Source organism: Collinsella sp. An2, from assembly GCF_002160065.1.
Taxonomy (GTDB): domain Bacteria; phylum Actinomycetota; class Coriobacteriia; order Coriobacteriales; family Coriobacteriaceae; genus Limicola.
Window position 1 is genome coordinate 1 of the sequence record NZ_NFJW01000001.1, and the last position, 55810, is coordinate 55810.

Here is a 55810-nt window from a genome sequence, read left to right on the forward strand (position 1 = left end):
AGGCCGGGGAGGGACCCGTCAAAGCATCCGGTATCCGGTTCTCAAGGTGCAACGGTCCAAACTGAAGATTCCTGAAAGTTCTCAGCGCCTTGGTCTTGACTTCATATAGCTGGTCTCCTCCTTGGTTCGATCTGGCGCGGCGTCGCGCCCGGTCCATTGGCCTTTTAGTGTACTACCTTACCTGCCGCAGGCGCGGTTTCCATCGGGTTCTCTATGCTGGGGTACGCGGCAGCGCGTCCCGCCGACGTGGCCCCGGCGCAAGAAAAACGGCGACCCCATTGGGGCCGCCGCCAAGGAAGGGGACGAATGTTGCTGCAGGGCGGGCATAGGAATCAGCCTCGCCGTGCGGGTTCCGCCGGCTGGTGATGCGGGGCATCGAGGACTAGAGCGCCTTCTCGAGCTCGGCCATGAGGCGGGCCTTCGGCATGGCTCCGACCGTGCGCATGGCCTCCTTGCCGCCTTTCAGCATCACGAGCGTGGGAATGGACATGACGCCATACTCCATGGCGATGTCCTGATTGTCGTCGACGTTGCACTTGGCGACCTTGATTTTGCCGGCCAGGTCGTCGGCAATCTCGTCGACGATCGGCGAGAGCGTGCGGCAGGGGCCGCACCAAGGTGCCCAGAAGTCAATGAGGACAGGAAGCTCTTCGGTCAGCAGGGCGTCGAACGTGCTGGCGTTGACTTCGGTGATGGTTGCCATGGTTCCTCCTATGGATATCGGCAGTACCGGGTATGTCACTTCGGTCAGGTTATACCCATCCGTTCCTGACGATTGCACATCAAATGGGGACGTTATTTTTACCGGCGCAACCGGCTGGAGCCGCCCCGGCGTACAATGGCCCCAGGAGAAAGGGGCCTCTATGGTGGTAACCTCGCACGACCGGACGCAGGCTATTGTGGACGCAACCAAGCAGGAGCTCGAGGGCCTTGCAAGGCGGGGCGTCGTGGCGATGGGCAATGCGTTCTCTTCAATCGTGATGGTCAAGGGCATCCTCAACGACGGCGAGCGCGGGGGAGGCACCCTGCTGGCGGGGGCCGACGGGGCGGCGCTTCGTGCGGCGCTGGAGCGTCTGGGGTATGCTCCCGAGGATTTCTGCGGGCTTGCGGCCGTGGCCGGCGCGGCAGAGGAGGGCTTTGCCGCGGCCGATGAGGGGGAGCTGTTGCCCGCTCCGGTCTTCCGAGAGGCGCTTGAGGCGCTCGACCCCGAGGCCGTGGTGCTGCTTGACGACGTCGCCACCCATGCAATGCGCGAGGCCTACGCAGACGCCCTGGCGGCTATCGAGGATTTCAACGCCGCGATGCTCGAGCCGGGGCTGGTGGTGCCCGTGCTGGGCAGGCGCGTGCTGGCGCTCGACGGCTTTGAGGCGGCGCTTGCCGACCCGCGCGCCAAACAGCGCGCATGGGCGTATCTCAAGCAGCTGCCCCCGCTTGGGGCGCCGTATTAGGAGGCGTCCCCGGCCTTGGTAGGCTGCCCCTGCCAAGATAGGCCCTTGGCTCCGTCGCATCCCGATTCTCAACGTATGGCCCCGCCGTTTGTCAATGCTCTGTACTGTCTTGTCATGTGTCTTGTCAGCTGTAAAGGCAGGTGCCATACTGTCACCCGTTGTCTTGCGGGCACGCCATGCCCGAATCGCAAGGACGGTGTCATATGGATAGACCGGAAGAACGCGGTGGCGCACAGGGCCATCCGTCTCAGCGGGGGAGCGCTGCGTCCCCGATGATTGATAGCGCGCCGGCGGGCGGCACTCAGGGCTTTACGCCGAAGGGTGGCCTACAGGCTTTCGCAACGCGCGGTACTTCGGAGCTGCTTCGCGAGCTCGATGAGCTCAAGCGCCAACACGACGCGGTGGTGCTCGCCCACTACTACGTGGGCGCCGAGGTGCAGCGGGCGGCCGATTTCGTGGGAGACTCCTTTGCTCTGGCGAGGTTGGCCACGACGGTGCCGCAGCGCACCCTCGTGATCGCCGGCGTCTCGTTTATGGCCGAGAGCATGAAGCTCCTGAATCCCGATAAGCGGGTGCTTGCCCCCGACCTTTCTGCAGATTGCCCCATGGCCCACATGGTGAACCCCGAGACGGTGCGCCGGGCGCGGGAGCGCTACGGCGACGACCTGGCCGTCGTGTGCTATGTGAACTCGACGGCCGAGATTAAAAGCTGGAGCGACGTGTGTGTGACCTCGTCGAACGCGGTGAAGATCGTGCGCAACCTTTCCCAGCATCATGTGCTGTTTATTCCGGATGAGCATCTGGGGCGCTATGTCGCGCGCCAGGTGCCCGAGAAGCATGTGATCCTCAATGATGGGTGCTGCCCCTTCCATGCACAGATTACTGCACAGGAGGTTCGGGCGCTCAAGCAGGCGCACCCAGATGCCCCCGTGCTTGCGCATCCCGAGTGCGCTTCCGAGGTGCTCGAGCTCGCCGATATCGTGGGTTCTACGGCCGAGATTATCGACGCGGCCGCCGCAAGCGATGCCCAAGAGTTCATCGTGGTCACCATGGCTGGAGTGCAGGCAGAGCTCGAGCGTCGCTGCGGGGCAGACAGGCGCTTCTATTTCACGGGCACGTCGCGCTGTCCGGAGATGGACAAGCTCACGCTGGAAAAGCTTGTGGCGTGCCTGCGCGACGGCACCGGCGAGGTGCCCATGCCGGCCTGCGCCGGCCAGGCGGCGGCAACGCTCGACCGCATGCTTGCATACGCGGCGCGCTGAGGGGGCAACAATGCAGACCGACAGGGACATCACGAGCCCGATTTGCAGCCAAGCAGGGTGCCTGCCACGCGACCTGACGTGCGATGTGGTGATCGTGGGATGCGGCGTCGCGGGGCTCTATACGGCGCTCTCGTTGCCGCAGGGCACCAAGACGATCATGCTGTCCAAAGGCGCGATCGACGAATGCGATTCCATGCTGGCCCAGGGCGGCATCTGCGTGCTGCCCGAGGCCGAGGACTACGACGCCTATACCGAGGACACCATGCGCGCCGGCCATTACGAGAACCGGCGCGAGAGCGTCGACATCCTGCTGCGGTCCAGCAGAAGCGCCATCAACGACCTTCTGGCGCTTGGGGTGGATCTGGAGCGCGCTGCGGACGGCTCGCTGGCATTTACCCGCGAGGGCGCGCACAGCCGGCCGCGCATCTGCTATCACGCGGACGTTACGGGGCAGGCGATCACCTCGAAGCTTCTGGAGCGCGTGCGTGAGCTGCCCTGGGTGACCATCGTGGAGCATATGGCCTGCATCGACCTGCTTGAGGATGCGGCAGCTGCCGAAGCGGGTGGCGCGGCGGACGCGGCGGCAGCCGCGGCAAACGATGTGGCGAGCCCCGCCTCCGGCGTGGCGCCGCGCTGTACGGGCGTGGTCGCGGTTCCGGTGACCGAAGGCGCCTCGACGCGCAAGGCTTCCGAGCTCGCCGGACGCGCGCCAGAGGACTCAGTGAACATCCACGCCCGCGCCGTCGTGCTCGCGACGGGCGGCATTGGCGGGCTCTATGAGCGTTCGACCAACTATCCCCAGCTTACGGGTGATGCCTGCGATATCGCTGCGGCTCATGGCGCCGTGCTGGAGCACATGGATTACGTGCAGATCCATCCCACAAGCCTCTACGAGGGGCCCCAGGCGACCGGCCGCGCGTTCTTGATTTCGGAGTCTTGTCGCGGCGAGGGCGCGGTGCTGCTCAACCGGGCAGGGGAACGCTTTTGTGACGAGTTGCAGCCGCGAGATGTGGTGACCGCAGCCATCCAGCGTCAGATGGAGCTCGACGACATGCCCTATGTGAGGCTTTCGTTTGAACGGGTGCCCGACGATGTGATTCGAGGCCATTTCGCCAACATCTACGAGCATTGCCTAGCTGCTGGATACGACCTGTGTCACGAGCCCATTCCTGTGGTGCCGGCGCAGCACTACTTCATGGGCGGCATCCACGTAGACCGCGACTCTGCGACGACGGTGCCCGGTCTCTATGCCGTGGGCGAGACCAGCTGCACGGGCGTGCACGGCAAGAACCGTCTGGCAAGCAACAGTCTGCTCGAGGCGCTCGTGTTCGCACGGCGTGCCGCGTTTCGCATTGCAAAGGGAGAGAGCCTGCCGGTGGAGTGCGTAGGCGAGCCACCGCTCGATGGGCGCCATCGTGCGACCGGGTCGTATCGTTCGGGGCTGGACGTGCTGACGCGCGACGAGGGGGCGTCTCCCGCTGGCACCGCGGCGAAGGCGGGCGCGCGTCCCGGTGCAAATGGGACATGCGGCCCGAGAAGCGACGCCCGTACGGCTGCTGCAGAATACGACGCCGCCGCGCTGCTTGTGACGGCCGGCAACACAAGGGAGGAAGTCCGATGAATCCGGTAACGATGAAGCTGGTGGGCGATGACGCGATTCTGCGCGCCCTTCGAGAGGACATCACGTACGAAGATGTGAGCACCATGGCGGTATGTCCCGAGGCGCGATCTGCCGAGGTCCAGCTTATTGCCAAGGCGGCGGGGGTCATTGCCGGGCTCGACGTGTTCGCCCGAACGTTTGCGCTGCTTGACGAGAGCTCGTGGGTCGATGTGCGCGTGCAGGACGGCGAGGAAGTCGAGCCGGGGCAGCTGCTCGCCGTAGTTGTCGGCGACGTGCGCGCCCTGCTCTCGGGCGAGCGTGTTGCCCTGAACTTTCTGCAGCGCATGAGCGGTATCGCCACCTATACGCGGCGCATGGTGCGTGCGCTCGAGGGGACGAAGACCGTGCTGGTGGACACGCGCAAGACCACGCCGGGCCTGCGCATCTTCGAGCGCGAGGCCGTGCGGCTGGGAGGGGGATGCAACCATCGCTTCAACCTTTCGACGGCGGTCATGCTCAAGGACAACCATATCGATGCGGCGGGCGGCGTCACGCAGGCCGTTCGCGCGGTCCGCGCGCGGGCACCGTTCACCTGCACCGTAGAGGTGGAATGCGAGAGCCTGGACATGGTTCGCGAGGCGGTCGATGCCGGCGCGGATATCATCATGCTCGACAACATGGGGCACGATGAGATGGCGTCCGCGATCGAGCTTATCGCCGGTCGGGCAAAGACCGAGGTGTCGGGCAATGTCGATGCTCAGAACATTCGCTCCCTGGCAGACCTGGGCGTCGACTACATATCATCGGGCGCGCTGACGCATTCGGCGCCGATTCTGGACGTGTCGCTGAAGCATCTTCGCATGCTGGACGCGTGACGCTGGACGAGGTGCGGCAGGGCGTATAGCATGCGGGTTGCGCGTGCGGGCAGGTGCCGGTGCTTCGGGTACGCGGTGCGGCGCCGCGCTAACCGGAGTGCGTGCCGCGGCGGGATGCTTTACCGTGGCGTCTGGGCGCCATGATGGCGCGGGCTGAGATTCTTGGTGTGGGAGGTTGAGCTGACATGACGGGATCCGAGCGCAGGGATGCCATCCTGGGGGCGTTGCGTGCCGCCAGCAAGCCGCTCCCAGGAAGCGCCCTGGCGCGTCTTGGCGGCGTAAGCCGCCAGGTGGTGGTGCAGGACATCGCGCTGCTTCGAGCCGACGGGCACGACATCGCCGCGACCAACCGCGGGTATGTGCTGCGCGATGCCGAGGATGCGACGCGTCCGGTGCGCCTGTTCAAGGTGCGTCATACCGCCGAGCAGCTGGAAGATGAGCTCACCTGCATCGTCGATCTGGGCGGCGAGGTGCTCGACGTGACCGTGAACCATCGCGTGTATGGCAAGATTTCCGCTCCGCTGGGCGTGAGGAGCAGGCGCGATGTTGAGCAGTATCTCGAAGGCATTCGAACGGGGAAGAGTTACCCGCTCATGACGGTGACGAGCGGATATCACTTCCATCGCGTCGCAGCGGATTCGCCTGAGGTGCTCGACGAGATCGAGGCTGCGCTGCGGGCGCGTGGGTACCTGGCGCCCATGCTGCCCTATGAGCAGGAGGCCGCGTCTTCGGGGTTATGAGACTTTGACAAAAAGCGCGCCTAATCTTGCGCTGCTCCCCGATTTCCGATGCTAGGAGAAACTCGTTTCGTTTTTATGCAGTTGTTTTCAGAAATTCCGAGTAGACCGCCTTCTCAGGCCCTTGAATCCTGGCCTTTTGTCGACGAAATCGGCCGTCTACTCGGGGATTCCCGAACTAACTGCATAAAAACGAAACGAGTTTCTGAAATGCTTCTCGTAACCCACTGTTACTGGCGTCGAGAGCCACTCTTGAGCCCGTTCGCGTATACAGGGCGAAGCGCCTTCGCAGAAACAGGGCTAATTAAAAAGGGCTCCCCGAAGGGAGCCCCGAGCTTGCGATAGCGATGGACTACTAGTCCTCGGCGATCTCGGTGATCGCGCCGGCCGGGCAAGACTCCTGGCAAACGCCGCAGGCGATGCAAGAATCCTCGTCGACTACGGTCGCGACGTCCTGGACCTCGAGAACGCCCTGGGGGCAGTCGTCAACGCAGACGCCACAGGCGATGCACTCATCGGCATCGATAACGGGATGTGCCATAGTTTCCTCCTCTGTTCGTGCCCGATGCCGTAGGCGATGTGACATCGAGTCGTGTGGCTTCAATATACCCCGAGACGACTTCAATGCAACCCCTTGCGCCCAGCTTTTCATACCGTTCGCCGAGTAAGCCACGGCTTACTGCCTGCGGGTTTGCTGTCGGTGCGGGAACGCTGGAACAAGGCGCGCCCGCCAAACGAGGGGGTTCAAATGCCAGGTGAGATTACTTGCTTGTCCATCAAACAAAAAATCTTATATGAATTGACTTAGATTTTGTATATAAGTCGGCTCAGGGGGATATGATAGAGAGCGAACGAACAGAGACGTGCCGGGCACGAGCGAAAGGATGCCCGGCAACGAAGGAAGGGATTATCCATGAGCAACAAGATTTTGGGTATCGACCTTGGTACCACTAACTCTGCCATGGCCGTGCTTGAGGGCGGTTCGCCCACCATTATCGTGAACGCCGAGGGCGACCGCACCACCCCGTCCGTCGTGGGCTTCCGCTCCGACGGCGATCGCGTTGTGGGCAAGGCCGCTAAGAACCAGGCTGTGACCAACCCGAAGAACACCGTCTTCTCCATCAAGCGTTTCATGGGCCGCAAGTACGGCGAGGTCGCAAGCGAGATCAAGACCGTGCCGTATAGCGTCAAGGAGGGCCAGGGCGGCCGTGCCGTCGCCGACATCGACGGCCAGGACTACACGCCCGAGCAGATCAGCGCCATGATTCTGCAGAAGATGAAGGCCGACGCCGAGAAGTACCTCGGCGAGACCGTCACCGACGCCGTCATCACCGTGCCTGCCTACTTCAACGACGCTCAGCGCCAGGCCACCAAGGACGCCGGCAAGATCGCTGGCCTCAACGTCAAGCGTATCGTGAACGAGCCGACCGCGGCCGCGCTTGCCTACGGCCTTGACAAGAAGGGCGCCGACCAGCGCATCCTCGTCTTCGACCTGGGCGGCGGCACCTTCGACGTGTCCATCCTTGACCTCGCCGACGGCGTCTTCGAGGTTCTTTCCACCAACGGCGACAACCACCTGGGCGGCGACGACTGGGACCAGCGCGTCATCGACTGGCTTGCCGATAAGTTCAAGCAGGACAACGGCATCGACCTGCGCCAGGACCCCATGGCTCTGCAGCGCCTGAAGGAGGCCGCCGAGAACGCCAAGAAGGAGCTCTCCGCCGCGCAGACCACCAACATCAACCTGCCGTTCATCACTGCCGATGCTTCCGGCCCGAAGCACCTCAACTACGATCTGACCCGTACCGAGTTCGAGAAGATCACCCACGACCTGCTCGAGCGCTGCAAGGCCCCGGTTACGAACGCGCTGCGTGACGCCAACCTGAAGCTCTCCGACCTGACCGAGGTCATCCTCGTCGGCGGCTCCACGCGTATGCCCGCCGTGCAGGACCTCGTCAAGAAGATGACCGGCAAGCAGCCGAACATGTCTGTGAACCCCGACGAGGTCGTCGCTGACGGCGCTGCCGTCCAGGGCGGCGTGCTCACCGGCGACGTCGAGGGCATCCTGCTGCTCGACGTGACCCCGCTGTCGCTGGGCGTCGAGACCATGGGCGGCATCATGACCAAGATGATCGACCGCAACACCACGATCCCGACCTCCAAGACCGAGATCTACTCCACCGCTGCCGACAACCAGACCAGCGTCGAGATCAACGTCCTGCAGGGTGAGCGCGAGCTGGCGCGCGACAACAAGTCGCTCGGCAAGTTCCAGCTCACCGGCATCCCGGCCGCCCGCCGCGGCGTGCCTCAGATCGAGGTCACCTTCGACATCGACGCCAACGGCATCGTGAAGGTCTCCGCTAAGGACAAGGGCACCGGCAAGGAGCAGCAGATCACCATCTCTGGCTCCACGGCGCTCTCCGACGAGGAAGTCGACCGTATGGTGAAGGACGCCGAGGCTCACGCCGAGGAGGACAAGCGCCAGAAGGAGGAGGTCGAGGTTCGCAACCAGACCGACAGCCTGTGCTACTCCACCGAGCAGACCCTCTCTGACCTGGGCGACAAGGTCCCGGGCGACGTGAAGAGCGACGCCGAGGCCGCTATCGCCGACGCCAAGAAGGCGCTCGACGGCTCCGATGTGGACGCCATCAAGGCTGCTGGCGACAAGCTGCAGGAGGTTGCTTACAAGCTGGCTCAGATCGTGTACAGCGACGCCCAGCAGGCTACCGAGACCCCGGCCGGCAACAACGGTGACGACGACGTGGTCGACGCCGACTACGAGGTCGTTGACGACGATCAGGATAAGTAATCATGCCCGCCCGGAATGCTCGCACGGAGGCGGCCGCCGCTGCCGCCTCCGCTGACTCTGAGGAGAAGGACGTGAAAATTCCCGTAGAGGCCGCCGACGAGGCAACGGACGCGGCCCAGACCAACGAAGACGTCAAGCCCGAGGCCGATGGTGCCCAGACGGTCGAGCAGGCCGAGAAGGAGCAGACCATGACCGAGGAGGAGATGGTCGAGGCGGCCATTCGCGCCGGCGAGGAAGCGGCCGACAACGACTTCAAGCTCAAGTGCGAGCAGGCGGAGCAGAAGCTCGCCGATGCCCAGCGTGAGCTAGCCGAGGCCAAGGAGGCCAAGGAGGCTGCCGAGAGCCGAGCGCACGATGCGGTCGACCGCATGGCGCGACTGCAGGCGGATTGGGAGAACTTCCGCCGCCGCACCGCCCAGGAGCGCCTGGCCGAGCAGAGCCGTGCGACCGAGAAGCTCGTGACCGCGCTGCTGCCTGTCCTCGACGACATGGAGCGCGCTATCGACCATGCCCGCTCGCAGGAGATGGACGAGGCGTTCTCGCAGTTCGTCGATGGCGTCGAGGCGGTCCACACCAAGATGCTCGACGTGTTCTCGCACGAGGGCGTCGAGGCAATCGATCCCAAGGGCGAGCCGTTCAACCCGCTCGAGCACCAGGCCGTTGGTCGCGTCGAGGACGCCGACCAATACGACGAGACAGTGAACGACGTGTACCAGAAGGGGTACCGCATGGCAGACCGCGTGTTGCGCTCGGCTATGGTCACCGTCACGTACGGCGGAGCAAAGCGACCGGCTGAAGACGCGGAGCCGAAGGATGCGGCGGAAGACGCCGACGCCTCGGCAGAGGACGCGCCCGAGGCGACGGAAGCGTAAGACGACGGGGCTCCGGGCCAATCTCCGGAGCCCTTTTTGCGTGTGTCCCTTTTGCCTGGTCGGACGTCATCCAAGGCAGGTGGGGCGCACGGCTGAACGCGACAGCGCGCAAAGCTTGGCGATGCGGGGCCACGAGGCCCGGCATGAGCGACGCGGCGGCCGGCCGTAAAGAGCGGCTGGCAGGCGCGCCCGCGCGTTGTCGAGAGTAGGACCTAAGAGCTGCCGCCTGTGAGGGCGGCGACAGCATGAAAGGAGGCAGGCGATGGCACAGACGAAGAACTTCTACGATGTCCTTGGCGTGAAGCGCGACGCCTCCGACAAAGAGATCAAGACCGCCTTCCGCAAGTTGGCGCAGAAGTATCACCCCGATGCGGGCGGCGATGAACAAAAGTTCAAGGAGATCAGCGAGGCGTATGAGACGCTCTCCGATCCCAAGAAGCGCAAGGAATACGACCAGCTGCTCATGTTTGGCGGTATGCCCGGAGCCGGCGGTCCCGGCGGGGCATACACCTATAGCGGCGGCGCTGGCGGCCCGGGCGGCTGGAGCGACATCTTCAGCAGCATCTTCAACGGAGACGGAGCGTTTGGCTCCGACTGGGCTAGCGGCTTTGGCGGTATGGGTGGCGCGGGCCGCGCGGCCAACCGTCCGCGCAAGGGCGGCGATCTGTCGCTGACCGTGGATGTGTCGGCCGAGGACGCGTTCCGCGGCGTCACGCATAAGGTGACCTACCGCATCCCCTCGACGGGGGAGCAGCAGACCATTACCGTCTCGGTTCCTGCGGGAGCCGTCGACGGCGGCAAGCTGCGCTACAAACGTCGCGGCGAGTACGGCCAGAACGGCGGCGAGCGCGGCGACTTGGTGGTGACCACGCACGTGGCCGAGCACCCGCTCTTCAAGCGTAAGGGTGCCGACGTGCAGATGACGCTGCCCATTTCGGTGTACGAGGCAGCGCTGGGATGCCAGGTCGATGTGCCCACGCCGGGCGGTGCGACGGTGCGCCTGAAGGTGCCGGCGGGTACGCAGAGCGGAAAGACCTTCCGCTTCAAGGATCTGGGCGCTCCCGACGTGAAGCGCCGCGGTCGCACCGGTGCACTGCTGGTGACGGTGGACGTGCGCGTTCCTACGCAGCTTTCGACGGCGGAACGCGATGCGTTCGAGCGGTTGCGTGCCGCCGATACGCGTGACTATCGGCGCGATGTCGACCGATATCGCGCAAGGGTATAGACGATGAACGGGCCCTGGGCGGTGCTGCCGTCCGGGGCTTGGGGTATGCCAGGAAGGTTGGTGAAGAAGAATGGGTCAGTCTGATCGGGACAAACCGCTGTATATGATCAGCGTCGCGGCCGAGCTCACGGGCATGCATCCGCAGACGTTGCGTGTGTACGAGTCGAAGGGGTTGGTGAACCCGAAGCGCTCGGGCGGCAACACGCGCCTGTATTCGCGTGCCGACATCGAACGCCTTGAGCTGATCAACCAGCTGACAGATGAGGGCATCAACCTGGCTGGCGTGGTGCGTATCCTGGACATGAAGGAGCGCGCCGAGAAGCGTGAGGCCGAGATGGAGCAGCTGCGCTCTCGCGTCCGCGAGCTCGAGGATGAGGTTCACGAGCTCAAGGTCCAGAAGAAAATCACCGCGCTTGTTCCGCGCGGCGGCTCGGCCGACCCCGAACAGGTGCTCAAAGGGCTTCTGGGAGGCGGCGGCCTCTAACGCGCCGATTCGCAGGGCCTGCCGGCGACGCTTTGCCGCTGGAAGCTGACTCGCGGGGCCTCGCAAAGGCAAATCGCGGGGGTCATATATATCGAAACATAGACCAGCTACTAGATTTGTCTAAGTTAAGCCGCAAAAGCGGCCGATTTCTTAGTCAATTCCAGTAGCTGGACTTATTTTTATTGCTGTTCGTGGCGCACTGCCTTGGGAGGTATCAGCCGCGCACTGCCTTAGGAGCTGACTGCCACGCGCGTCCTCGCCAAACGCATTTGGGAGATGCTTGCTACACGTTCCCTCGTCAAACGCGTGCGGAGCAGTCGTCGTTGGCAAGCAGGTTCTCTGTTGCTGGCGCTTACACCACGTTGACGTCGCGGAGCTCGGCGCGGTCGCCCACATTGCGCGAGATGGAATATTCGAACGCAGTGCCGTCGTCGAAAAATCCGATCTGCTCCATCTCGAGAAGCGGGCCGCCAACCTCGGTCTCCAGGCGCTCGGCTTCTTCCTCTGTGGCGCTAACGGCGCGGATGATGCGGTGGAAGCTCGAGATCTTGTAGCCCAGCGTGTCCTGGATATAGCTGTAGACGGACTTGTAGAGCTGGCTTTTCTTAAGACCCGGAATGAGGTCGAGCGGCATGTAGGTGTACTCGATAACGATGGGTGTCCCGTTAAGACAACGCACGCGGCAATGGTGATAGGCGAAATCCTCGGGCTGAATATTGAGGTGCCGCGCGACCTTTTCGGGTGGATTCACAATGGAGAAGTCATAGACCACCGACGTGATCTCGCCGTCGCCCTGATGCTCGATGGTAAAGCCGCGGGCGCGGTCGGAGCGGTTGAATGCGAAGGAGCCCGAGCCGCCTACAAGGTAGGTGCCGGAGCCGCGTGGGTCTGAGATGTCCTGTGTGCTTTTCACATAGGTGCCCGATCCGCGCCGGCTGGCGATAAGGCCTTGCTCGATGAGCAGGTCGAAGGCGCGCTTCACCGTGATCTTGCTCACGTCGTAAATCTGGCACAGCTCCACAACGGTAGGGAGCTTGTCGTTGGGCTTCAGGGAGCCGTCCTCGATGCTGTGCTGGATATCTGCTGCGATCGCCTGGTACTTTAACATGAGGACACCTCTCTCTGCTCGATGTTCGTCGCACGCGGCCGACTGGTATCAAGAAACGCCAAGGCGTCTCGTGTGCCAACTCGGAGCCTCCCGCAAGCGGTAGGTTTTCGCGGGTGAGCGGTTTCATGAAGTTCGTGATCTCTGGCCTCTGTAGCGCCCCAGCAGCCTAAAGCGAACGCGTTAAAACGCGCGTTGTCGCAGGTATAACGCCTGCATCCCCGTTGCGTAATCCATTATCCCCCAAAGTATGCCGATATATTTTCAAAAAGGCATACTCTAAAAGAAAATTAGAGCGCTATACTTTAGCTAAAAGCGCGGTACGCATATAAAATAATCGCGCTTATATATACGACGGAACGTGCGAAGAGCCGCACGAGCCGGATTATGGAACCAGGAGGCGCTATGGCAGAGTTGACCTTGCCCAAGGACTTCTTCTTCGGGGCGGCAATGTCTGGCCCGCAGACAGAGGGCGGCTGGAATGTTGGCGGCAAGCTCGAGAACCTGTGGGACACATGGTCCATCGAGGACATCGATGCGTTCTACAACCGCGTCGGCTCGTATGTGGGCAACAACTTCATGCGCCTCTATAAAGAAGACCTCGCCCTGCTCAAGAGCCTTGGCATGAACAACTACCGCACCTCCATTCAGTGGAGCCGCCTGCTCGACCAGGACGGCAACATCAACCCCGAGGGCGCGGCTTGGTACCACGAGCTTTTCCGCGCTTCCAAAGAAGCCGGCCTCGAGGTCTTCGTGAACCTTTACCACTTTGACATGCCCACCTACCTCTTCCGCCGCGGCGGCTGGGAGAATCGCGAGGTGTGCGAGGCGTATGCCAACTATGCCTACAAGGCGTTCTGCGAGTTCGGCAAAGAGGTTCGCTGCTGGTTCACCTTCAACGAGCCCATCGTCGAGCCCGAGAACCGCTACTGGCATCCCGTATGGTATCCGCAGCACCACAGCTTCCAGGAGGCCTGCACCACCCAGTACAACATCTCGATTGCGCACGCGCTGGCCGTTGCGAAGTATCGCCAGGCCGTCTCCGAAGGCCGCATGCTGCCCAACGCGCGCATCGGCATGATCTGCAACTTCTCGCCCTCCTATACCAAAGACGATCCCACGCCGGCAGACCTCGAGGCCCTGCGCATGAACGACGGCCTTACCAACCGTTGGTGGCTTGACCTGGTAACCAAGGGTCATCTGCCGCAGGACGTCATCGACACCCTTACCAACGACCTGGGCATCGTGCTCCCCGTCCGTCCGTACGACGACGCCGTGCTCGCCGAGGGCGTGGTCGACTGGATCGGCTGCAACTACTACCAGCCGAGCCGCGTCCAGGCGCCAAGCACGACCCACGACGAGTGGGGCAACCCGCTGTTTGCCGAGCCCTACATTTGGCCCGAGCGCGTCATGAACGAGTCCCGTGGCTGGGAGATCTACCCCAAGGGCATCTACGACTTCGGCATGAAGTGCAAGAAGGAGTACCCCGAGCTTGAGTGGTACGTCTCCGAGAACGGCATCGGCATCGAGCGCGAGTACCTCAACAAGGATCCCGAGACCCAGCAGGTCCAGGACGACTACCGCGTCGACTTCGTGCGTCAGCACCTCGAGTGGATCGCGCGCGCCATCGACGACGGCGCCAAATGCGTGGGCTACCACTACTGGGGCATGATCGACAACTGGTCCTGGGCGAACGCATTCAAGAACCGCTACGGCTTCGTGGAGGTCGACCTCATGGAGAACTACGAACGTCGGCCCAAGAAGTCGGCCGCGTGGCTCAAGGAGGTCGCGACCTCGCACGTGGTCAAGTAGCCGGTTTGTTACCTGGCCCTTTTAGGGATGGCCGGCAGCTTGTGGGGAGCCGCTGGCCGACTGTCTGGCCTCGCCTTCGCCTATTGCCCGCAGCGCCGCGGGCGGCAGGTGAGGGCGGCGCCGGGATAGCAAGGGGAGCGTCGCTGAAGGGGGGCGCTTCTGAGGTAGGCATGTTTTACGTTAGGAGTGGAAAACATGGCTAATGGATCGAACTTCCTCGATAAGTTCGCGGAAGTATCCGCCAAGATCGGTAACCAGGTGCACCTACGCAGCCTGCGCGATGGTTTCGCCACCATCATGCCGGTCTTCATCCTCGCCGGTATCGCGGCACTGCTGAACAACGTGGTCTTCAAGGGTCTGTGGAGCGCAGATCCCACGAGCCTCGGCCTGTTCCCCAACGCCGACGTCCTGGCAATCGCCCAGTACTGGGGCAACGCGCTTTCTCAGGGCGCCCTCAGCATTTCGGCAATTCTGCTGTGCGGCATGGTTGGCTACAGCCTGGCCACCAACAAGCGCTTCGACAACCCGATCTCGTGCGTCGTCGTGTCGCTTGCGGTGTTCTTCATCATGATGCCGCAGTCCGTTACGGCCACGCTTGCCGCCTCCTCGCCGCTCGTGACCGATGAGGTCACCACCGCCGAGGTGACGAGCGCCTTCATCACCAACTACACCGGCACCAACGGCATGTTCACGGCCATCATCATCGGCTTGCTTGCCCCGACCCTCTTCATCAAGGTCTCCGGCGTCGAGAAGCTGCGCATCAAGATGCCCGAGGGCGTGCCGCCTGCGGTCGAGAAGTCCTTCAACGTCCTGGTACCGATGCTGCTTACGCTTGGTGCCTTCGGCCTGCTGGCCATGGTCCTGTTCGCCGGCTTCCAGACCGACATCACCGCGCTCATCAACACCTGGATCCAGACGCCGCTGCGTGCCCTCACCACCAACCCCGTGGGTCTCGTGTTCATCTACTCGCTCGGCGTGTTCCTGTTCACCCTCGGCATCCACCAGTCCACGATCAACGGCGTGCTCGTCGAGCCGGTCCTCACCATCGTGCTTGTTGAGGCCATGGAGCTCTATAACACCGGCGGCATCGATGCGGTCATCGCTCGTCCGGACCTGTACCTCAACATGAACGTCATCAACGTGTACGCGCTCATGGGCGGCTCCGGCTGCACCCTGGCCCTGCTCATCGCCACGTTCATCTGGGGCAAGTGGCAGCCCTCCAAGGAGATCGCCAAGCTCGGCATCCTGCCCGGCATCTTCAACATCAACGAGCCGGTCATCTATGGCTACCCGATCGTCTTCAACATCCCGCTGATGATCCCCTTCGTGCTCTGCACCGCTCTCGGCATCGTGATTCCGTACTTCGCGACCGTCGCCGGCCTGGTCAACCCCACGTGCATCCAGGTGCCTTGGACTACGCCGATCATCGCATCGGGCCTGCTGTCCACGGGCGGCGACATCCGCGCCGCAATTCTGCAGGTACTGCTGCTCGCGCTCTTCGTGATTATCTACCTGCCGTTCATGAAGGCGTCCGAGACCGCTCAGCGCAAGCAGTTCGAGATGGCCTCCGAGTCCGAGTAGGTTTATCTCACACCACGCTCATCTCAGACGTGCGTGTTGCATCGGTTCCAACGGGTGCGGCCTAGGTCGCACCCACGGGGCGCCGCCTTCGTCACAGCCCGCTGGGCGGCGCCCCTATACCCCCTAGGCGGCCGACGTGTGCCGGTCGCCCGCAGACAAGGCCGAAATTTCTGGCCGGAAAGGATCTGTCATGAAGATCATGCTTTGCTGCAACGCTGGAATGTCCACGAGCCTGCTCGTCCAGAAGATGCAGAAGGAGGTCGCTGCGCGCGGCGAGGACACCACCATCGAGGCCCGTCCTATGAACGAGGCCATGGATCACATCGACGAGGCCGACATCATCCTGCTTGGCCCCCAGATCGGTTATGCCAAGGGCGATTTCGAGAAGGCCGTTGCCGGCCGCATCCCTGTGGCCGTCATCCCCATGGTCGATTACGGCCGCATGAATGCCGCCAAGATTCTTGACGACGTGAAGAAGCTCGTGGGCTAGAGCCTGCGCATCACACCACGGCGCCCGATCCGCACGGGCGCAAGAGACATTTTTTTGGGGCGCTTATCGCCGGACGCCGCTGGCGCCGCTTGGCCCCCTGCCGCAAGGAGGTACGTCCGATGGACGAGATGGAAGAGCTGCAGATGACCTGCTTCGAGATCATCGGCTATGTCGGCACTGCAAAGAGCTGCTACATCAACGCGATCTCGAAGGCAAAAGAAGGCGCCTTTGACGAGGCAGAAGCGCTCATCAAGGAGGGTGACGTCGCGTACAACGGCGGCCACGACGTGCACATGAAGCTGCTGCAGGCCGACGCCGCAGGCGAGCGCAACGGCGAGGCCCCGCTCATCCTGCTGCATGCCGAGGACCAGATGGCCGGCACCGAGACCTGCAAGCTCATGGCGCTCAACTTCATTGACACCTATCGCGAACTGCAGGAGCTCAAGGCCAAGCTGGCCTAGCTGCTTGGGTCGCATGGGCGGCGGCCGTCTTGCGGCCCGTGCCTGCGACGCAGCATCTTGCCTGGTAACAGGCAGCCTCGCCTTTGATGCGGGGGTCGCGTTTTATCCGGTGCGAGGATGAAACGTGGGAATCGAATACACACAGCACATGAAGGGCACCGCCGGAGACGACGATGCCCTTTTTTCAAATCGTCGAACCGGCCGGGAGCGCGGGCGCAGGCCCAGGGCGCGCCCGGCGGAGATGCGACATGAGACAGAAAGGATATCGACATGACCGACACCAAGCGCCCGGTAAAGATCGCTACCATCGGCGGCGGTTCAAGCTATACCCCCGAGCTTGTCGAAGGGTTTATCAAGCGCTACGACAGCCTGCCCGTGCGCGAGCTGTGGCTCGTCGACATTCCCGAGGGCGAGGAGAAGCTCAAGATCGTAGGCGGCCTCGCCCAGCGCATGGTCGAGGCGGCCGGCTTGCCCATGGAAGTGCACCTTACGCTTGACCGTCGCGAGGCCCTGGCCGGCGCCGACTTCGTGACCACACAGTTCCGCGTGGGGCAACTCGACGCACGCATCAAGGACGAGCGCATCTCGCTCAAGCACGGGCTCATCGGTCAGGAGACCAACGGTGCTGGCGGCATGTTCAAGGCGCTGCGCACCATTCCGGTCATCTTTGACATCATCCGCGACATGCAGGAGCTCTGCCCGGACGCGTGGCTGGTGAACTTCACGAACCCGGTGGGCATCGTAACGGAGGCCGTGCTGCGCTACACGGATTGGGACAAGATCATCGGCCTGTGCAACTGCCCCATCTCCATGCGCTTCGGCATTGCGAAATGGATGGACGTCGACCCGTCCCGCGTGCGCATGGAGCTCTCCGGCCTCAACCACCACTTCTTCGTGACCGACGTCTTCATCGACGGCAAGAGCTGCTTCGACGAGGTGCTCGAACGCTATTGCGAGCTGCCGGTGGAGGAACTGGGCACCATGAAGAACATCATGGCCATCCCGTGGTCCAACCGACTGATCCGTGGCCTTCGCGCCATTCCGGTGAGCTATCTGAACTACTACTTCTCGACGCGCGAGGAGCTTGACCAGCTTACGCGCGACTACGAGGCGCACGGCGTGCGTGCCGAGGTCGTGAAGCAGGTCGAGGCCGAGCTCTTCGAGCTCTACAAGAATCAGGATCTGCACGTGAAGCCCAAGCAGCTCGAGGAGCGCGGCGGTGCCCACTACTCCGATGCGGCGTGCAGCGTGATCGATTCCATCTACAACGACCGCGGCGACATTCAGTACGTGGACGTGCGGAACAACGGCGCCGTGAGCAACCTGCCCGAGGAGAGCGCGATCGAGTGCGCGGCGGTCATTACGGCCGACGGTCCCAAGCCGCTTGCCATCGGCGAGCTGCCGGTGCCCATCAACGGCACGATTCAGATGATCAAGACCTTCGAGCGCATGGTGGCCGAGGCCGCGGTGACCGGTAACAAGGACCTGGTGGTTGCCGCGCTCGTCGCCAACAAGCTCTGCGACTCCGATGCCGTGGCAAACGCCGTGGTAGATGAGCTCATGGAGGCGCACAAGGACTATCTGCCGCAGTTCTTTAATGCTGACGGCACTCCCAAGGACGAGCGGGAGGCAAAGGCGCTCACCAGCAAGGTGTGCGCGTTGGCGTAAGGCTGGCGCACGCAGGCATTGATGTACGTGGGGCGGGGCTGCGCATGGCGCGGTCCCGCCCTATCTATGCATCGCTGCGCCTAGCCCCACAGCTCGCGGATGCGGCTCAGGAAGACTTCCGCGGCGGGCGAGAAGGATTGGTAGCGCTTCCAGGCAATGAAGATGTCGGCCGTGACGGCGGGCTCAAGCGGCCGAAACGCCAGACCGCTTGTGGGCGACGTGTCAACGATGCCCTCGAGGCTTATGACGTAGCCCACGCCGCGCCGCGCCAACAGCGAGGCGTTGTACAGCAGGTTGTAGGTGGCCACGACATCCAGCTCGGCAAAGTCGCGGCGAAACCACGTCTGCATCTCGCGGCTTGCCTGGGCAGAGAAGATGAGCGGCTTGTCGGCAAGGTCTTCGGCATGTATAACGTCCAGGCTGGCCAGGGGGTCGCTCGACGGCATGAAGACGCCCCAGCGGTCGCGCGCCGGCAGCTGCAGGCATTCATAGCGGTCCAGGTTGGCGTGGCCCACAAATACGCCGAAGTCGATGCGCCCATTGTCCAGGCGCTCGCTTACATCTTCGGCGTTGCCGCTGTGCAGGGCGAAGCGCATGAGGGGGTAGGTCTCCTGCAGCTCGGCTACGACGTCGGCTACGAGCGCCATGGCGGGCGTCTCGCCGCCGCCGATGCGCACCTCACCGGCAAGGGTGTCGGCAGAGACATGGAACTCGGCCTCGGTGCGGCCTACAAGGTCCACGATCTCTTCGGCGCGCCGGCGTAGGCGCATGCCTGCCTCGGTAAGCTCAATGCGCCGCCGGCCGCGGTCGAACAGCTTGCAGCCCAGCTCGTGCTCCAGGTCCTGCATCTGGCGCGAGAGCGACGGCTGAGAGAGGTGAAGGACCTGCGCCGCACCCGAGATGGTTCCCTCGCGGGCAATCATAAGGAAATACTGCAGGTGGCGAAGTTCCATGGGACCTCCCTGGAGGCGTTATGACGTGTAGTGTTCCAAACACATGCCGATGAAGTCGCACATGCTGTCGCGGAAGTCGCGGTCGTACCCCTTGACCTCCAGGATGTCGAGTGCCTGCTGCACGAGCGGATTGCTCATGCAATAGCCCACCAGGCCGACAGCGTGGAAGTAGATAGCCAGAAGCAGCTCGGACACGTGTTCCTGCGATATGGGGATGATCTGCGGGAGGCGTTCGCCCAAGCGGTCGACATTGCGGTAGTAGTTGCGTTTGAATTCCACCAGGCGGTCGATGGTCACGTTGGTCTCGATGACGGCGGGGAGCAGGTCTCCCAGGCGGAAGTAGTCCTGATGGGCGTTGGCGATGCCTGCCCATACCTCGGCGATCACGGGCGGCGCGAGGCCGCAGCCCTCGGGCAGTGCCGCGAGCAGGGCGTCGTAGTAAGCGTCGCAGGCATCGGCCGCAAGCAGGAGGAAAATCTCCTCCTTGGTGGTGACATACTTATATAGGTTGGCGCGCGACCAGCCGAGCTCTTCGGCAATCGTGGTGAGCGTGATCTCGTGATAGGGACGCTCGGAGAACTGTCGACGAGCAACGTCCTTAATCTGCGTGAGTCGTTGCTCTTTCTGTTCGGCGCTGCGTGCGCGAATAAACTCTGCCATGATGCTTCCTCCATTGATACGTCAAGAAGTATAGCGCAGCTTATTAAAAAAATAAGAGATAAATCGTCGCTAAACACTTTACAAATTACGTGACGTTGCGTAATCTAAAATCCGGTAAAGAGACGTCAGGTTGGTGGGTGAGAGGCCGGCAGCACTGCGATTGACGGTCCCATCGGAGCCCGTTGACGTGCTTGTCTCGCATTACCGGCCGGACGGGCGTCTCAACAAACACAGCAGAATCGCCACGACGCCCGCCTGTGCCTCGCGCAGCGGACTGCGCTGTGCCCGCAAACATGAGGCGATTCCGTCTTCTATGGGAGGAACCATGAAAAAGAACCTTGGTAGCTTGCTCGCTCTGTATCCCACCCCGGCGACCCTCGTGGGCGCGATGGTGGACGGTAAGCCCAACTGGATGCAGGTTGCCCACGTGGGCATCATCGGACACGACCGCATCATGATCAGCTGCATGTCGAATCACTACACCAACAAGGGCATCCGCGAGACGGGCGTGGTGTCGGTAAGCCTGTGCGACCGCGCGATGCTGCCCGAGCTTGACCGCGCCGGCGCAGGCTCTGGTGCCAAGACGGACAAGTCGGAGCTGCTTGCCTGGACGCCTGCCGAGAACGGCGCGCCCGTGCCCGAGAAGGCGCCGCTCACGCTTGTCTGCCATGTGGTGGATACCTATGAGACCGAGAACTTTGACAACTTCGTGCTTGCGATTGACGCCACGCTCGTGGAGGAGGACAAGCTCGACGATGCCGGCAAGCCCGACTACGGCAAGATCTCTCCGGTGCTCTTTGAGTTCCCCACGTACTCGTATTACGCCACGGGCGAGAAGATCGGCAAGTGCCTGAGCTTCAAGTAACAGGCGCTGTCGGAAACGTGGAGGCTGCTGCTTGGGCGCAGGGCAATGCGGTGAGAAGGCTTTGAAGCATAGGAGGTTGCATCATGGCTGGTAAGACATTAGTTGCATATTTCTCGGCGAGTGGGACCACGGCGCGCGTGGCACAGCAGGTAGCCGGCGCCGTCGGGGCCGACACGTACGAGATCGTCGCGGATCCGCGCTACACGGCCGCCGATCTCGATTGGCAGAACAAGCGCAGCCGCAGTTCGCTTGAGATGAACGACGAGTCGTGCCGCCCTGCCATCGCGGGCGCGCTTCCCGACATGTCGGGCTACGATGTCGTGCTTTTGGGATTCCCCATCTGGTGGTACAAGGAGCCGCGCATCGTCGACACCTTCATTGAGGGCATCGACCTTTCTGGCAAGCGCGTGGTTCCGTTTGCGACGTCGGGCGGCTCGGGCATCGGTGGCGCCGAGTCGCATATGAAGGGGCTGTGCCCGGACGCCCTATGGCAGTCCGGACGCCTGCTCAACGGCGGAGATGCCGCCGCGTGGGCGCGTTCGGTCTGCGCGTAGCGAGAGAGGATGGGCCCATGGGTTCGATGACACGCAAAGCGTTCCTGGCGAGCGTGGGCGTCCTTGCCGCCGCAGGCGTTGCCGGCTGTGCCGGCGGCGCATCTGGGGAAGGCGAGCCTGCGGCAGGGTCTGTTTCCGGGCGGGCCGAAGACTCTGCTCCAGGGACGGCCCCAGCTGGGTCTGCGCCGACAGACGGCTCCGTCTCAGGCGACGGTGGGGCGTCCCGGGTCTTTTTCACGCGGGACATCTCGCCTGCTGGCCTGCAGGCGGCCTTCGACGCACTTGGCGTCGAGCCGGCCGGCAACGTGGCAGTGAAGCTCTCCACAGGCGAGCCGGGTGGGAACAACTTCCTCTCGACCGACCTCATCGGCGACTTCGTGCGCAGCCTGGGCGCCACGATCGTGGAGTGCAATACGGCCTACGGCGGCGCGCGCTCCTCGACCGAGAGCCACCTGCAGGCGGCGGCCGACCATGGCTTTACCGCGATCGCGGACGTAGACATCATGGACGCGGAGGGCTCGATATCGCTTCCCGTCACGGGCGGCGCACATCTGACCGAGGACCTCGTGGGCGCACATCTGGCCAACTACGACTACGTGGTGTCGCTCGCGCACTTCAAGGGGCATGCGATGGGCGGCTTCGGCGGCGCCATCAAGAACTGCTCTATCGGCATCGCCGCGCGCGAGGGCAAGATGCTCATCCACTCCGCCGGCACCTCGGCCACGAGCTGGGGAAACCCTGCGCAGGACGATTTTCTAGAGTCTATGGCCGAGGCGGCGAAGGCCGTGAGCGACCACTTTGGCGGCGTGGGCGGCAGCATGTGCTACGTGAACGTCATGAATCGACTCTCGGTGGACTGCGACTGCGACTCCCACCCGGCCGAGCCCGAGATGGCAGACATCGGAATCCTGGCGTCGCTCGATCCCGTGGCGCTCGACCGTGCCTGCGTGGACCTGGTCTACGCCGCACCCGACGGCGCGGCGCTCATCGAGCGCATGGAGAGCCGCCATGGCGCACACACACTCGAGCATGCCGAGGCGATTGGGCTGGGAAGCCAGAGCTACACGCTGGTCGACCTCGACGCGTGAGTGCCGCAGCCGTGTGGCTCTGCTCGGCCGTAAAGGCGATGCTTGTCCTGTTGAGCGTTCGCGCCAGGGCGGGCGTGTAGTGGCAGGTGAGAGCGACCTGGTGGATGGACCTATTGGTTGGAGGATGAAGACCATGACACGTATGACCGATCTTGAGATCTCGCGCCGACGCCTGCTCAAGGACGTGGCGGCGCTCATCGCTGTGGTGCCGTTTGCCGGTTCGCTGGCTGCGTGCGGGCAGGAGCCTGCCGACGACTCGGCAAACGACTCGGCAAACGATGCGGCTTCTGGAAGCGCGGCGGAGCCCGAGGCCCCGGAGACGTCCGATGACGCTGCCGCGCCGGAGGCTGCTGCCGGCTCCACGTTGGTGGCGTACTTCTCGGCAACCGGCAACACCGAGGGCGTCGCGCAGGCGATTGCCGAGCGGCTGGGTGCCGACGTGTTTGCCATCGAGGCAGCCGATCCCTACACGGCTGAGGATCTCAACTACAACGACGACGCGAGCCGCACAAGCCAGGAGCGCACCGATGCGCATCCCGAGCTTGCGCAGGTGACGCCCGACGGTTGGGAGGGATACCAGACGGTGCTTCTGGGCTATCCCATCTGGTGGGGCGAGGCGGCATGGCCGCTGCGCACCTTCGCTGCGGGCAACGATTTTGCCGGCAAGACCGTGGTGCCTTTCTGCACGAGCGCGTCTTCGGGAATCGGTCGCAGCGGCGACGGTCTGGCCGAACTCGCCGGCTCCGGCGATTGGCGCGAGGGCGAGCGATTCGCGGCCGGCGCGGGCGACGACGCTGCCGCCTGGGCCGAGGGCCTGGGACTGTAAGACGTTTATCGGTAGATGATGCGGCGGGGCGGTCTTGGATCCGCGCCGCCGCGATGCTAACGACGCTGTGAGGAAGGAGGAGTGTGTGGACGATAGGGGTATGACGCTCACCAGGCGTTCGCTTTTGGGCGTCGCTGGTGCGGCTGCAGCATCGTCGCTGGCTGCCTGTTCATGGACGCCGCGTTCGGAGTCTGCTGAGGGGCCGTCCAACGCAGTCGACGCCAACGTCGAGGCGGAGCAGCAGGTCTCCGTAGACGACGGCTTCGTTGCGGTGACGGGCGGTACGTTTCTTATGGGAAGCCCTGAGGATGAACCATGGCGCAGCGCGGACGAGACGCAGCACGAGGTCGCAGTCTCGAGCTTTTTCATCGACCCATATGAGGTGACGCAGGCCGACTACGCTCGTCTCATGGGTGATAATCCCAGCGTCAACCAGGGGGATACCCTGCCCGTCGAGAACGTCACGTGGCTTCAGGCCGTCGAATACTGCAACGCGCGCTCCGCGGAGGCCGGCCTTACGCCCGCCTATGAGATTGACGGCGATGCGGTTTCGTGGGATCGCGCGGCCGATGGGTATCGTCTTCCCACAGAGGCCGAGTGGGAGTACGCATGCCGCGCGGGCACGACGACTCCCTTCAACACCGAGACCTCTATCAGCCCGGACACCGAGGCAAACTACTATGGGACCTATCCCTACGAGATCGAAGACAACTACTTCGATTGCGGGGCGCTTCAGACGCAGCCCGGCATCTACCGTCAAACAGAGGTCGAGTCTGGAACGTTTGCCCCCAACGCATGGGGTCTCTATGACATGCACGGCAACGTGGCCGAGTGGGTGTGGGACCTCTATGGCGCCTACGACGAGGAGGCGTCGGCAGATCCCGTTGGCCCCGAGGAGGGAGCGCTGCGCGTGAACCGCGGCGGAGGCTGGAACGACTTCGCCAAGAACCTGCGAAGCGCCTACCGGGCGTCCCTCGCACCCGATGCCTCGAGTCCAAGCGTGGGATTCCGCGTGGCCCGAGGTGCGCTTGCGGGAGCGTCTCTGGTGGGCGGAGCCGCCGGCGCTCAGGGTGCGGCTGGCGGCGATGGCATCATCGTTTTCTTTAGCTGGAGCGGCAACACGCGCGACATCGCCGGCCAGATTGCCGAGCGTATAGGATTCGAGGCTGTTGAGCTTGAGCTTGTCGAACCGTATTCGACCGACTACTCTACGGTGCTCGACCAGGCGCAGGCGGATCAGGCTGCCCAGGCGCGTCCCGAGCTTGCCACGCATATCGACATGGATCGCTTTGGCACGGTGCTATTGGGCTATCCCAACTGGTGGGCGTCCATTCCCATGCCCATTGCGTCCTTCCTGGAGTCGGCTGACTTCTCGGGCAAGCTCATATGCCCCTTCTGCAGCCACGGCGGCGGGAGGCTGGGCCAGAGCGTGACGGCTATTTCCAAACTCGTGCCGACAGCGCGCGTGGGCGAGGCGCTCTCCGTGCACTATGGCGGCGACTCCGAGCTGCCCGGCCAGATTGATGCCTGGCTTGCGGCGAACGGGGTGGCGTGATGGCGGCGTCTGACAAAGGGGCGACGCGCCTGCCTGGGCAGCACGCACGGCAGCGCGGGCGCGCGGCACGCCGTGCGGTCGACATTGCCCTTGCCGCCGGGTTCTCGCTGGTGATGGCCACGGCGCTTGTGGAGGACGTTGCCCATGAGTGGATCGGCATCGGCGTGTTTCTGCTGGTGGTGACCCATCAGGTGCTCAACCGTTCTTGGTGGCGTACGCTTCTCCGCGGTCGCTGGTCTTTGCGCCGCGTGGTTTCATCTGCGGTGGATCTCTGCCTTGTTGTGGAGGTGCTCGCAATGCTGGCAAGCGCCTTGGTCGTCTCGGCGCATGCGTTCTCATGGTTGCCGGTCATTCCGGGTGCGGGCTGGGCGCGCCCGGCACATCTGCTCGGTTCGTACTGGGGTTATGTGCTTGTTGGGCTGCACACGGGCTTTCATGTGCAGCCGATGTTCGCACGGGCGTGGCGTCGTGGCAGATGCGTGCGTCTTGCGTTGCTGGCATGCTGCGCGGTCGTCCTTCTTGCCGGGGTGTGGTCGTTTGTGACGCTCGACGTGGGCGCCTATCTCACCTATTCGTCGCCCTTCGTGTTCGTAGATTTCGACACGCCGTTTGCGCTGCGTTGGGTGCAGTGGCTCGCCGTGGGCGCGCTCTATGCGCTTGCGGGCTCGGCGCTGTGGGCGCTTATGGGCGGCGCTGCCGGGCGAAGACGGCAATCCCGTGCATGACATTCAGGATGTTTAGCAGAAAGAAGGGGCTTTGGATGACGGCTCGAAACGTAGTGGTTCTTTCGTCGAGTCCGCGTAAGGACGGCAACTCCGACATGCTGTGCCATGAGTTTGCCGCAGCGGCTCGTGAGGCGGGAGCCGCGGTCGACGAGGTCGCACTGCGAGATCTCAAGATCGCGCCGTGTCGGGCATGCTATGGCTGCTGGAACTCGCAGCGCTGCGTGCTGGGTGACGATGTGGCGCCGCTGCTTGAAAAGATCGCTGCAGCCGACGTCCTGTGTGTGGCGACGCCCGTGTACTTCGGGCTGCCGTGTGGCCAGCTCAAGGTCATGATCGACCGGCTGCTGCCGCTCTGGCAGGGCCTTGGCGGCAAGGATGTCTACCTTATTTTGACCGGCCACGATGGTCGCGCGGGCCTCGCGCACGCCGCAGATGACCTGCGCCTGGTGTTCGAGAACCTCGGTGACGCCGTGTGCGGAATCGTGTGGGGCGAGCACGTGTGGCAAAAGGGCGAGGTCGTGGGCACGGCGGCCGTGGCTGACGCGCGGCAGCTGGGCACACGGGCGGCACATGGGGCCTAGCGCGTTGTAGGGTTGGGCACAATCTCGGTTGACCCAAGCGCGCGATGGAGCGCGATAAGGATGGAGGAGCGCACGATGGATACAATTACCCTGAACAACGGAATCGAGATGCCGCTCGAGGGACTGGGCGTCTTTCAGGTGACGGACGAGGGCGAGTGCGAGCGCGCGGTGCGCACGGCGCTCGATCTTGGCTACCGGCTTGTGGATACGGCCGCTTGCTACGGCAACGAGCGCGCCGTGGGCAGGGCGCTCAAGGCGAGCGGGCTGCCGCGCGAGGAGGTCTTTCTGACCTCGAAGGTGTGGATCCAGGACGCAGGCTACGAGCGCACCATGGCGTCGTTTGACCGTACGCTCGAAAACCTGGGGACCGATTACCTGGACCTCTATCTCATCCACATGCCCTACGGCGACTATCACGGCAGCTGGCGCGCCATGGAGGAGCTGCTTCGGGCGGGTCGCGTGCGCGCCATCGGCGTGTGCAACTTCTTGCCCGACCGTCTGGCCGACCTCATCCTTGCACACCAGGTGGTGCCGGCAGTGAACCAGATCGAGCTGCATCCGTTTTGCCAGCAGCGGCGGCTCCGCCAGCTCATGGCTCGCTACGACATCGCGCCCATGGCATGGGCTCCCTTCGCCGAGGGCCAGCATGGGCTCTTCTCCAACCCCACGCTTACGGCCATCGGCGCGGCGCACAACAAGACGGCGGCCCAGGTGGTGCTGCGGTGGCTTCGCCAGGAGGGCATCATCGCTATCCCCAAGTCGGTACACGAAGAGCGCATTTGCGAGAACTTTGACATTGACGACTTCGAGCTCACGCCGGCAGATCTTGCGCAGGTCGATGCGATGGACGAGGGCGTCCCGACGATTCTGGACGTGCCGGACGTGTGCGAGGTGTACCGCCTGCACGGCATTACGTTCGAGCAGTAGTACGTGGTGGGTTTGAGGCCGGCAGTCCGTCTGGGTTGACGCTGCGGGGCCCGCTCCGACCACATTCGAGTGAGGCAGGGAGATAACCATGAACATCGTGATTTTGCAGGGAAGTCCCAACCACAACGGCTCGACGGCGATGCTCGTCGAGGAGTTCGCTCGCGGCGCCCGCGAGGCGGGACATGCGGTTGAGCGCATCGACGTGTGTGCAGAGGACGTGAACCCGTGCCACGGCTGCGTGGCCTGTGGCTACGGTGCACGGCCGTGTGTGCAGCGCGACGGCATGGCGCGCATTCTCGACCGGGTGCTTGCGGCCGACATGCTCGTGCTGGCCACGCCGCTCTATTACTACGGCATGACCGCCCAGCTCAAAGCGGTTATCGACCGATTCTGCTCCGAGAACTCCGCGATTACAGCGAAGCGTCTGCGCTCGGCGCTCATCACGGTGGCGTGGAATGCCGACGACTGGACTTTTGAGGCGCTTGTGGCGCACTACCGCACGCTCGTGCGCTATCTTGACTTCAAGGATGCCGGCATGGTGCTTGGCTACGGCTGCGGCACGCCCGGCATGACCAAGGCGTCGGGCGCCATGCTTAAGGCCTACGAGCTGGGACTGTCGCTGGAATAGGTGGTGGCTGCTCCAGGCGCTGGCATGGGTTTGGCCCCTGGGAAAACGCTGATTACAGCCTCCGAGCGCCCCCTCGTGCACGCTCGCTTCGGAAAAGGGCGTCCGAAACGCGATCGGCCGAGTAGACCAGGATACCCGACGGACAAAGCCCCTGGTAGATGGCCCGGGGCTTAAGGGCCTACTCGGCGATTCAGGAAAGGGACGCCCTTTTCCGAAGCGAGCGTGCTTTGAGGTCATCCGCGAAGGCTCATATTCAGCGTTTCCCTGGGGCTCGTGGCAAAGACGATGTATCACGCGCCGCCTGCGGCAAGGTCGTGGCGGCACACAACAGAGAGGAACGATCATGGCATTCACGATGAACCTGTACTACACCGGCGAGAACGGCGCGGCGCGCAAGTTTGCCGAGGAAATGGAGTCCTCGGGCACCGCCGACGCGATCCGGTCGCGGGAGGGCAACCTGGCGTACCGCTATTTCCAGCCGCTCGACGATCCCGAGACGGTGCTGCTCATCGACTCATGGGCAAACCAGGAGGCGCTCGACGCCCACCATGCTTCGCCGGCGATGACGACGATCGCCGAGCTGCGCGACAAGTACAATCTGCACATGCGTGCCGAGCGCTACATCTCCGACGAGGAGGGCGTGCCCGCGAAGGACGCCGCTTTCATGAGGGAGTAGCCGCCTCGACCGATAATTCAAGAGACTGTCGCGCGGTGGGCCCCGAGCTCTCGGGCGCCGCGGGCCGCCTGCTCGACAGGCACGTACAGGCAAGGTGGTCGACGACGCAGGAGAGGTGAGGCGCATGTTCCTTACGCATCGCATAGAAGAGATCGTTGTCCAGAGCACCGACACGCGGCGCGCTATCGGTGAGTTCGTGCTGCGCGAACGCTCCCACCTGGCCGATTACACGATCGGCGACATCGCCGAGGCCACCTTTTCGTCCAAACCGTCGGTGACGCGCTTTGCCAAGGCGCTCGGCTACAGCGGCTGGCGGGACTTCATCCGCGACTTCGTTGCGGAGGTCCATTTTGAAGAAAGCCACCAGACGGCCGTCGACCCCAACTATCCGTTTGCGGCGGGCGATGCGGACGAGACCGTGATCAATGCGGTCGCCGACGCGCAGTTCGACGCCGTGGCCGACACGATGCGCTTGCTCAACCGCGGCGCCATTGCGCTGGGCGCCCGATACCTGCAACATGCGAAGTGCGTGCACGTGTTTGGGGTGAGCCCAAACACCTACCTGGGCGAGCTGTTCTGCCGCAAGCTGCTTTCGGTGGGCAAGACCGCCCACGTGGCAAGTCCCGACGAGAACGGCGTGGTGGCGCGCTCACTCACATCGGATGACTGCGCCGTCATCATTTCGTATTCGGGCAACAACCCTGCGGTGAATCCCATGCAGGTGGTCCCGACGCTGCTTGCCAACAAGGTCCCGACAATCGCCATCACCGGTGAAGGCGAGAACTACCTGCGCCACAACGTGCGCTGCACCCTCACCATCTCATCGCGCGAGACGCTCTACGACAAGATCAGCACCTTTGGCACCGAGGCCTCGATCCTCTTCTTGCTCAATGCGCTCTTTGGTTGCTACTTCGCGCGTGCGTACGAACGCAACAAGGCGTTCAAGACGCGCTCGGCGCAGGCACTCGAGCAGTCGCGCGAGGCCGCGGGCATCGAGCGATAGCCGCCTTTTTTCGGACATGTATACCCTCCGCCGTTCACCGGCGATTTTCTGCAAGTTTCATCGACCCCCGCCGCCGCGAGGGGTGTTTGAGAAACCTTGTTTCACATCCTGCGATAGCTATGTTTCCTGCTCACGGCCCTCCCTAGTATCGGGGTCGCCAAGCGTTCAGGTTGCGATCCGCAAGGAAGGAGAGGAAGCATGAGCAAGAAGTATGAAGGGCTTGCACGCGATATCGTGCAGCTCGTGGGCGGCAAAGAAAACGTCAGCAACGCGTATCATTGCCAGACCCGTCTTCGCTTCACGCTTGTCGACGAGGACAAGGCCGACGAGGAAGCGATCAAGGCTCATGACGGCGTCGTGGGAGTCATCCATGGTGCCGGCCAGTTCCAGGTGTGCATCGGCCCGCAGGTCGCCGATGTGTTTGAAGAGGTGGAAAAGCTCGTCGACACGGGAGCGAAGGATGCCGAGCCGGCCGAAGCCGAGAAGAAGGGTCCGTTTGACCGCGTGATCGACTTCGTGGCAGGCACGTTCCAGCCCATCATCCCCGCGCTGTCGGGCGCCGGCATGGTCAAGGCCGTCATGGCGCTGCTCGTCGTGTTCAACCTCATCGACTCGACGTCGCAGACCTACCAGATGCTCAACATCTTTGCCGACGGCGTGTTCTACTTCCTGCCGATGCTCCTGGCGTTCACCGAGGCGCAGAAGCTCAAGTGCAACCCCATTCTCGCCGCGGGCGTGGCAGCCATGATGCTTCACCCGACGTGGAGTGCATTTGTAAGCGCGGGCGACCCGGTCAACTTCTTCGGTGTCATTCCGTTTACGCTGGCGAGCTACGGATCGAGCGTCATCCCCATCATCTTGGTGGTGTTCGTGCAGTCCTTCGTGGAGAAGTGGCTGAACAAGCACATTCCCGCCTCGGTGAACCTGGTGTTTGTTCCCATGCTCACGTTCTTGGTCATGGGTACGCTGGCCTTCTCGATCTTGGGACCCATCGGTGCGATCGTGGGCAACTGGCTCGCGGTGTTCTTCACGTTCCTGGCCGAGAATGCGGCTTGGGTGCCTGCGGTGCTCATCGGCGGCCTCTGCCCCGTGATGGTCATGTTTGGCATCCACAACGGCGTGGCGCCGCTCGGCCCGGTGCAGATGGCCCAGCTTGGCTACGACAGCATCTGGGGCCCGGGCAACATCGTGTCCAACATGTGCCAGGCAACGGCTGGCCTCGTGGTGGCCTGGCGCTCCAAGCGTGACCGCAAGGCGGCCCTGCCCGGAGCCATCACCGCTTTCATGGGCATCACCGAGCCTATTCTTTACGGCACCAACCTGCCCAAGAAGTATCCGCTCGTAGCTGCGATGATCGGCGGCGCCGTGGGCGGCCTGTACGCCGGCCTCACGCAGACCCATCGCTTCGCGACGGGTTCCGGCGGCCTGCCTGCAGTCCTGCTCTACATCGGCGGCGACGACCTCTCGAACTTCTTCAACATCATCATCGCCATGGTGATCGGCGTGGTGGTGACGGGCGTGCTCACCTTCTTCCTGTCGCTTAAGTTCGAGGGCAAGGAAGACGCTTCCGAGCAGAACGGCGCCGAGGACGCGTCGGCTGCCGCTCCGGCTTCGGACGCCGTCGAGGTCGTGCTTTCCGACTCCTTGGTCGCAGCTCCGATCTCGGGCGAGGTGGTTGCCATGGAGAACGTCTCCGACCCCATCTTTGCCAGCAAGGCCATGGGCGAGGGCTGCGCGATCGTTCCTACTGAAGGCGAGCTCGTGTCGCCGTCGAACGGCGTGGTGAGCCTGGTCGCCGACACCGGACATGCGGTCGGCATCGTGTCTGACGAGGGCGTCGAGGTCATGATGCATGTGGGCATCGATACCGTGAACCTCAAGGGTGCGCCGTTCACCGCGCATGTAAAGCCCGGCGATCGTGTGCTTGTGGGCCAGAAGCTGCTCGATATCGACCTCGACCAGATTCGCGCCGCCGGCCTCTCGACGGAGACGATGGTCATCATCACCAACACACCGGCGTTTGCCTCGGTGAAACCGGTGGCGTCGGGGACCGTTGTCGCAGGCGAAGACCTGGTAAGCATTACGGCGAAGTAGCCTCGAAATGATGCACTCCGGCCCCGCCGTGTCTGCGACGGGGCCTTGTCCCAAGGAGGGAACATGTTCTATCAGAAGCTCAAGCCGTTCCCCAAGGGGTTCCTCTGGGGCGCCTCCACCTCTGCCTATCAGGTCGAGGGTGCCTGGAACGAGGATGGCAAGGGCATGAGCCTGCAGGATCTGCACGAGCCGCCCGCGGGTGTCACGGATTTCAAGGTTGCGAGCGACCACTATCATCACATGCCCGAAGATGTGGAGCTCATGGCCAAGCTCGGCCTCAAGGCCTACCGCTTCTCCATCAGCTGGTCGCGCGTCATGCCCGCGGGGTCCGGCGCGGTCAACGAGGCCGGCCTGGCGTTCTACGACCGCCTGGTGGACGAGCTCGTCGCCCACGACATCACGCCGGTTGCCACGATGTTTCACTTCGACCTGCCGCTCGAGCTGCACAAGCAGGGCGGTTGGGCGAACCGAGCCACCATCGAGGCGTTCTGCTTGTACGCACAGGTGCTTTTTGAGCGCCTGGGCGACCGCATCAAGTATTGGCTCACCATCAACGAGCAGAACTGCATGGTGATCCATCCCAACTCGATGTACCCCAAGGCGATCGGCGAGGTGCCAGACCGCAAGAACCTTTACCAGCAGAGCCACAACATGTTTGTGGCGGCGGCGCGCGTCACCAACATGCTGCACGAGATGTGGCCCGACGCCAAGATCGGGCCGGCGCCCAACATCACGGCCATCTACCCGGCCACCTGCGCGCCGGAAGACGTGATTGCGGCGGATAACTGGGAGTCCATCCGCTGCTGGAACTACCTGGACGTCGCGGTGTTCGGTCGCTATAACCCCATCTGCTGGGCCTATCTTGAGGAGAAGGGCCTTACGCCCGAGTTCGCTCCGGGCGACGCCGAGCTCCTCACCTCAGCGAAGCCCGACTACCTGGGCGTGAACTACTACGCCACGGCCACCGTTGCCGCCGCGCGCAACGACGGCACCGACTGCGCCGCGCGCGAGGGCGACCAGCAGGTCATGCTCGGCGAGGAAGGCGTGTATCGCTCGGCGGCAAACGAGCATCTCACCAAGAGCGAGTACGGCTGGATCATCGACCCGGTGGGCATGCGCACGACGCTGCGCCGCGTGGCAAGCCGCTACGGTCTGCCCATTCTTATCACCGAAAACGGTCTGGGTGCGAAGGACACACTCGAGGCGGACGGCTCCGTGCACGACCCCTATCGCATCGACTATCTGCGTCGTCACTTCGAGCAGGCGCAGCTGGCGCTCACCGACGGGGTCGACCTCATCGGCTACTGCCCCTGGAGCTTCATGGATCTGGTGAGCACGCACCAGGGATACGGTAAGCGCTACGGCTTTGTGTATGTCGACCGTGACGAGGACGACCTGCGCACGCTGCGCCGTATTCCCAAGGACTCCTTCGCGTGGTATCGCCATGTGATCGAGACCAACGGTGCGGAGCTGTAGGAGGGGCTTGCGCGTGGGCGCCGAGGCACCCGGGCATCGTAGGGCGGGGGGCGCGCGAAAGAGTCGTGCGCCCCCCCGTGTGAGCAGGAAGGTTTTGAGATGGTCGATATCGCAAGCGTGCTGGGAAGCATGGCGTCGCTCGTCGTGGTGACGCTTTTGGGCTATATCGCGGCGAAGCTGGGATTTCTGTCTGCCCAGGTGCGTCCGGCATTGTCGGGGCTCATCTTCAACATCACGTTGCCCTGCACGATTCTGGCTTCGGTGGGGGAGGTCGACGCATCGTCCGGTGGTGACCAGATCGTCTGGTCCATCATCCTGGGCTTTGCGCTGTTCTTTGTCATGCTGGGGGCCGCGGCGCTTGCGTGCCTCGTCTCTCGTCCGCAGCGCGCTGAGCGCAACCTGTATCTCTTCATGGGCGTCCTCACCAACACGGGCTTCATTGGGTTTGCCGTGCTGGAGTCGATCTTTGGCGGCGGGTCGGTCTTTTTGGGAAGCGTCTTCATCGCGGTTTCGAACGTCTTTCTCTACAGTATCGGCATCGCGGTGCTCACGTCGGGGTCCCACGACTCTGACAGTGCTGCTGCAAGGCCGACGCGGCGCGAGCGGCTGCGGACGATGCTCGACAATATGCTCAACGCGCCGCTTGTGGTGAGCCTTGTCGCCATGGTGATCTTCTTTGCGCAGCTTCCCGTTCCCGCGCCGATCATGCAGGCGGCCGATATGGCGGGCGGTATCACCTCGCCGCTTGCCATGATGCTCGTGGGACTTTCGATTGCCGATGCCGACCTGAAGCGGGTGCTTGGTGACGTGAAGCTTTGGGTTTACACCGCCGTGCGCTTTCTGGTGGTCCCGCTTGCGGCCTATGTGCTTTTGGCTCCCGTGGTACCAAGCAAGCTTGCGCTCGGGATCTTCATCGTGATGCTGGCCATGCCCACGGGCTCCATGGCAGGGCCCATTGCGGCCACCTATGGGCAGAGCGGGGAGACGCCGGCGCGCGGAACCATCGTCTCGACGCTCGCGTCGTTTGCAATTGTGCCGGTGCTCTGCCTGGTGATGAGCGTGGGCTGAGACCCGCGACGAGAGCCGGCGTGCTGGCTACGCGCCGGGAGCCAGGTGCCCGTCAGCGCTCGCCCCGTCTTCCCGTACGAAGGCAAGAAAGCGGCTCGCGGCATCGCCGAGCGGGGCGTCGCGCTTCCAGGCGAAGTCGATAACCGAGATGAGCGGCGGGAAGAGCAGGCGAAACTCGAGGTTCGTGCCGGGGCCCGCCGGCGTGAGGCCTTCGTAGGTAAGCATGCTGCCCACGCCCTCGCGCACCAGCACGGCGCCGTTGAACGCAAGGTTCACTGTGGCTGCGACATGCGGTCGGCTCGTCTGGTCGCCCAGCCAGGTGGCAAAGAGGCCACCGATCTCATCGCCCTGCGCGAAGCGTTCAGGGAGGATGAGCTCCTTGCCTGCAAGGTCGGCGGGACCCACGGTGTCGTGCGCGGTCAACGGGTCATCGGCCCGCATGAGGATACCCCAGGCGTCGGTGGGCGTCAGACGTATGTGCGCGTAGCGGTCGATGCCGGGATGTGACATGAGAACCGAGAAGTCGTCGAGCCCGCGCTCGAGGCGCTCGATGAGGTCCGGTGCATTGCCGCTGTGCACATGGAACCTCACGCCGGGATGCCGCGCGCGAAACGCACGGACGCGAGCGGCGATGACGCGGATGCCGTCGGACTCGCCCGCGCCGATGTGGATGTCACCCTCTACGATGTCGTCGCGATGCTGGAGGTCGGCCTCGGTCTGGTCGCTGAGCCCCACGATTTCCCGCGCGCGTCGCTGCAGGTAGAGGCCCTTTTCGGTGGGGGTGACGTTTCTGCTGTGACGCTCGAGCAGGGTGCAGCCCAGTTCGCGCTCGAGTGCGGCGATCTGGCGCGAAAGCGCCGGCTGGGTGACGTGCAGGGTCTCGGCCGCGCGCGACATGGTGCCGTACTCGCAGACGGCGAGAAAGTAGCGCAGGGTGCGGAGTTCCATAAGTCCTCCTATAACGATTGCTCATAGCACACTATAAAACATAAGCAATGGTATTTAGCGGTGGGCGGCGCGATACTGGAGGCGAAGCAACGATGAAGGCTTGGCGGGGAGGTGCGCGATGCGGGTCACAATGGAGTTTGACGCGGTCGCAGTCCCTGTCGAGCTCAACGATTCCCCGGCCGCCCAAGCGCTCCTTCAGCATCTGCCGCTCAGGTTGAGCATGAACGGGTCGAGCGTGGGGTGCTGCGGCCAGCTGCCGTTTGCCCTGCCGCACGACGCCGCGCAGCTCCACGACGGCTGGGCGGATGGCGACCTCAACTACAAGCCGGCGGGCGACTGGCTTGCGCTGTTCTTTGACGACGAAGAGAACTCGGCGCGCTATGGCGGTCAGGTGACGCTGGGGCATGTGACGGGGCCGCTGGGGCCGCTGCGCGACCTTGCGGGCGAGCACGCGGCACGCATCGTGGCGACGGGCGAGGACGGCGTGGCGGGTGCCAGCGCTCGCGAGGGGGTGCATGTGTCCGTTGAGGCGCCTGCGAGCGGCTAAGACGTTGCGGCAGCGTGGCCGCATGGCTTTGTGCGGCGGCGCGATGGCTGGACCGTGCGCCGCGTGTTCTTTCTGACGTAGCTAACCAACGACGATTGGAGCGAATATGGCACTGACCACCGATATGACGGCATTCGAGCAGACCGACCCAGAGTTTGCGGAGCGCTTCTCGCACTTTGCAGGGACCGAGGTTCCGGGCGAGCCGGCAGCCAAGCTTCCGGCGCGCGAGCGTCACCTTGTGATTCTGGCGGCGCTGCTGGGCTGCCAGGGCGTGGATGAGTTTCGCGTCCAGCTTGCCGACGCCCTTGACGATGGCGTGACGCCCATCGAGGCCCGCGAGGTGGTCTATCAGGCCACGGCGTATCTGGGCATCGGCCGCGTGCGCCCGTTCCTGAGCGCGCTCAACGAGGTACTCGCCAAGCGCGGCGTGGAACTGCCGCTGGCGCCCCAGGCCACGACGACGCTCGACACGCGTCTTGCCGCGGGCAACCAGAAGCAGATCGACTACTTTGGCGAGGGCATGCGCGAGAGCTGGGCAAACGGTCCTGCAGAGCGCGCGCACATCAACCGCTGGCTCGCCGACAACTGCTTTGGCGACTACTACACGCGCGGCGGTCTCTCTGACGAGGACCGCGAGATGGTGACCTTCTGCTATATCGCCGCGCAGGGAGGTTGCGAGCCGCAGGCCACGGCGCACGCGGGCGGCAACCTGAACCTCGGCCGCACGAAGGATTTCTTGTACCGCGTGGTCTCGCAGATGGTTCCCTACATTGGCTATCCGCGCAGTCTGAACACGCTGACGTGTGTGGACAACGCCGCGAAGTAATGTGTGCGGCGGGCGGGCGCCCGTGCGGCAGCCGTCGCTCAACCAAGATACGTGTGGCTGCTGGCCTGCAACATACGATAAGAAACAAACAATGAGAAGGAGAACAACCATGAGTGAACAGAACGACTTCACCCCGACCTTTGGCCTCGGCGCGCCCAACGACGCCTACGCGCAGTACTTCATTGGCCAGTCCTACCTCAACGCGCTGACCGGTCCCGAGGCAGGCGTGGCGCTTGCCAACGTGACCTTCGAGCCGGGGTGCCGCAACAACTGGCACATCCACAACGCCGACAAGGGCGGCGGCCAGATTCTCATCTGCACCGACGGTCGCGGCTGGTACCAGGAGTGGGGCAAGCAGCCGCAGGAGCTCACGCCCGGCACCGTCGTGGTGATCCCCGCGGGCGTGAAGCACTGGCACGGCGCCGCGCACGACAGCTGGTTCTCGCACATCGCCTTCGAGGCTCCGGGCGAGAACTGCAGCAACGAATGGCTTGAACCCGTTACCGACGAGCAGTATCCGGCGTAAGTTGCTAGGCGCATCCATCGAACGGCGGGTGCGCCTTTTTGCACGCGGCGCGGGCCGTGCGCGTGAGAGGAGAGACAGAATGGCAGAGATGTATACCACGCTGGGACATTCCGGCATTCAGGTGAGTCGCATCTGCCTGGGAGGCATGAGCTTTGGCGAGCATATCCCGGGTGGGCATCAGTGGACGCTGGGCCCGGACGAGACGCGTGACGTGATTGCGCGGGCGCTCGAGCAGGGCGTGAACTTCATCGACACCGCCAACTGCTACGCAGCCGGCACGAGCGAGGAGTACATCGGCGCCGCACTGCGCGAGCTTGGTGTGCAACGCGATAAGGTGGTCCTTGCCAGCAAGGTCTTCTTCAACGAGGGGCGGCTTTCGGCCACGGCCATCGAGCACGAGATCGACGGGACGCTGCGCCGCCTGGGCACCGACTACCTGGACCTCTATATCATTCATCGCTTTGACTACGACACACCCATGGAGGAGACCATGGAGGCGCTCGACAAGCTGGTGCGCGCCGGCAAGGTGCGAGCGATCGGTGCGAGCGCCATGTATGCCTATCAATTCCATAACATGCAGGTAATCGCCAAGCAGAACGGGTGGACGCCGTTTACCAGCATGCAGTGCCACTACAACCTGCTCTATCGCGAGGACGAGCGCGAGATGATCCCCGTGTGTCGTCAGTTCGATGTGGCGCTCACGCCGTACAGCCCGCTTGCCTCGGGACATCTGTGCCGTCCTACCTGGGATTCAAGCTCGGTTCGCTCCACGACGGACAACACCATGCGCCAGAAGTACGACGCCGATCGGGAGCGCGACCTGCCGATTGTGACGCGTGTTGCCGAGGTCGCAACGCAACATGGCGTGCCCATGTCGCGCATCGCGCTTGCCTGGCACTGGGCGCGCGGCGTCACGGCGCCTATCGTGGGCTGCTCGAAGCCCGAGCGTGTCGACGATGCGGTCGCGGCGCTGGATATTGTGCTCACGTCCGAGGAGCTTGACTACCTGGAAGAACCGTATGTGGCCCACGAGCTCGTGGGGCCGCTGGCACGCCCCGGCGAGAAGCCGCTTGCGGGCACGAACGATCCGAACAAGAAGTAGACGGCTGCATGAACGTGCCGGGCGTCGGTCAGGGGTCGATGCCCGGCACGGGCAAGCGGGTCCGATGCGGTATCCGGTTTGGGGCATGCTGCTCGCAGGAGCATATTCGGGCTGTTTTTTGTCGGCACGAACGCTATATATCATCGCGATGGTCAATTTACCCACTGAGGTAGTTTTTTCCGCGGCTGTAAGAGCTCGAATTGGGCATGTATAACGCCCCTGTTAAGACAAGCTTCCAACAAGCTGCGTTTGCAGTGGTGCTTGTGACGCGTAGAACGGGTTTTCCGGGCTGCTCGGACGCTTTGCACGATGACAAAAAACTACCTCAGTGGGTAAATTGACCATCCATTTAATATTTAGCAATCCGAAAAACGGTATGTGCGAGCTAATTGATATTTATTCCTAATAAGTATGCAAATCATGAAACTATTTATGCAAAATTGACGTGAAGGGCAAGTGCAGAGCCCTGGGAACGCGTGCCAGAGCGTCCGGGGACGTGCGATGTCGCACGTCCCCGGACAGCGTGCGGCTGCTAGGCGCGTATGTCCGACCGGTCGGGATGCTTTTCGAACCACGCAACGGCATACGAGCAAGTGGGACGCGCACGCATGCCTCGGACGGCAATAGCGTCTGTGGCGCGGCGCAGCAGCTCACCGGCTATGCCTTGCCCGCGCAGCGATGGGTCGACAAACGTGTGATTGATCTCGACGATGCCGGGTTCGACCTCGGGGAAGGTGACTTCGGCAAGCACGGCTCCCTGCTCGTCCATGTAGCGCACCGCGTCGTCTGTCGTCTTGAACTCCATGTGTTCTCCTTTCCGGTGGCGGCGGGACTTCGCGCCCCGCATGGGCCACGAGCATGAGACAATGGCTGCTAACATGTCGTCATTGTCTCATCGAGGAGGTGCCATGGGAGAGTCGAAGACGCACAACTACCAGTTCTTCAACCATACGGCGTGCGAGTATTATCCCTGCCACGATATGCCGGCCGAGGAGCTTAACTGCCTGTTCTGCTTCTGTCCGCTCTACTGTCTGGGCGACACCTGCGGCGGCAACTTTACGTATGTGGGCGAGGCGGGGGACATCAAGGACTGCTCCGCTTGCACACTGCCGCACCACAGGGAGAACTACGCGTATATCATGCGCCAGTATCAGCGCGTGAAAGAGCTTGCCGCTCGCCGCTCCTGATGCGCGTTGGCGGCTAAGCTCGCTTTTGAGCCTTTGCGCGGGTAGACGTGCTACGACGGCACGCGACGCGGAGGAGGGTGTTAGCTATGGCGCAGGACCAGCACATCGATCTGTCCTTTTGGTTCGAAGGCTTTATGGACGGTGTGTCCTTGCTTGACGAGCCGCAGCGCAACCGGCTGTTTCGGTCGTGTGCGCGTCGCTGCCTGGCGCAGGGTACCATGGCGTTCTATGGCGAGCTCTTCGAGCGCGCACACGGCAACATCGACAGCTTCTTCCGGCTGGTCGACGAGGTCCCAGGTGTCGCGGCACGCATCGAGCAGCCCGGCGGGGCGTGGAAGCTCTCGTTTATGGAATGCACCTGCCCCTTGCACGGATGCGGTTTGGTGAATGCGCCTGAGCTCTGCGAATGCTCCCGCCAAAGTGTGACGCTGGCCATGCACGAGCTGTGGCCCGACGAGCGATTTGCCGTGGAGCTCGAGGGGTCGATTCTCGCTGGGGATGATGCCTGCACGCTAGGCATTACGCGGCATTAGCCGGACGTGTGTACCGCTGTGGCATCCTAGCCATACCATACAATTTCTGAATAGAAGCATATACAGCATAGGTCTTTTACATGTCAAAAGCTCCTTCCTAGTATGTAACTATGAAAGGAGCTGATGATATGGGCGACTTGGGTGAGGACGTCGCGCGTTGCCTGTGCGACTGTGAGTGCGATGCAGAAATGGCGGCGCGCGCCAAGAGCTCGTGCGAGGAGGGTAGGGCCCGCGAGGCGAAGCGCGTCCTGCTGGGCGAGCGTCAGCGCCTGCTGGACACGATGCATGCGTCGCAGCGAGGCATCGACGCGATTGACCATATGCTACACCGTGTGAGCTGCGAGTGTGTGGCGCATGCAGTGTCCGAAGCCGATAAGGCGCAGCATGGGGTTTCCCGCGACATGGCCGGCGAGGAGGGCGCCCATGAGTGAGCGCGTTCTTGGCATTCTGGCCGATTCCTTTACGAAGATTCTAATCCCTGGTCTCACCGCGACGATCCCACTTGCGGTCATCTCTTTCGTGCTGGCGCTCATCATCGCCACGGCCGTCGCGTTGGTGCAGTACGTCCGCGTGCCGGTGCTTACGCAGCTGGCGCGTTTTTACGTCTGGATCGTACGCGGCACGCCGCTTTTGGTCCAGCTCTATGTGGTGTTCTACGGCCTGCCCGATTTCGGGATCGTATTGGATCCGTTCCCGTCGGCCATCATCGTGTTCTCGCTGAACACCGGCGCGTATGCCGCCGAGACCATCCGCGGCGCGCTCGAGGGCGTGCCTGCCGGCCAGCTTGAGGCGGGCTATTGCGTGGGTATGTCGTTTCTGCAGGTCATGCGCCGCATCGTGATGCCCCAGGCGCTGCGAACGGCGTTTCCGGCGCTTTCGAACGAGCTTATCTCGCTGGTAAAGGATACGTCGCTCGCGGCGAACATCACCGTGCTCGAGATGCTCATGGCGACGCAGCAGATCGTTTCGCGTACCTATGAGGCGCTCCCGCTGTATCTGGAGGTCGGTGTGATCTACCTGCTGTTCTCGACGGTGCTCACCTGGCTGCAGGGTGTAGGCGAGCGCTGGCTGGCCGCACGTGGCATGGAAAGGGGCTGATGACCATGGAGCAACGCAACGAGGCCAAACAGGGCGTGCCGATGCTTCGCCTCAAGGGCGTGCGGAAGTCCTTCGACGGCACAGAGGTGCTGCATGGCGTGGACCTTTCGGTGGACGCCGGCGAGGTCGTAGCCATTCTAGGACCGTCCGGCTCGGGCAAGACGACGCTGCTGCGTTGCGCAAACTTCCTAGAGCGGGCCGATGCCGGAACGCTGGAGCTCGCGGGCGAGCGTCACGATCTGGCAACGACGCGTCCACGCGAGATGGCCGACGTGCGCCGCCGCACTGGGTTCGTGTTCCAGGGCTACAACCTTTTTCGCAACCGGACCGTGCTGGGCAACGTGTGCGAAGGCCTGGTGACGGCGCGCAAGATGCCGCGAGCCCAGGCGGAGGAGCGGGCACACGCGTGTCTGCGCCGCGTGGGCATGGACGACCGCTGCGACGCCTATCCCGTTCAGCTGTCGGGCGGTCAGCAGCAGCGCGTGGCCATCGCCCGCGCCATGGCGACCGACCCCGAGATCATCTACTTTGACGAGCCGACCTCGGCACTTGACCCGGAGCTTACCGGCGAGGTGCTGGCGGCCATGAGGCAGCTTGCGGAGGACGGCATGACCATGCTCGTGGTGACGCACGAGATGGCGTTCGCGCGCGATGTCGCCGACCGCGTGGTGTTCATGGAAGACGGGCGCGTGGTGACCGAGGCCCCGGCGCGCGAGTTCTTCGAGCGTCCGGCAAACGACCGCATTCGTGCGTTTCTGCGCATGGCCGGCGGCACGACGGCGTAGCCCAGCTTGACCGCGGGCGCGGCTTAGGACAGCGCTTGCGACGGGGCGCTCCCAGGCACCTTCGATATTCGATGCTGCTTTGGCACAAACCATCTTTCGGGATTGGAGAGAATTATGACAGAGGAAAAGCTCGAGCTCACGCAGGAGTGGGACAAGACGTTTCCGCAGAGTGACAAGGTCGATCACAGCAAGGTGACCTTCCATAACCGTTATGGCATCACCCTGGCGGCGGACCTGTATGCACCCCGGGATCGCGCGGCGGCTCAGGCGGGCGCGGACGGCAAACTTGCAGCCATCGCCGTGTGTGGCCCGTTCGGCGCTGTGAAGGAGCAGTGCTCGGGCCTCTACGCGCAGACCATGGCGGAGCGCGGCTTTCTGACCATCGCCTTCGACCCGTCGTACTGCGGTGAGTCGGGCGGCGAGCCGCGCTACATGGCGAGCCCGGATATCAACACCGAGGACTTCATGGCCGCGGTGGACTATCTGAGCTGTCGCGACGACGTCGACCCCGAGCGCATTGGCATCATTGGCATCTGCGGCTGGGGCGGCATGGCGCTCAACGCCGCCGCGCTGGACCCGCGCATCAAGGCGACGGTTGCAAGCACGATGTACGACATGAGCCGTATTGCCGCTAAGGGATACTTCGATGCCAACGACAGCGCCGCCGAGCGCCAGGCGCAGCGCCGCGCCTACGCCGAACAACGCACCAAGGAGTATGCATCGGGCACCTACGAGCGCGCCGGCGGCGTGGTGGACCCGCTGCCCGAGGATGCGCCGTTCTTCGTCAAGGACTACTACGACTACTACAAGACGCCGCGTGGCTACCACCCGCGCTCGCTTAACAGCAACGACGGCTGGAACGTGACGGGCACTATGAGCTTTTTGAACCAGCCCATCCTGACCTATATCGACGAGATCGAGAACGCCGTCATGGTGCTTCATGGAGACAAGGCACACTCGTTCTACATGGGCAAGGATGCCTTCGAGCGTCTGACCGGCGACAACAAGGTGTTTGAGGTCGTGCCCGGCGCGGTGCACACCGACCTCTACGACGGTGGCGGCAAGAACGCCATCCCGTGGGACAAGCTCCAGGCGTTTTTCGAGCAGTACCTGTAGCGCGACGACACGTAGCGCGACGACGTATGGTGCAACGACGCGCGGCATGGCGACGCGTGCATGAAAGGGGATTGAGCAATCTATGGCATACGAGATGAATCGAAGGTTGTTTGTGGCGGCGTTCGCAGGCCTGGCGGGCGTTGCCGCCGCAGGGCTTGTGGGCTGCAGCGGCTCCAATGGCTCCGATGCGGGAGCGGGCAGCGCGTCCGCCGGCGGTTCGGGTGACCTTCTGGACCAGATCCGCGAGCGCGGCGAGATGATCTTCGCTACCGAGGGCACGTGGAGCCCGTGGACCTTTCACGATGATTCCGGCGAGCTGACCGGTTACGACATCGAAGTGGCCCGCGGCATCGCGGAGCGTCTGGGCGTCGAGGCAAGCTTTGCCGAGGGCGAGTGGGACGGCCTGCTTGCCGGCCTCGACTCTGGACGCTACGACACCATGGCGAACGGCGTCTCGGTCACCGAGGAGCGCGAGGAGAAGTATGACTTCACCGAGCCCTACGCCTACAACCGTATCGTCGTCATCACCATGGCCGATTCGGACATCGCATCGCTCGACGACCTTGCCGGCAAGACCACGGCGAACACGCTGGGCTCGAGTTACGCCGCGCTTGCCGAGGCCCACGGTGCTACGAACACCGGCGTCGACGACTTCAACCAGACCATTCAGCTGCTCGAGGCGGGGCGCATCGATGCGACGCTCAACGACGAGGTCGTGTTCTATGACTACATGAGCCAGCATCCGGATGCGAACCTCAAGATCGCGGCGGAAAACGACGAGCCCACGCACGTGGCGTTCCCGCTGCGTAAAGAGGCTGCGACCGAGAGTCTGCTGGCGGCTATGAACGACGCCATCGCGGACATGCGCGAGGACGGGACGCTGTCCGACCTTTCGAACGAGTTCTTTGGAATGGACATTTCCTCTAACGATTGAAACGATGGGGGTGAGGCTACGATGGCCTCGCAGGTTGTATTGACGGTGGGCGGGAGGGCGTTCTCGGCGACGCTCGAGGACAACGCCGCCACGCGTGCGCTGACGGCGATGCTGCCCATGACCGTCACGATGTCCGAGCTCAACGGCAACGAAAAGTACTGTTACCTCGAGAGCTCGCTGCCAGCGCGGGCCGAGCGCGTGGGGTCTATCCAGGCGGGAGACATCATGCTGTTCGGTAGCGACTGCCTGGTGGTTTTCTATCAGAGCTTCTCTACGGGCTATAGCTACACGCGTCTCGGGCATATCGACGATGCGGCAGGGCTCGCCGATGCCGTGGGATCGGGCGACGTCGAGGCGAGCTGGCAGCTCGCTTAATCGAGCGAAGCTGAGGTGTGGCGGCGGTGCGCGTGCCCGGTCTCCAAGGCGTTTCCGGCGGATTCGTGCTCGGCGTCCTCGCCCGCCGCTGCTGTAGCTTCTTGGTCTCTATGGAGGTGTTCTTCCTCGTCGCGGCTGTCGTGCACTGCGACGCCCACGCCGTGCTGCTGCGCCAGGTCGAGCAGCTCGCGCATGGTCATCGACTCGGCATCCTCGGCGGAGATTGACATGCCTGCATCGACAAGCTGCCGGTAGATGCGGTATTTTCCAAGCCCCATGTCATGGTCGGAAGCCTCATGGTGCTCTGCCTCGCTTGCATGCGAGCAGTGCACCTGACCGGTTTGGTCGGTATCGAGGCAGTGGACACCGGTCGATTCAAGCCGGGCCGCCGCGTCGCGGTCGTCGCAGACGATTGTCAGCTCGATCACGGCGTCTTGGGTCAGATAGTCTTGCAGGGCGTCGTCGATGGCGGCGAGGGCTTCCTCATAGCTCTTGCCCTGCACGTCCGCTTGCTGCAGGACCTGCTCGCCGTCCTTGTTGTAGGCGCGCGTGTCGGCGACGCAGTCGAAGCGATTGATGCCAAGCTCAAGGGAAGGGTTTACGTCGATGCCGATATAGGCGTACGGCGTCGAGGCCCAGGCAACGCCTCCTATGCCCAGGAGCACCAGCAGCAGACATGCGGCGGCTGCGAGCACAATGTGCCTGCGACGCTGGGGTGAGGCGGCGGGTCGTTTCTGGGCAACGAGGGAGAGGTGCGGCTGATCGTCCGACGCCTTTCGATGTTGGGGGATCGAAGGGGAGGGGTCGTGTTCGTCCGCGGCGGGCTGTTCGGCGAGCTTGTGTGTCCGGCCCGCTGGGGCTGTCTGACCCGAGCCGCCTGCCTGGTCGGCAGTTCGGATCTGCTCGATGCGCTCCAAGGTGCGTTCGGCCAGGTCGGCCGGCACATGCGCGTTATCGAAGGCGTCCTGCAGACGCCGCTTCACATCGTCGGTCATGACAGGGCCTCCCTCAGTTGCTGCTTCCCGCGCGAAATCCATGAGTACACGGTGCCGGTAGGCATGCCGGTCATGCGCGAGATGTCGCGGGCGGTATATCCCTCGTACAGGGCGAGGTAGAGCTGTGTTTTAGGCGGATCGCCAAGCGTGTCCAGGGCGTTTCGAATATCGATGAGGCCTTCGGGGCTGTCGCCTGTGGCCGGCAGGGCTCCCTCGCCACCCTGCTCGACAAGGCCTTCGAGCGAGGTGTTTTTGTTCCGCGCGGCCTTGAGGACATCCTTGCAGGCGTTGATGGCCACGCGGAGCAGCCAGGCCTTTTTGTGGCGCTCGCTGCGAAAGGGGGCGTCGTGCAGGGCGTATTTGATATAGACATCCTGGAAGACATCTTCGGCATCGGAGGGCGCAAGGTAGAGAAGGCAGGCGCGCCACACCGCGTCGCCATAGGCATGCATGGCCTGTTCGATGTCCGGGGCATCGCGCATGTCTTCTCCTTTCCCGTTCCTGTATTCGCCGGTCGCGAGGCGTCCGAACGTCGCTTATGCCCAGGTGCCGTGGTGTCCGGCGTCGTGGCTGTCGTGGGCGGCGCCGTTGTGATGCGCTCCGCGGCGGGCATTCGCACCGCTGCGGGCGCCGCTTGCTGTTGCAGCTCCCGTGCCGCCGCCTACGCCGTGTCCACACGCCGGTGCGCCCGCATTGGTGCAATTGTCGCAGATGCCGTTGGCGTCTGCGTCGACGTAGGAGCTGCAGGCATGGTGCGTGCGGCCCGCGGCGTTTCCGCAGGTGTCGCAGCGGCCGTCGTTGTCGGCATCGAGGAATTCGTTGCGGGCGTGCGCGTTCTTTCCAGGGGCGCGTCCACAGGTGTCGCAGATTCCGTCCCCGTCGGTGTCGCAGAACGCGTTGCAGGCCTTGTTGTTGCCGGTAACCCGTGCTCCGCAGAGGTCACAGAGGCCGTCTTCGTTGGCATCGCGACATTTCGGAGAGGTGTGTGCCGAGCCGGGCTGCGTTGCCGAGGCAAGTTGGGCCTGCAGTGTTGCGGTCCTGCCGACGCCTGCTCCCGCCGCTGTGGCAGGGCCCGCTGCAACCAGGCTAAACCCCAGCGCCGCTGCAATCGCTATGCCGGCCGCTGCTGAAATCAGATGGCTGCGTTTCATGATGCGCTCCTTTCGATGGTTGGAAGGCGGGTCTCGCATCCCCGTCATAACCAATACGATTCAGACTGCCTCTTCCTTGCAACGAGTCGATGTTTTTTGACATGCGGACGCCGTGCCCTCGTGCGGGTGGACGCTGTTGCGAGTGCCTCACCGTCGATACACGATGAATATGCAATTCAAGCATGGTGAAGAATAAAGAATAGGTATTTGTAATATAACAAGGAAAACGCCACCATGGATGCCAATCAATCCGAGCCGCGCGCAGCGATGCGAGTCGTGCAAAGTGCGGCAGAGCGAAAGGAGCGAATTCGTGAAAGGTGGCAATAACAAGCTGCTGGTGCTCATTTTGACCATCGGCGTCTTTGGCATCCTGAACACTGAGATGGGCATTGTGGGGGTGATTCCCTACGTCGCGGAGCGGTTTGGCGTCAGCGTACCCGATGCCGGTCTGCTGGTAAGCATGTTCGCCCTTATCGTTGCAATCGCTGGCCCTACGATGCCGCTGCTGTTTTCGAAGGTGAATCGCAAGACGGTCATGCTTCTAGCGCTCGGTGCGTTCTCCGTGTGCAACGTTGTGGGCATGCTAGCTCCCACGTTTGAGGTGCTGCTTGCCGCGCGTGTGATCCCGGCGGCCTTCCATCCACTGTACGTCTCGATGGCCATGGCGGTGGCGCAACAGACTGGCGAGACTGCGGCGGAGCGCGCAAAGAACTCCTCGCAGGTATTTGTGGGCGTCTCGGCCGGTATGGTGGTGGGCGCTCCCATTGCGGGCCTGTTGGCCAGCTCGATCTCGTTTGCGGCCTCCATGGCGTTCTTTGCGGTGGTCACCATCGTGGCGCTGGTTATGACGGTGGCGCTTGTGCCGTCCATGCCTGTGGAGCACCCCATGAGCTATGGCAGTCAGATCGCCATCCTCAAGAACCCGCTCGTCATTGTTTCGCTGCCTGCGGCCGCCACGATCAACGCGGCTATGTTCGGCTTTTATAGCTACCTGAGCGACTACCTGGGCAGTGCCGTTGGGATGGGTCCTGCGCTGGTAAGCGGCGTGTTGTTCGCGTACGGTCTGGCGAATATCGTAGGCAACGTGGTCTCGGGACGCAGCCTTGGTGTCTCGCCCAAGATGACCATGGTCGTTGGTCCCCTTGCCCTTGCGGCGCTGTATGTCGCCCTGTTTGTGGCAGGTAGCGTGCAGCTTGCGGCGATTGCTCTCATGCTTGTGCTGGGCGTGGCGGTTGGCCTGGCCAACAACTGCGACCAGTTCATGGTGTCGCGCTCGGCGCCCGAGGCGCCGGACTTCGCCAACGGGCTCTTCCTCACGGTGACCAATCTTGGAACGACCGTGGGTACCACCGTGTGCGGCTCGCTCATAACTGCGGGTGGCACGCACATGGCCGTACTCGGTACGCTGCCGTGCCTGGCGTTGGGCATCGTCTTTACGATGGCGTGCATTCGCCTTATGGGCAGGACTGCGTCCGGCCAGGAAGAAGCTGCTGCGACCCAGTCAGCTCGGGCATAACACCGAGGGACGCCCGATCAACCGACGGACGTCCGCTCAATCAACGGACGCCCGCTCAACCAAAGGGCGCCTGCTCGATCGAAGGGCGTCCGCTCAACCGACAGGCGCCCGCTCGCATCCAAATTGGGCTCCCGGTCGCGGTTTCTCCTGAACTATATGCACGGCGACAGCCCGGCTCATTCCTCGCACGCAATCGAAGTCCTTGATTTTGCCGTTTTGGGCCTCTAAAACATCCAAATTGAGGACTTCATCCGGGAGTTTTTCGCACCTACTCGAGAACATCTCGATCCAAGCAATTGGCTGCGCGCCTGCCTGCGGCCGTTCGCCTGCCTGCGGCTGTGTACCTGCCTGCGTGGCAAAGTGGCAACAAACCTTGTGCTGAACCATACTCCAGGTATCAGAACGTCATCATCCAATAGCTATCGTTGCAGCAGCCAGCGGTAAAGCGCGGCGCAAGAAGGGACAGACATGGAATATCGCACGTTGCCGCATGGCGGCGAAAAGATCAGCGTCCTGGGTCTAGGAGCGGGCAGCCTTCACAACGCCGATACCGCTGAGGTCGAGCGCACAATCGAGGCCGCTATCGAAGCAGGTGTCAATCACTTCGATTTTATTCCCAGCAACAGCAAGCCGTTCGAGGGCATGGCCCGGGCGCTGGGCCGTCACCGCGACGAAGTCCATATTCAGGTTCATCTGGGTGCCGAGTACACCAAGGGCGATTATGGCTGGACGACCGATGCGCCGCTTGCCATATCGGAATTCGAGCGTCGGCTTGCATCGCTTGGTACCGACTACGCCGACTTCGGCTTCATACACTGTATCGACGAAGATGCCGACCTTGATCGCGTGATGAACGGCGGCATCTGGGATTATGCGCTCCACGCAAAGCAGGAGGGGATTATCCGGCATCTGGCGTTTTCTACGCATAGCACCCATATAGCGCGTCGCCTGGTCGCCACGGGCGAGTTCGACCTGGCCATGTTCAGCCTGAATCCCATGTATGACTACACCGATGCAAGCGAGTACGGGCGCGGCGAGGCATCCGATCGTATGGCGCTGTACCAGGAGTTCGAGCGCGCCGGCATAGGGGTGTCGGTCATGAAGCCCTTCGCAGGCGGTCGGCTGCTCGACGCCGCTCAGTCGCCGTTCGGGCGTGCGCTCACACGCGTGCAGTGCATTCAGTATGCGCTCGACAAGCCCGGCGTGCTCACGGTGCTGCCCGGCGTGCGGGGCATGGATGACCTCCGCGAGATTCTGAAGTACCTGGACGCTTCGCCTGAGGAGCGAGACTACTTGGAGCTCGCCGACGTGGCCCCACAGGTGCGCGAGGCCCGCTGCGTGTACTGCAACCACTGCCAGCCATGTCCGGCAGGCTTGCAGATCGCGCTCATCAACAAGTACTACGACCTGGCCTGTCTGGGCGATGAGCTTGCGGCGGACCACTATCGTAACCTGGAGCTCCATGCGAGTGACTGCGTTGCGTGCGGTCACTGCGACAGCCGCTGCCCCTTTGGGGTGGAGCAGTCTGCTCACATGAATACCATCGCCGAGTACTTCGGCATATAGGTTGGACGTCAAGGCGCTTAGAAAATCTTATATATAGACACTTAGATTTTGTATAGCAATGAATATTAAGGGAACAATACCTCTCGGATAGACGAGTGCCGCCCCGCAGGGCGGCAGGCCGCGTCGCCATCACGGGCAGAGCCCTTCCAGACTATGCCGAGCAGCGATGGTGGTGCGGCCACCCTAAGAGAGGTGATTCTCATGAGAATCGACAAACTGGCCATGACGGCGCGGGAGGCCCTGCAGACCGCCATGGGCATCGCGAGCGACGCGCAGGCGGGAGCGGTGGAGCCGATTCATCTGCTGTCAGCATTGCTCACCGGCGGCGAGCGGAACATCTCGGTGATTATCGAGCGCATCGGTGCCGACCCGCAGCTGCTGTCGCGCGCCACGCAGGAGGCCATCGACCGTGCGCCGAAGGTCTCGGGCGACGGCGCCGAGATGGGGCTGTCGCGCGACCTCGTGCGTACGCTTGAGCGCGCCGAGAAGCGTGCGAGTAAGATGGGCGACAACTTTGTCGTGACCGAGCACCTACTTATGTCGCTGGCTGAGGACAAGGGCGACGCCGGCCGAGTGCTGAAGGACGCCGGGGTCACGACCGAGCGCATCGAGGAGGTCTACCAGGAGCTTCGCGGCGACGATCGCGTGACGTCTGCGGACGAGAAGACGCAGTTCGAGGCGCTGGAGCAGTATGGTCGCAACATCTGTGACCTCGCGCGCGCCGGCAAGCTCGACCCGGTCATCGGCCGTACCGAGGAGATTCGTCGCACCATCCAGGTGCTGAGCCGTCGTACCAAGAACAACCCGGTGCTCATCGGCGAGCCTGGCGTGGGCAAGACTGCCATCGTGGAGGGCATCGCCCAGCGTATCGTGGCGGGTGACGTCCCGAGCACGCTGCGCGACCGCGACCTTATCGAGCTTGACATGAGCGCGCTCGTCGCAGGCGCCAAGTACCGCGGTGAGTTCGAGGACCGTCTGAAGGCGGTGCTCAAGGAGGTCGAGCAGTCCAACGGCAAGATCATCCTGTTCATCGACGAGCTGCACACCATCGTAGGCGCTGGTGCCACCGAGGGCTCCATGGACGCCGGCAACATTCTGAAGCCGGCGCTGGCCCGTGGCGACCTGCATGCGATCGGCGCGACGACGCTCGACGAGTATCGCAAGTACATCGAAAAGGACGCGGCCCTTGCCCGTCGTTTCCAGACCGTGCTGGTCTCCGAGCCTTCCGTCGAGGACACCATCTCGATTCTGCGCGGCCTGAAGGAGAAGTACGAGATCTTCCACGGCGTACATATCACCGACAGCGCACTCGTGGCCGCAGCGGACCTCTCCGACCGTTACATCGCCGACCGATTCCTGCCCGATAAGGCCATCGACCTTGTGGACGAGGCAGCGAGCCGTCTGCGCATGGAGCTCGACTCCATGCCGGTCGAGATCGACCAGACGCAGCGTAAGCTCACCCAGATGCAGATCGAGGAGCAGGCGCTCATGAAGGAGACGGACGACGCCTCCAAGGAGCGCCTTGAGGCGCTCCGGCAGGAGATCGCCGAGGTTCAGGAGAAGCTGAACGTGCAGAAGGCGGGCTGGCTCAACCAGAAGAACGCCATCGATTACGTGCAGGACCTCAAGAGCCAGCTCGACGACGCTCGCGGCGAGGAGGAGCGTGCCACGCGCGATGGTGACCTGGCCCGTGCCAGCGAGCTGCGCTACGCACGTATCCCCGAGCTTGAGCGCCAGATCAAGGAAGCCGAGGACGAGCTCGACGCGCAGCGCGACGGCGGAGAAGGCCTGAACGAGCAGGTGACCTCCGACGAGATCGCCGAGGTCGTGAGCGCCTGGACCGGCGTGCCGGTGTCCAAGATGATGCAGGGGGAGCTCGACAAGCTGAAGAACCTCGAGGGCGAGCTGCACAAGCGCGTTATCGGCCAGGACGAGGCGGTAAGCGCCGTCGCGTCGGCCGTGCGCCGCAGCAGGGCCGGCCTCTCCGATCCGGACAAGCCTATCGGCAGCTTCTTCTTCCTGGGCCCCACCGGCGTAGGCAAGACCGAGCTCGCCAAGGCGCTGGCAGAGTGCCTCTTCGACGACGAACGCGCGCTCGTGCGTATCGACATGTCCGAGTACATGGAGAAGTTCTCGGTCCAGCGTCTTATCGGCGCGCCTCCGGGATACGTCGGTTACGAGGAAGGCGGTCAGCTGACCGAGGCCGTGCGTCGTCGTCCGTACAGCGTCATCCTGCTCGATGAGATGGAGAAGGCGCATCCGGACGTGTTCAACGTGCTTCTGCAGGTGCTCGACGACGGCCGCCTCACGGATGGCCAGGGACGTCAGGTGTCCTTCAAGAACACGATCATCATCATGACGTCGAACGTTGGCTCGAGCGCCATCGCCGAGCTGTCCGGTAAGGATGACGAGGCTATGAAGCGCGAGGTCGACGAGGCTATGCGCCAGACCTTCCGTCCGGAGTTCCTGAACCGTATCGACGATATCGTGGTCTTCCATCCGCTCGGCATGGCTCAGATCGAGAAGATCGTCGACATCCAGCTTGCCGACGTGCGCGAGCGTCTGGCGAAGGAGCGCATGACGCTCAACGTGACGCCCGGCGCCAAGCAGATGCTTGCCGTTGGCGGCTTGGACCCGGTGTATGGCGCGCGTCCGCTCAAGCGACTCATCCAGAGCGAGGTCGTGGACTGCATCGCGAAGGCCATCATCGACGGCGTGGTGCGCGAGGGCGACCAGGTGACGGTGGACGTGGATACCGAGGGCAGCTTCTATGTGGTAGAGGATGCCTCCGGTCCGGCTCCGACCTATGAGGTGCCCGAAGCCTAATGGGTCTTAGGTGCCTGTAAGGTCGACCGGCGCAAGGTTGCCTGGCGCAAGATCGCTTAGTGCGAGCGCCGAGAGCGGGCCAGCACATTGTTCATTGGGTGCGGCAACATCGGTTTTGCCGGGGTCGCCGCACCCTTTCTGTGCGGAGCTGCTAGGATGTGTGGCAGGGCGACACGGGTCGCCGTGTTGTAAGAAGGGGAGGGCGCTATGGCTCATTCGGGCGAGAAGGACGCGACGTCACGTGAGGCGCGCCGGCAGGATGCGCCGTCCTATGACCCCTACATTCGCGCAGAGAACGAAGATGACGATGGCTACGACCCCTACTCCGACCGTCGGCCCGAGCCAGAGCCGCTCTTTGAACGCGACCCCTGGGACTAGCTCGATTTGGCTTTTCTTGGCGGCGGCCACCGTTAAGGCTGCGCTGCCGGTCAGGTGGCTTCGAGGCTATCAAGCAGCTGATATATAACGGTTGCGGCCCTGTCACGACGATGCTACGTCATGGCAGGGCCGCTCGCTCTGTAGCGTGGATCCTTTATGCCGGGGCGGGGCATTCGGGGTTGCGGCTGGCGTATTTTGCCGTGAAGCCCTCGATATGCAGCGTGCTCGCGATGATGTCCTTTATGACTTCGGTCGATGTGTAGGGATGTGAGCGGATAAACATGATGAGACCGCTGATGAGCACATAGAAGGTCTCAAAGACATGGTCGATGAGCACTTCGTGGTAACGCTGAAACTCGACGACTGTCGAGTCGCAGATGTAGCGAGCGCAACGTTCGGCAACGCGGTGCACAAAGTCCGTGTACAGGATGGCGTCGCCGCCGATTGCGATTGATTTGGGCAGGTCGGGAGTCTGCAGCACCATGGAGCGCAAAAGCGCCGAGATGGTGTCGAGCGCCCCCTCGATGTCGCCACGCGTGCGGTTGGCGTTCCACGTGCGCAGACGGTCGATGAACGCGTCGATGGTGTAGTCGAGCGCGGCTTCGAGCGCCGCCTCTTTGTTGGGGAAGTAGTGGTAGAACAGCGAGCGAGTGCAGCCGACATGCTTTGTGATGTTGGAGACCGAAAGCTTGCTGATGCCCTCTTGGGCGCAGACGTCGATCACCGCGCGGAGCAGCTCTTCCTTGCGCACGTCGTGTGCAAGGCGAGTTTGACGCGCCTGGTTGGTGTTCATGTCGCTCAACGCCGTCACCTCTTTCGTTGGCATTGCTTGGGCGACGGACCGGCCTGCTCGCAAGGTCTTGGGCGGAGCGTGCAAGGCCATATGCCTTGGGGTCAGTCCAGGTTGCCCCATTGTGACATAAAGAAAGACACTTTTGCCAATTTCGTCAACAGAAACGCGAGGATAACATGATTGTTGAAGCGGGGTGCTTTCTTGTTGGCGGTCGCTAAGCCTGCGCGTGCGGCAGGCTTCTGCTAGAATCACATTACTTGCCTCCGTAGCTCAGGGGATAGAGCACCGCTCTCCTAAAGCGGGTGTCGACGGTTCGAATCCGCCCGGGGGCACCAGGGAACATGACGGCGTCGCGCGTGTGGCGCCGTTTCTGGTTGAGGGGGCAATGCCGGCGGATTCGGGCCGCCGGCGCCCGCCTCTGTTCTGCGGCAATATACACGCTCGGGTTCTTCGTCTGGTAAGTTCTGCAGCAATCCACACGCTCAAGGCCCCTATAGAGGGGTGTGAGCGTGTGGATTGCCACAACATAGAATTCAAGCGTGTGGATTGCCACAATTCAGTACCTCTAGAAGAGGGACCTATAGAAGAAGGACCTATGGAAAAACCGCAGGGGCAGGACGCGCATTCGAAGTCGAATCGTCGTCGCTGCTCCCTGCGGTCGGGTGTGGCAGATGTGCTCACAAAAACGTGCGTCGCGCAGGTACCCCGGTGCGAAGCGGTGCGCGCACGATGCTACTCGTCGCTGCCCTTGGAGATGACAACCGTGAGCGTGTTGCCCGAAAGCGTGGCGTCCATGACCATACCGGAGTCGTAGTCGTTGCTAAACTCGTACTCCTTCTTCACGGTGATGCTGGACGGCACGTTGCTGGTAAGGTTGCTCTCCCAGGTTCCTACAAGCGCAGACGCGTCAGACGACGTGAAGTCGTTCGAGCTGCCGCCGCCGTTGTTGTTGCTGGTCGAGCCGCCGTTGTCGCTGTTGCCACCGCTGTTGTTGCTGCCCGAGTTGCTCGAAGTGGAGCCCGAGGAGATGGTGACCGTAATGCTGGTGCCCTTGGGTTGCAGGCCGCGCGGGTTCCAGTCGATGACCTTGCCCTTCTCGACGCTGTCGCTTTCCTCGTAGTTCACGGTGTAGCCGAAGTCCTCGCCCAGCGCATCGGCGACCTGGCTCTCGGTCATGTTGCTCAGGTTGGGCACGCTCACAGAGCCGGGCGCGACGGCGACGGTGATGGTGACGGTCTCGTCCTCGTCGATCATCTCGCCGGCCTTGCGGCTCTGGTCAATGACCGTGTTCTCATCGTCGCTGTCGCTTTCCTGCTCGTTGACCGTGTACTTGATGTTGAGGTTCTGCAGCTTCTGCTCGGCCGTCTCAAGTGTGTCACCCACGACGTTGGGCATCTCGGCCTGCTCGGTAGCGGGGCCGCGAGACACAGTGATGTCGATCGAGGAGCCCTCGGGCGCCTGCTGGCCGTTGTCTCCCTTGGGGGTCTGGTCCATGACCTCGCCCTCGTCGTAGTCGTCGCTGTAGCCAGGGTCGACGGTGCCCACCTCGAAGCCTGCATCCTCAATGGCTTCGCGCGCCTGGTCCTCGGTCATGCCGATGACGTTGGGAACGTCGGCCATGGTGGCGCTGCTGCCAAACAGGTTCACAGCAAGTGCCACGATGACGCCCAGGATTGCGATAACCGCAATCACGCCGGCGACGATCTTGCCCTTGCCGCTGTGTTCCTCCTCGACGTCCTCATACGAAGACGAGCTGCCGGCAAGCGGAGCCCTGCCAGACGAGCGGGTGCTGTCGACAGCGGGGCGTGCCATGGCACGCGTCTGATCGCTCATGACGCGCGTCTCGGTGGCACCCACCCCGGCGACGCCGGCGCTGATGACGCGGGTCGGCTCGGGTACGTCTACGGTACGGCCGGCCAGGTAGGCGTTGAGCACCTGGCGCAGCTCGTCGGCGGTCTGGAAGCGGTTGGCGGGGTCCTTTTCCATGCAGCGCAGGATGATGCGCTCAAGGTCGGCATCGACGCCGGGGTTCACCTGCGACGGCGGCACGGGCAGCTCGTTGACCTGCTTGAGGGCGACCGAAATCGCATCGTCGCCGTCGAAGGGCACCTGGCCGGTCGCGCACTCGTACATGACCACGCCGAGCGAGTAGATGTCCGAGGTCGGGCCAAGCTCCTGGCCGCGGGTCTGCTCGGGGGAGACGTAGTGCGCGGTGCCCAGCACGTTGTTGTCCTGGGTGAGGTGGCTGTTTTTGGCGCGGGCGATGCCGAAGTCCATGACCTTGATGTTGCCATCGGGCTGCACCATGATGTTTTGCGGCTTGATGTCGCGGTGGATGATCTCGTGCTTGTGGGCTACCGAGAGCGCCGCGCAGATCTGTGAGCCGATCTGCGCGACCTTCTTGGGATCAAGGGCGCCGTGGCTGCGGATGCCGCTCTTCAGATCGGTTCCGCGGAGGTACTCCATGACGATGTAGTAGGTGTCGCCCTCCTTGCCCCAG

The 55810-nt window shown here is 63.2% G+C and carries 56 protein-coding genes and 1 tRNA gene (1 of these 57 cut by a window edge); 45 read left to right on the top strand and 12 right to left on the bottom strand.

Annotated features, from left to right (window positions below):
• Positions 1-382: 382 nt before the first annotated feature.
• Positions 383-703 carry a thioredoxin gene (trxA, locus tag B5F33_RS00005; protein ID WP_087409753.1) on the bottom strand — a complete coding sequence of 107 codons (321 nt, stop codon included), beginning with the start codon at positions 701-703 and terminating at the stop codon, positions 383-385.
• Between the two features lie 160 nt (positions 704-863).
• Between trxA and B5F33_RS00010 the strand changes: the two genes are divergently transcribed.
• The 5 genes from B5F33_RS00010 to B5F33_RS00030 all read left to right on the top strand — a co-directional run bounded on the left by B5F33_RS00010 (position 864) and on the right by B5F33_RS00030 (position 5925).
• Positions 864-1448: a hypothetical protein gene (locus tag B5F33_RS00010; RefSeq protein WP_087409754.1), complete on the top strand. Its 585-nt coding sequence runs from the start codon at positions 864-866 to the stop codon at positions 1446-1448.
• Between the two features lie 203 nt (positions 1449-1651).
• A complete protein-coding gene (gene nadA / locus B5F33_RS00015; protein WP_239284608.1) occupies positions 1652-2710 on the top strand; it encodes a quinolinate synthase NadA in 1059 nt (352 codons plus the stop codon).
• Between the two features lie 10 nt (positions 2711-2720).
• Positions 2721-4331 carry an FAD-binding protein gene (locus tag B5F33_RS00020; protein ID WP_087409756.1) on the top strand — a complete coding sequence of 537 codons (1611 nt, stop codon included), beginning with the start codon at positions 2721-2723 and terminating at the stop codon, positions 4329-4331.
• Entirely contained in the window at positions 4328-5185 is an 858-nt protein-coding gene (nadC, locus tag B5F33_RS00025) for a carboxylating nicotinate-nucleotide diphosphorylase (RefSeq protein WP_087409757.1), read from the top strand. The genes B5F33_RS00020 and nadC overlap by 4 nt, the downstream gene beginning before the upstream one ends.
• Positions 5186-5370: 185 nt before the next feature.
• The gene (locus tag B5F33_RS00030; protein ID WP_087409758.1) at positions 5371-5925 is read left to right on the top strand and encodes a transcription repressor NadR; all 555 of its coding nucleotides are present in this window, start codon (positions 5371-5373) and stop codon (positions 5923-5925) included.
• A 352-nt stretch (positions 5926-6277) separates the two neighbouring features.
• Here the strand turns inward: B5F33_RS00030 and B5F33_RS00035 are convergent, their stop codons facing one another.
• Entirely contained in the window at positions 6278-6508 is a 231-nt protein-coding gene (locus B5F33_RS00035; RefSeq protein WP_143757918.1) for a 4Fe-4S binding protein, read from the bottom strand.
• Positions 6509-6835: 327 nt separating this feature from the next.
• Between B5F33_RS00035 and dnaK the strand changes: the two genes are divergently transcribed.
• The 4 genes from dnaK to B5F33_RS00055 all read left to right on the top strand — a co-directional run bounded on the left by dnaK (position 6836) and on the right by B5F33_RS00055 (position 11312).
• Positions 6836-8731, top strand: a complete 1896-nt coding sequence (gene dnaK / locus B5F33_RS00040; RefSeq protein WP_087409760.1) for a molecular chaperone DnaK — start codon at positions 6836-6838, stop codon at positions 8729-8731.
• A 71-nt stretch (positions 8732-8802) separates the two neighbouring features.
• Positions 8803-9603, top strand: a complete 801-nt coding sequence (locus B5F33_RS00045; protein WP_239284610.1) for a nucleotide exchange factor GrpE — start codon at positions 8803-8805, stop codon at positions 9601-9603.
• A gap of 262 nt (positions 9604-9865) precedes the next feature.
• Positions 9866-10828, top strand: coding sequence for a DnaJ C-terminal domain-containing protein (locus B5F33_RS00050; RefSeq protein WP_087409762.1), 963 nt, complete (start codon positions 9866-9868; stop codon positions 10826-10828).
• A 70-nt stretch (positions 10829-10898) separates the two neighbouring features.
• Positions 10899-11312, top strand: a complete 414-nt coding sequence (locus B5F33_RS00055; RefSeq protein ID WP_087409763.1) for a helix-turn-helix transcriptional regulator — start codon at positions 10899-10901, stop codon at positions 11310-11312.
• A gap of 352 nt (positions 11313-11664) precedes the next feature.
• Here the strand turns inward: B5F33_RS00055 and B5F33_RS00060 are convergent, their stop codons facing one another.
• Positions 11665-12420, bottom strand: coding sequence for a GntR family transcriptional regulator (locus B5F33_RS00060; protein WP_087409764.1), 756 nt, complete (start codon positions 12418-12420; stop codon positions 11665-11667).
• A gap of 402 nt (positions 12421-12822) precedes the next feature.
• On the opposite strand from B5F33_RS00060, the gene B5F33_RS00065 reads away from it, so the two are divergent.
• From B5F33_RS00065 to B5F33_RS00085, 5 genes are all read left to right on the top strand, one after another.
• On the top strand, positions 12823-14229 hold the full coding sequence (locus tag B5F33_RS00065) for a glycoside hydrolase family 1 protein (protein WP_087409765.1): 1407 nt from the start codon (positions 12823-12825) through the stop codon (positions 14227-14229).
• 195 nt (positions 14230-14424) lie between these two features.
• Positions 14425-15810: a PTS transporter subunit EIIC gene (locus B5F33_RS00070; protein ID WP_087409766.1), complete on the top strand. Its 1386-nt coding sequence runs from the start codon at positions 14425-14427 to the stop codon at positions 15808-15810.
• A gap of 190 nt (positions 15811-16000) precedes the next feature.
• Positions 16001-16300 (top strand): PTS sugar transporter subunit IIB, encoded by a 300-nt coding sequence (locus tag B5F33_RS00075; protein ID WP_087409767.1) that lies wholly within the window; start codon positions 16001-16003, stop codon positions 16298-16300.
• 119 nt (positions 16301-16419) lie between these two features.
• Positions 16420-16761 carry a PTS lactose/cellobiose transporter subunit IIA gene (locus B5F33_RS00080; RefSeq protein ID WP_204214291.1) on the top strand — a complete coding sequence of 114 codons (342 nt, stop codon included), beginning with the start codon at positions 16420-16422 and terminating at the stop codon, positions 16759-16761.
• 270 nt (positions 16762-17031) lie between these two features.
• On the top strand, positions 17032-18429 hold the full coding sequence (locus B5F33_RS00085) for a 6-phospho-beta-glucosidase (RefSeq protein ID WP_087409768.1): 1398 nt from the start codon (positions 17032-17034) through the stop codon (positions 18427-18429).
• An 80-nt stretch (positions 18430-18509) separates the two neighbouring features.
• Here B5F33_RS00085 and B5F33_RS00090 read toward each other — a convergent pair whose 3' ends face one another.
• Both B5F33_RS00090 and B5F33_RS00095 read right to left on the bottom strand, forming a co-directional pair.
• Positions 18510-19382: a LysR family transcriptional regulator gene (locus B5F33_RS00090; protein ID WP_087409769.1), complete on the bottom strand. Its 873-nt coding sequence runs from the start codon at positions 19380-19382 to the stop codon at positions 18510-18512.
• 18 nt (positions 19383-19400) lie between these two features.
• Positions 19401-20042, bottom strand: a complete 642-nt coding sequence (locus B5F33_RS00095) for a TetR family transcriptional regulator (RefSeq protein ID WP_087409770.1) — start codon at positions 20040-20042, stop codon at positions 19401-19403.
• A gap of 325 nt (positions 20043-20367) precedes the next feature.
• Here B5F33_RS00095 and B5F33_RS00100 point away from each other — a divergent pair, with 325 nt between their 5' ends.
• From B5F33_RS00100 to B5F33_RS00160, 14 genes are all read left to right on the top strand, one after another.
• Positions 20368-20907: a flavin reductase family protein gene (locus B5F33_RS00100; RefSeq protein WP_087409771.1), complete on the top strand. Its 540-nt coding sequence runs from the start codon at positions 20368-20370 to the stop codon at positions 20905-20907.
• Between the two features lie 83 nt (positions 20908-20990).
• On the top strand, positions 20991-21461 hold the full coding sequence (locus B5F33_RS00105; RefSeq protein ID WP_239284613.1) for a flavodoxin: 471 nt from the start codon (positions 20991-20993) through the stop codon (positions 21459-21461).
• 17 nt (positions 21462-21478) lie between these two features.
• Positions 21479-22549 (top strand): DUF362 domain-containing protein, encoded by a 1071-nt coding sequence (locus B5F33_RS00110; RefSeq protein WP_239284615.1) that lies wholly within the window; start codon positions 21479-21481, stop codon positions 22547-22549.
• Between the two features lie 133 nt (positions 22550-22682).
• Positions 22683-23375 carry a flavodoxin gene (locus B5F33_RS00115; protein ID WP_158095258.1) on the top strand — a complete coding sequence of 231 codons (693 nt, stop codon included), beginning with the start codon at positions 22683-22685 and terminating at the stop codon, positions 23373-23375.
• A gap of 85 nt (positions 23376-23460) precedes the next feature.
• Complete coding sequence (locus tag B5F33_RS00120) at positions 23461-24930, top strand: flavodoxin (protein WP_204214300.1); 1470 nt, start codon at positions 23461-23463, stop codon at positions 24928-24930.
• Complete coding sequence (locus B5F33_RS10875; protein ID WP_158095259.1) at positions 24930-25655, top strand: hypothetical protein; 726 nt, start codon at positions 24930-24932, stop codon at positions 25653-25655. Before B5F33_RS00120 ends, B5F33_RS10875 begins: the two co-directional genes overlap by 1 nt.
• Before the next feature lie 35 nt (positions 25656-25690).
• Positions 25691-26236 (top strand): flavodoxin family protein, encoded by a 546-nt coding sequence (locus B5F33_RS10880; RefSeq protein ID WP_158095260.1) that lies wholly within the window; start codon positions 25691-25693, stop codon positions 26234-26236.
• A gap of 75 nt (positions 26237-26311) precedes the next feature.
• Positions 26312-27163: an aldo/keto reductase gene (locus B5F33_RS00130; protein WP_087409776.1), complete on the top strand. Its 852-nt coding sequence runs from the start codon at positions 26312-26314 to the stop codon at positions 27161-27163.
• Positions 27164-27251: 88 nt separating this feature from the next.
• Positions 27252-27791 carry a flavodoxin family protein gene (locus B5F33_RS00135; protein WP_087409777.1) on the top strand — a complete coding sequence of 180 codons (540 nt, stop codon included), beginning with the start codon at positions 27252-27254 and terminating at the stop codon, positions 27789-27791.
• Positions 27792-28134: 343 nt separating this feature from the next.
• Positions 28135-28467: an antibiotic biosynthesis monooxygenase gene (locus B5F33_RS00140; RefSeq protein ID WP_087409778.1), complete on the top strand. Its 333-nt coding sequence runs from the start codon at positions 28135-28137 to the stop codon at positions 28465-28467.
• 124 nt (positions 28468-28591) lie between these two features.
• The gene (locus B5F33_RS00145; protein ID WP_087409779.1) at positions 28592-29470 is read left to right on the top strand and encodes a MurR/RpiR family transcriptional regulator; all 879 of its coding nucleotides are present in this window, start codon (positions 28592-28594) and stop codon (positions 29468-29470) included.
• A gap of 198 nt (positions 29471-29668) precedes the next feature.
• Positions 29669-31564 (top strand): beta-glucoside-specific PTS transporter subunit IIABC, encoded by a 1896-nt coding sequence (locus B5F33_RS00150; protein WP_087409780.1) that lies wholly within the window; start codon positions 29669-29671, stop codon positions 31562-31564.
• Positions 31565-31627: 63 nt separating this feature from the next.
• The gene (locus B5F33_RS00155) at positions 31628-33040 is read left to right on the top strand and encodes a glycoside hydrolase family 1 protein (protein WP_087409781.1); all 1413 of its coding nucleotides are present in this window, start codon (positions 31628-31630) and stop codon (positions 33038-33040) included.
• Positions 33041-33139: 99 nt separating this feature from the next.
• Positions 33140-34108 carry an AEC family transporter gene (locus B5F33_RS00160; protein ID WP_087409782.1) on the top strand — a complete coding sequence of 323 codons (969 nt, stop codon included), beginning with the start codon at positions 33140-33142 and terminating at the stop codon, positions 34106-34108.
• Positions 34109-34135: 27 nt separating this feature from the next.
• On the opposite strand, the gene B5F33_RS00165 is transcribed toward B5F33_RS00160, so the two are convergent.
• Positions 34136-35056, bottom strand: a complete 921-nt coding sequence (locus B5F33_RS00165; RefSeq protein WP_087409783.1) for a LysR family transcriptional regulator — start codon at positions 35054-35056, stop codon at positions 34136-34138.
• A gap of 118 nt (positions 35057-35174) precedes the next feature.
• On the opposite strand from B5F33_RS00165, the gene B5F33_RS00170 reads away from it, so the two are divergent.
• From B5F33_RS00170 to B5F33_RS00185, 4 genes are all read left to right on the top strand, one after another.
• Positions 35175-35603: a cyclophilin-like fold protein gene (locus B5F33_RS00170; protein ID WP_087409784.1), complete on the top strand. Its 429-nt coding sequence runs from the start codon at positions 35175-35177 to the stop codon at positions 35601-35603.
• 106 nt (positions 35604-35709) lie between these two features.
• Entirely contained in the window at positions 35710-36429 is a 720-nt protein-coding gene (locus B5F33_RS00175; protein WP_087409785.1) for a carboxymuconolactone decarboxylase family protein, read from the top strand.
• A 109-nt stretch (positions 36430-36538) separates the two neighbouring features.
• The gene (locus tag B5F33_RS00180) at positions 36539-36955 is read left to right on the top strand and encodes a cupin domain-containing protein (RefSeq protein WP_087409786.1); all 417 of its coding nucleotides are present in this window, start codon (positions 36539-36541) and stop codon (positions 36953-36955) included.
• A 79-nt stretch (positions 36956-37034) separates the two neighbouring features.
• On the top strand, positions 37035-38057 hold the full coding sequence (locus B5F33_RS00185; protein ID WP_087409787.1) for an aldo/keto reductase: 1023 nt from the start codon (positions 37035-37037) through the stop codon (positions 38055-38057).
• 532 nt (positions 38058-38589) lie between these two features.
• Here B5F33_RS00185 and B5F33_RS00190 read toward each other — a convergent pair.
• Positions 38590-38862 (bottom strand): GNAT family N-acetyltransferase, encoded by a 273-nt coding sequence (locus B5F33_RS00190; protein ID WP_087409788.1) that lies wholly within the window; start codon positions 38860-38862, stop codon positions 38590-38592.
• Positions 38863-38965: 103 nt separating this feature from the next.
• Here B5F33_RS00190 and B5F33_RS00195 point away from each other — a divergent pair, with 103 nt between their 5' ends.
• The 8 genes from B5F33_RS00195 (at position 38966) to B5F33_RS00230 (ending at position 44085) form a co-directional block, all read left to right on the top strand.
• Positions 38966-39244 (top strand): cysteine-rich small domain-containing protein, encoded by a 279-nt coding sequence (locus B5F33_RS00195; protein ID WP_162609541.1) that lies wholly within the window; start codon positions 38966-38968, stop codon positions 39242-39244.
• Between the two features lie 86 nt (positions 39245-39330).
• Positions 39331-39777: a hypothetical protein gene (locus B5F33_RS00200; RefSeq protein ID WP_087409790.1), complete on the top strand. Its 447-nt coding sequence runs from the start codon at positions 39331-39333 to the stop codon at positions 39775-39777.
• A 128-nt stretch (positions 39778-39905) separates the two neighbouring features.
• Entirely contained in the window at positions 39906-40208 is a 303-nt protein-coding gene (locus B5F33_RS00205) for a hypothetical protein (RefSeq protein ID WP_239284617.1), read from the top strand.
• Positions 40201-40875 (top strand): amino acid ABC transporter permease, encoded by a 675-nt coding sequence (locus B5F33_RS00210; protein WP_087409791.1) that lies wholly within the window; start codon positions 40201-40203, stop codon positions 40873-40875. The genes B5F33_RS00205 and B5F33_RS00210 overlap by 8 nt, the downstream gene beginning before the upstream one ends.
• A 5-nt stretch (positions 40876-40880) precedes the next feature.
• Positions 40881-41660: an amino acid ABC transporter ATP-binding protein gene (locus tag B5F33_RS00215; RefSeq protein WP_239284619.1), complete on the top strand. Its 780-nt coding sequence runs from the start codon at positions 40881-40883 to the stop codon at positions 41658-41660.
• A gap of 114 nt (positions 41661-41774) precedes the next feature.
• Positions 41775-42776 (top strand): alpha/beta hydrolase, encoded by a 1002-nt coding sequence (locus tag B5F33_RS00220; RefSeq protein WP_087409793.1) that lies wholly within the window; start codon positions 41775-41777, stop codon positions 42774-42776.
• Positions 42777-42858: 82 nt separating this feature from the next.
• A complete protein-coding gene (locus B5F33_RS00225) occupies positions 42859-43710 on the top strand; it encodes a transporter substrate-binding domain-containing protein (protein WP_204214304.1) in 852 nt (283 codons plus the stop codon).
• A gap of 21 nt (positions 43711-43731) precedes the next feature.
• Positions 43732-44085 (top strand): cyclophilin-like fold protein, encoded by a 354-nt coding sequence (locus B5F33_RS00230; protein ID WP_087409794.1) that lies wholly within the window; start codon positions 43732-43734, stop codon positions 44083-44085.
• On the opposite strand, the gene B5F33_RS00235 is transcribed toward B5F33_RS00230, so the two are convergent.
• Genes B5F33_RS00235 through B5F33_RS00245 form a run of 3 tightly spaced genes read right to left on the bottom strand, consistent with a single transcriptional unit; the run spans position 44082 to position 46231 of the window.
• Positions 44082-45080: a hypothetical protein gene (locus B5F33_RS00235; RefSeq protein WP_087409795.1), complete on the bottom strand. Its 999-nt coding sequence runs from the start codon at positions 45078-45080 to the stop codon at positions 44082-44084. The genes B5F33_RS00230 and B5F33_RS00235 overlap by 4 nt on opposite strands.
• On the bottom strand, positions 45077-45562 hold the full coding sequence (locus B5F33_RS00240; protein ID WP_087409796.1) for an RNA polymerase sigma factor: 486 nt from the start codon (positions 45560-45562) through the stop codon (positions 45077-45079). Before B5F33_RS00240 ends, B5F33_RS00235 begins: the two co-directional genes overlap by 4 nt.
• Positions 45563-45616: 54 nt before the next feature.
• The gene (locus tag B5F33_RS00245; RefSeq protein ID WP_087409797.1) at positions 45617-46231 is read right to left on the bottom strand and encodes a hypothetical protein; all 615 of its coding nucleotides are present in this window, start codon (positions 46229-46231) and stop codon (positions 45617-45619) included.
• Positions 46232-46541: 310 nt separating this feature from the next.
• Here B5F33_RS00245 and B5F33_RS00250 point away from each other — a divergent pair, with 310 nt between their 5' ends.
• The 4 genes from B5F33_RS00250 (at position 46542) to B5F33_RS10885 (ending at position 52517) form a co-directional block, all read left to right on the top strand.
• Positions 46542-47747, top strand: a complete 1206-nt coding sequence (locus B5F33_RS00250; protein WP_158095261.1) for an MFS transporter — start codon at positions 46542-46544, stop codon at positions 47745-47747.
• 468 nt (positions 47748-48215) lie between these two features.
• On the top strand, positions 48216-49313 hold the full coding sequence (locus tag B5F33_RS00255; protein WP_087409799.1) for an aldo/keto reductase: 1098 nt from the start codon (positions 48216-48218) through the stop codon (positions 49311-49313).
• Between the two features lie 201 nt (positions 49314-49514).
• Positions 49515-52139: an ATP-dependent chaperone ClpB gene (gene clpB, locus B5F33_RS00260; protein WP_087409800.1), complete on the top strand. Its 2625-nt coding sequence runs from the start codon at positions 49515-49517 to the stop codon at positions 52137-52139.
• 207 nt (positions 52140-52346) lie between these two features.
• The gene (locus B5F33_RS10885) at positions 52347-52517 is read left to right on the top strand and encodes a hypothetical protein (RefSeq protein WP_158095262.1); all 171 of its coding nucleotides are present in this window, start codon (positions 52347-52349) and stop codon (positions 52515-52517) included.
• 154 nt (positions 52518-52671) lie between these two features.
• On the opposite strand, the gene B5F33_RS00265 is transcribed toward B5F33_RS10885, so the two are convergent.
• A complete protein-coding gene (locus B5F33_RS00265; RefSeq protein WP_087410095.1) occupies positions 52672-53310 on the bottom strand; it encodes a TetR/AcrR family transcriptional regulator in 639 nt (212 codons plus the stop codon).
• Between the two features lie 259 nt (positions 53311-53569).
• Between B5F33_RS00265 and B5F33_RS00270 the strand changes: the two genes are divergently transcribed.
• Positions 53570-53645 (top strand) — tRNA-Arg (locus tag B5F33_RS00270).
• Between the two features lie 397 nt (positions 53646-54042).
• Here B5F33_RS00270 and pknB read toward each other — a convergent pair.
• Positions 54043-55810, bottom strand: the 3' portion of a protein-coding gene (pknB, locus tag B5F33_RS00275) for a Stk1 family PASTA domain-containing Ser/Thr kinase (RefSeq protein ID WP_087409801.1). It continues 224 nt past the right edge of the window; the window shows 1768 of its 1992 coding nt (coding positions 225-1992); its start codon lies beyond the right edge, outside the window; it ends in the stop codon at positions 54043-54045.

Excerpts from the sequence above, each read along its gene's own strand:
- B5F33_RS00055 (WP_087409763.1), top strand. The coding sequence starts at position 10,899 with ATGGGTCAGTCTGATCGGGACAAACCGCTGTATATGATCAGCGTCGCG.
- B5F33_RS00200 (WP_087409790.1), top strand. The coding sequence starts at position 39,331 with ATGGCGCAGGACCAGCACATCGATCTGTCCTTTTGGTTCGAAGGCTTT.
- B5F33_RS00185 (WP_087409787.1), top strand. The coding sequence starts at position 37,035 with ATGGCAGAGATGTATACCACGCTGGGACATTCCGGCATTCAGGTGAGT.
- nadA (WP_239284608.1), top strand. The coding sequence starts at position 1,652 with ATGGATAGACCGGAAGAACGCGGTGGCGCACAGGGCCATCCGTCTCAG.
- B5F33_RS00165 (WP_087409783.1), bottom strand. The coding sequence starts at position 35,056 with ATGGAACTCCGCACCCTGCGCTACTTTCTCGCCGTCTGCGAGTACGGC.
- B5F33_RS00150 (WP_087409780.1), top strand. The coding sequence starts at position 29,669 with ATGAGCAAGAAGTATGAAGGGCTTGCACGCGATATCGTGCAGCTCGTG.
- B5F33_RS00170 (WP_087409784.1), top strand. The coding sequence starts at position 35,175 with ATGCGGGTCACAATGGAGTTTGACGCGGTCGCAGTCCCTGTCGAGCTC.
- dnaK (WP_087409760.1), top strand. The coding sequence starts at position 6,836 with ATGAGCAACAAGATTTTGGGTATCGACCTTGGTACCACTAACTCTGCC.
- B5F33_RS00265 (WP_087410095.1), bottom strand. The coding sequence starts at position 53,310 with ATGAACACCAACCAGGCGCGTCAAACTCGCCTTGCACACGACGTGCGC.
- B5F33_RS00115 (WP_158095258.1), top strand. The coding sequence starts at position 22,683 with ATGACACGTATGACCGATCTTGAGATCTCGCGCCGACGCCTGCTCAAG.
- B5F33_RS00180 (WP_087409786.1), top strand. The coding sequence starts at position 36,539 with ATGAGTGAACAGAACGACTTCACCCCGACCTTTGGCCTCGGCGCGCCC.
- B5F33_RS00255 (WP_087409799.1), top strand. The coding sequence starts at position 48,216 with ATGGAATATCGCACGTTGCCGCATGGCGGCGAAAAGATCAGCGTCCTG.
- B5F33_RS00090 (WP_087409769.1), bottom strand. The coding sequence starts at position 19,382 with ATGGAACTTCGCCACCTGCAGTATTTCCTTATGATTGCCCGCGAGGGA.
- B5F33_RS00080 (WP_204214291.1), top strand. The coding sequence starts at position 16,420 with ATGGACGAGATGGAAGAGCTGCAGATGACCTGCTTCGAGATCATCGGC.
- B5F33_RS00205 (WP_239284617.1), top strand. The coding sequence starts at position 39,906 with ATGGGCGACTTGGGTGAGGACGTCGCGCGTTGCCTGTGCGACTGTGAG.
- B5F33_RS00225 (WP_204214304.1), top strand. The coding sequence starts at position 42,859 with ATGGCATACGAGATGAATCGAAGGTTGTTTGTGGCGGCGTTCGCAGGC.
- B5F33_RS00060 (WP_087409764.1), bottom strand. The coding sequence starts at position 12,420 with ATGTTAAAGTACCAGGCGATCGCAGCAGATATCCAGCACAGCATCGAG.
- B5F33_RS00095 (WP_087409770.1), bottom strand. The coding sequence starts at position 20,042 with ATGGCAGAGTTTATTCGCGCACGCAGCGCCGAACAGAAAGAGCAACGA.
- B5F33_RS00075 (WP_087409767.1), top strand. The coding sequence starts at position 16,001 with ATGAAGATCATGCTTTGCTGCAACGCTGGAATGTCCACGAGCCTGCTC.
- B5F33_RS00155 (WP_087409781.1), top strand. The coding sequence starts at position 31,628 with ATGTTCTATCAGAAGCTCAAGCCGTTCCCCAAGGGGTTCCTCTGGGGC.
- B5F33_RS00050 (WP_087409762.1), top strand. The coding sequence starts at position 9,866 with ATGGCACAGACGAAGAACTTCTACGATGTCCTTGGCGTGAAGCGCGAC.
- B5F33_RS00240 (WP_087409796.1), bottom strand. The coding sequence starts at position 45,562 with ATGCGCGATGCCCCGGACATCGAACAGGCCATGCATGCCTATGGCGAC.
- B5F33_RS00030 (WP_087409758.1), top strand. The coding sequence starts at position 5,371 with ATGACGGGATCCGAGCGCAGGGATGCCATCCTGGGGGCGTTGCGTGCC.
- B5F33_RS00160 (WP_087409782.1), top strand. The coding sequence starts at position 33,140 with ATGGTCGATATCGCAAGCGTGCTGGGAAGCATGGCGTCGCTCGTCGTG.
- clpB (WP_087409800.1), top strand. The coding sequence starts at position 49,515 with ATGAGAATCGACAAACTGGCCATGACGGCGCGGGAGGCCCTGCAGACC.
- B5F33_RS00105 (WP_239284613.1), top strand. The coding sequence starts at position 20,991 with ATGGCTGGTAAGACATTAGTTGCATATTTCTCGGCGAGTGGGACCACG.
- B5F33_RS00110 (WP_239284615.1), top strand. The coding sequence starts at position 21,479 with ATGGGTTCGATGACACGCAAAGCGTTCCTGGCGAGCGTGGGCGTCCTT.
- B5F33_RS00035 (WP_143757918.1), bottom strand. The coding sequence starts at position 6,508 with ATGTCACATCGCCTACGGCATCGGGCACGAACAGAGGAGGAAACTATG.
- B5F33_RS00230 (WP_087409794.1), top strand. The coding sequence starts at position 43,732 with ATGGCCTCGCAGGTTGTATTGACGGTGGGCGGGAGGGCGTTCTCGGCG.
- B5F33_RS10880 (WP_158095260.1), top strand. The coding sequence starts at position 25,691 with ATGACGGCTCGAAACGTAGTGGTTCTTTCGTCGAGTCCGCGTAAGGAC.
- B5F33_RS00130 (WP_087409776.1), top strand. The coding sequence starts at position 26,312 with ATGGATACAATTACCCTGAACAACGGAATCGAGATGCCGCTCGAGGGA.
- B5F33_RS00010 (WP_087409754.1), top strand. The coding sequence starts at position 864 with ATGGTGGTAACCTCGCACGACCGGACGCAGGCTATTGTGGACGCAACC.
- B5F33_RS00215 (WP_239284619.1), top strand. The coding sequence starts at position 40,881 with ATGGAGCAACGCAACGAGGCCAAACAGGGCGTGCCGATGCTTCGCCTC.
- B5F33_RS00245 (WP_087409797.1), bottom strand. The coding sequence starts at position 46,231 with ATGAAACGCAGCCATCTGATTTCAGCAGCGGCCGGCATAGCGATTGCA.
- trxA (WP_087409753.1), bottom strand. The coding sequence starts at position 703 with ATGGCAACCATCACCGAAGTCAACGCCAGCACGTTCGACGCCCTGCTG.
- B5F33_RS00100 (WP_087409771.1), top strand. The coding sequence starts at position 20,368 with ATGAAAAAGAACCTTGGTAGCTTGCTCGCTCTGTATCCCACCCCGGCG.
- nadC (WP_087409757.1), top strand. The coding sequence starts at position 4,328 with ATGAATCCGGTAACGATGAAGCTGGTGGGCGATGACGCGATTCTGCGC.
- B5F33_RS00220 (WP_087409793.1), top strand. The coding sequence starts at position 41,775 with ATGACAGAGGAAAAGCTCGAGCTCACGCAGGAGTGGGACAAGACGTTT.
- B5F33_RS00065 (WP_087409765.1), top strand. The coding sequence starts at position 12,823 with ATGGCAGAGTTGACCTTGCCCAAGGACTTCTTCTTCGGGGCGGCAATG.
- B5F33_RS10875 (WP_158095259.1), top strand. The coding sequence starts at position 24,930 with ATGGCGGCGTCTGACAAAGGGGCGACGCGCCTGCCTGGGCAGCACGCA.
- B5F33_RS00140 (WP_087409778.1), top strand. The coding sequence starts at position 28,135 with ATGGCATTCACGATGAACCTGTACTACACCGGCGAGAACGGCGCGGCG.
- B5F33_RS00020 (WP_087409756.1), top strand. The coding sequence starts at position 2,721 with ATGCAGACCGACAGGGACATCACGAGCCCGATTTGCAGCCAAGCAGGG.
- B5F33_RS00210 (WP_087409791.1), top strand. The coding sequence starts at position 40,201 with ATGAGTGAGCGCGTTCTTGGCATTCTGGCCGATTCCTTTACGAAGATT.
- B5F33_RS00235 (WP_087409795.1), bottom strand. The coding sequence starts at position 45,080 with ATGACCGACGATGTGAAGCGGCGTCTGCAGGACGCCTTCGATAACGCG.
- B5F33_RS00175 (WP_087409785.1), top strand. The coding sequence starts at position 35,710 with ATGGCACTGACCACCGATATGACGGCATTCGAGCAGACCGACCCAGAG.
- B5F33_RS10885 (WP_158095262.1), top strand. The coding sequence starts at position 52,347 with ATGGCTCATTCGGGCGAGAAGGACGCGACGTCACGTGAGGCGCGCCGG.
- B5F33_RS00145 (WP_087409779.1), top strand. The coding sequence starts at position 28,592 with ATGTTCCTTACGCATCGCATAGAAGAGATCGTTGTCCAGAGCACCGAC.
- B5F33_RS00135 (WP_087409777.1), top strand. The coding sequence starts at position 27,252 with ATGAACATCGTGATTTTGCAGGGAAGTCCCAACCACAACGGCTCGACG.
- B5F33_RS00085 (WP_087409768.1), top strand. The coding sequence starts at position 17,032 with ATGACCGACACCAAGCGCCCGGTAAAGATCGCTACCATCGGCGGCGGT.
- B5F33_RS00195 (WP_162609541.1), top strand. The coding sequence starts at position 38,966 with ATGGGAGAGTCGAAGACGCACAACTACCAGTTCTTCAACCATACGGCG.
- B5F33_RS00070 (WP_087409766.1), top strand. The coding sequence starts at position 14,425 with ATGGCTAATGGATCGAACTTCCTCGATAAGTTCGCGGAAGTATCCGCC.
- B5F33_RS00190 (WP_087409788.1), bottom strand. The coding sequence starts at position 38,862 with ATGGAGTTCAAGACGACAGACGACGCGGTGCGCTACATGGACGAGCAG.